This window comes from Sphingobium sp. HDIP04, from assembly GCF_000445085.1.
In the GTDB taxonomy this organism is placed as follows: domain Bacteria; phylum Pseudomonadota; class Alphaproteobacteria; order Sphingomonadales; family Sphingomonadaceae; genus Sphingobium; species Sphingobium indicum.
Map to the genome: position 1 here is coordinate 1 of NZ_ATDO01000086.1, position 57,671 is coordinate 57,671.

General features: G+C 60.9%; 51 protein-coding genes and 1 pseudogene (1 of these 52 running past the window's edge). 21 read left to right on the forward strand and 31 right to left on the reverse strand.

All coding sequences use genetic code 11. The features are described from left to right. The first annotated feature begins 165 nt into the window (after positions 1-165). Entirely contained in the window at positions 166-1,458 is a 1,293-nt protein-coding gene (locus tag L286_RS35705; protein ID WP_020817812.1) for a sensor histidine kinase, read from the forward strand. Positions 1,459-1,766: 308 nt separating this feature from the next. Beyond that, complete coding sequence (locus tag L286_RS35710) at positions 1,767-2,756, forward strand: LacI family DNA-binding transcriptional regulator (RefSeq protein ID WP_020817811.1); 990 nt, start codon at positions 1,767-1,769, stop codon at positions 2,754-2,756. 87 nt (positions 2,757-2,843) lie between these two features. On the opposite strand, the gene L286_RS35715 is transcribed toward L286_RS35710, so the two are convergent. Together L286_RS35715 and L286_RS35720 are read right to left on the reverse strand one after the other, a co-directional pair. Then, positions 2,844-4,790, reverse strand: coding sequence for a glycosyltransferase (locus L286_RS35715; RefSeq protein WP_020817810.1), 1,947 nt, complete (start codon positions 4,788-4,790; stop codon positions 2,844-2,846). 7 nt (positions 4,791-4,797) lie between these two features. After that, entirely contained in the window at positions 4,798-6,021 is a 1,224-nt protein-coding gene (locus L286_RS35720) for a secretion protein (RefSeq protein ID WP_235181742.1), read from the reverse strand. A gap of 186 nt (positions 6,022-6,207) precedes the next feature. On the opposite strand from L286_RS35720, the gene L286_RS35725 reads away from it, so the two are divergent. Both L286_RS35725 and L286_RS35730 read left to right on the forward strand, forming a co-directional pair. Continuing rightward, entirely contained in the window at positions 6,208-8,547 is a 2,340-nt protein-coding gene (locus L286_RS35725; protein ID WP_020817807.1) for a heavy metal translocating P-type ATPase, read from the forward strand. 142 nt (positions 8,548-8,689) lie between these two features. After that, positions 8,690-9,070, forward strand: coding sequence for a c-type cytochrome (locus L286_RS35730; RefSeq protein WP_020817806.1), 381 nt, complete (start codon positions 8,690-8,692; stop codon positions 9,068-9,070). A 14-nt stretch (positions 9,071-9,084) separates the two neighbouring features. On the opposite strand, the gene L286_RS35735 is transcribed toward L286_RS35730, so the two are convergent. Beyond that, on the reverse strand, positions 9,085-11,616 hold the full coding sequence (locus L286_RS35735; protein WP_020817805.1) for a cation-translocating P-type ATPase: 2,532 nt from the start codon (positions 11,614-11,616) through the stop codon (positions 9,085-9,087). A 490-nt stretch (positions 11,617-12,106) separates the two neighbouring features. Between L286_RS35735 and L286_RS35740 the strand changes: the two genes are divergently transcribed. Continuing rightward, entirely contained in the window at positions 12,107-13,294 is a 1,188-nt protein-coding gene (locus L286_RS35740) for a GGDEF domain-containing protein (protein WP_020817804.1), read from the forward strand. A gap of 193 nt (positions 13,295-13,487) precedes the next feature. Here L286_RS35740 and L286_RS49815 read toward each other — a convergent pair whose 3' ends face one another. The 6 genes from L286_RS49815 to L286_RS48520 all read right to left on the reverse strand — a co-directional run bounded on the left by L286_RS49815 (position 13,488) and on the right by L286_RS48520 (position 18,197). Continuing rightward, a complete protein-coding gene (locus L286_RS49815) occupies positions 13,488-13,721 on the reverse strand; it encodes a phage integrase central domain-containing protein (RefSeq protein ID WP_380775778.1) in 234 nt (77 codons plus the stop codon). A gap of 2 nt (positions 13,722-13,723) precedes the next feature. Beyond that, positions 13,724-14,209, reverse strand: coding sequence for a Csu type fimbrial protein (locus tag L286_RS0124610; RefSeq protein ID WP_013039229.1), 486 nt, complete (start codon positions 14,207-14,209; stop codon positions 13,724-13,726). Continuing rightward, complete coding sequence (locus L286_RS35745; RefSeq protein ID WP_029986397.1) at positions 14,206-16,515, reverse strand: fimbria/pilus outer membrane usher protein; 2,310 nt, start codon at positions 16,513-16,515, stop codon at positions 14,206-14,208. Before L286_RS35745 ends, L286_RS0124610 begins: the two co-directional genes overlap by 4 nt. Then, on the reverse strand, positions 16,496-17,215 hold the full coding sequence (locus L286_RS35750) for a fimbrial biogenesis chaperone (protein WP_020817802.1): 720 nt from the start codon (positions 17,213-17,215) through the stop codon (positions 16,496-16,498). Before L286_RS35750 ends, L286_RS35745 begins: the two co-directional genes overlap by 20 nt. A gap of 29 nt (positions 17,216-17,244) precedes the next feature. Beyond that, complete coding sequence (locus L286_RS0124615) at positions 17,245-17,844, reverse strand: Csu type fimbrial protein (protein WP_238559312.1); 600 nt, start codon at positions 17,842-17,844, stop codon at positions 17,245-17,247. 74 nt (positions 17,845-17,918) lie between these two features. Beyond that, positions 17,919-18,197, reverse strand: a complete 279-nt coding sequence (locus tag L286_RS48520; protein ID WP_125445802.1) for a hypothetical protein — start codon at positions 18,195-18,197, stop codon at positions 17,919-17,921. 423 nt (positions 18,198-18,620) lie between these two features. Here L286_RS48520 and L286_RS35755 point away from each other — a divergent pair, with 423 nt between their 5' ends. Genes L286_RS35755 through L286_RS35770 form a run of 4 tightly spaced genes read left to right on the forward strand, consistent with a single transcriptional unit; the run spans position 18,621 to position 30,114 of the window. After that, entirely contained in the window at positions 18,621-25,400 is a 6,780-nt protein-coding gene (locus L286_RS35755; RefSeq protein ID WP_029986396.1) for an Ig-like domain-containing protein, read from the forward strand. A gap of 55 nt (positions 25,401-25,455) precedes the next feature. After that, a complete protein-coding gene (locus L286_RS35760) occupies positions 25,456-26,790 on the forward strand; it encodes a TolC family protein (protein ID WP_020817799.1) in 1,335 nt (444 codons plus the stop codon). Next, positions 26,783-28,930, forward strand: coding sequence for a type I secretion system permease/ATPase (locus L286_RS35765; RefSeq protein ID WP_020817798.1), 2,148 nt, complete (start codon positions 26,783-26,785; stop codon positions 28,928-28,930). Before L286_RS35760 ends, L286_RS35765 begins: the two co-directional genes overlap by 8 nt. Then, on the forward strand, positions 28,927-30,114 hold the full coding sequence (locus L286_RS35770) for an HlyD family type I secretion periplasmic adaptor subunit (RefSeq protein WP_020817797.1): 1,188 nt from the start codon (positions 28,927-28,929) through the stop codon (positions 30,112-30,114). The genes L286_RS35765 and L286_RS35770 overlap by 4 nt, the downstream gene beginning before the upstream one ends. Before the next feature lie 166 nt (positions 30,115-30,280). On the opposite strand, the gene L286_RS35775 is transcribed toward L286_RS35770, so the two are convergent. Continuing rightward, the gene (locus tag L286_RS35775) at positions 30,281-30,643 is read right to left on the reverse strand and encodes a tyrosine-type recombinase/integrase (RefSeq protein WP_020817796.1); all 363 of its coding nucleotides are present in this window, start codon (positions 30,641-30,643) and stop codon (positions 30,281-30,283) included. Between the two features lie 383 nt (positions 30,644-31,026). Further along, positions 31,027-32,343, reverse strand: a complete 1,317-nt coding sequence (locus tag L286_RS35780) for a hypothetical protein (RefSeq protein ID WP_020817795.1) — start codon at positions 32,341-32,343, stop codon at positions 31,027-31,029. Positions 32,344-32,468: 125 nt separating this feature from the next. Between L286_RS35780 and mauJ the strand changes: the two genes are divergently transcribed. Continuing rightward, positions 32,469-33,812, forward strand: coding sequence for a methylamine utilization protein MauJ (gene mauJ / locus L286_RS35785; protein ID WP_020817794.1), 1,344 nt, complete (start codon positions 32,469-32,471; stop codon positions 33,810-33,812). Between the two features lie 241 nt (positions 33,813-34,053). Here the strand turns inward: mauJ and L286_RS49590 are convergent, their stop codons facing one another. The 3 genes from L286_RS49590 to L286_RS35790 form a co-directional block, all read right to left on the reverse strand. Next, complete coding sequence (locus L286_RS49590; protein ID WP_268745325.1) at positions 34,054-34,179, reverse strand: hypothetical protein; 126 nt, start codon at positions 34,177-34,179, stop codon at positions 34,054-34,056. A gap of 179 nt (positions 34,180-34,358) precedes the next feature. Next, the gene (locus L286_RS47915; protein ID WP_020817792.1) at positions 34,359-34,898 is read right to left on the reverse strand and encodes a hypothetical protein; all 540 of its coding nucleotides are present in this window, start codon (positions 34,896-34,898) and stop codon (positions 34,359-34,361) included. Positions 34,899-34,930: 32 nt separating this feature from the next. Continuing rightward, the gene (locus L286_RS35790) at positions 34,931-35,650 is read right to left on the reverse strand and encodes a hypothetical protein (RefSeq protein ID WP_025160470.1); all 720 of its coding nucleotides are present in this window, start codon (positions 35,648-35,650) and stop codon (positions 34,931-34,933) included. A 263-nt stretch (positions 35,651-35,913) separates the two neighbouring features. Here L286_RS35790 and L286_RS49820 point away from each other — a divergent pair. From L286_RS49820 to L286_RS35800, 3 genes and pseudogenes are all read left to right on the forward strand, one after another. Beyond that, positions 35,914-35,979, forward strand: a pseudogene (locus L286_RS49820) (SEC-C metal-binding domain-containing protein); the annotation flags it as partial. Between the two features lie 27 nt (positions 35,980-36,006). Beyond that, positions 36,007-37,584, forward strand: a complete 1,578-nt coding sequence (locus tag L286_RS35795) for a hypothetical protein (RefSeq protein WP_235181740.1) — start codon at positions 36,007-36,009, stop codon at positions 37,582-37,584. A 94-nt stretch (positions 37,585-37,678) separates the two neighbouring features. Then, positions 37,679-38,533 (forward strand): hypothetical protein, encoded by an 855-nt coding sequence (locus tag L286_RS35800; RefSeq protein ID WP_021223465.1) that lies wholly within the window; start codon positions 37,679-37,681, stop codon positions 38,531-38,533. A 141-nt stretch (positions 38,534-38,674) separates the two neighbouring features. On the opposite strand, the gene L286_RS35805 is transcribed toward L286_RS35800, so the two are convergent. Further along, complete coding sequence (locus tag L286_RS35805) at positions 38,675-39,343, reverse strand: recombinase family protein (RefSeq protein ID WP_021223466.1); 669 nt, start codon at positions 39,341-39,343, stop codon at positions 38,675-38,677. A gap of 467 nt (positions 39,344-39,810) precedes the next feature. Here L286_RS35805 and L286_RS49825 point away from each other — a divergent pair, with 467 nt between their 5' ends. Next, positions 39,811-39,948 carry an HNH endonuclease gene (locus tag L286_RS49825; RefSeq protein ID WP_380775781.1) on the forward strand — a complete coding sequence of 46 codons (138 nt, stop codon included), beginning with the start codon at positions 39,811-39,813 and terminating at the stop codon, positions 39,946-39,948. Here the strand turns inward: L286_RS49825 and L286_RS35815 are convergent. From L286_RS35815 to L286_RS0124625, 4 genes are all read right to left on the reverse strand, one after another. Next, positions 39,945-40,418 carry a hypothetical protein gene (locus L286_RS35815; protein WP_020817785.1) on the reverse strand — a complete coding sequence of 158 codons (474 nt, stop codon included), beginning with the start codon at positions 40,416-40,418 and terminating at the stop codon, positions 39,945-39,947. The genes L286_RS49825 and L286_RS35815 overlap by 4 nt on opposite strands. Before the next feature lie 48 nt (positions 40,419-40,466). Next, on the reverse strand, positions 40,467-41,102 hold the full coding sequence (locus L286_RS48525) for a hypothetical protein (RefSeq protein WP_025160469.1): 636 nt from the start codon (positions 41,100-41,102) through the stop codon (positions 40,467-40,469). A gap of 75 nt (positions 41,103-41,177) precedes the next feature. Next, positions 41,178-41,654: a hypothetical protein gene (locus L286_RS35820; protein ID WP_020819998.1), complete on the reverse strand. Its 477-nt coding sequence runs from the start codon at positions 41,652-41,654 to the stop codon at positions 41,178-41,180. Positions 41,655-42,038: 384 nt separating this feature from the next. Beyond that, positions 42,039-43,661, reverse strand: coding sequence for a DUF6538 domain-containing protein (locus tag L286_RS0124625; protein ID WP_051146782.1), 1,623 nt, complete (start codon positions 43,659-43,661; stop codon positions 42,039-42,041). A 294-nt stretch (positions 43,662-43,955) separates the two neighbouring features. Between L286_RS0124625 and L286_RS47930 the strand changes: the two genes are divergently transcribed. The 3 genes from L286_RS47930 to L286_RS35830 are packed head-to-tail and all read left to right on the forward strand — an operon-like array spanning position 43,956 to position 45,365. Then, entirely contained in the window at positions 43,956-44,198 is a 243-nt protein-coding gene (locus tag L286_RS47930; RefSeq protein ID WP_020819999.1) for a helix-turn-helix transcriptional regulator, read from the forward strand. Further along, positions 44,199-44,405, forward strand: a complete 207-nt coding sequence (locus L286_RS49830; protein WP_020820000.1) for a DUF6961 family protein — start codon at positions 44,199-44,201, stop codon at positions 44,403-44,405. Positions 44,406-44,456: 51 nt separating this feature from the next. Beyond that, a complete protein-coding gene (locus tag L286_RS35830) occupies positions 44,457-45,365 on the forward strand; it encodes a hypothetical protein (RefSeq protein WP_020820001.1) in 909 nt (302 codons plus the stop codon). 220 nt (positions 45,366-45,585) lie between these two features. On the opposite strand, the gene L286_RS49335 is transcribed toward L286_RS35830, so the two are convergent. Beyond that, positions 45,586-46,116 carry an HIRAN domain-containing protein gene (locus L286_RS49335; protein WP_021223467.1) on the reverse strand — a complete coding sequence of 177 codons (531 nt, stop codon included), beginning with the start codon at positions 46,114-46,116 and terminating at the stop codon, positions 45,586-45,588. Between L286_RS49335 and L286_RS35840 the strand changes: the two genes are divergently transcribed. The 4 genes from L286_RS35840 (at position 46,115) to L286_RS48530 (ending at position 47,573) form a co-directional block, all read left to right on the forward strand. After that, on the forward strand, positions 46,115-46,297 hold the full coding sequence (locus L286_RS35840) for a type II toxin-antitoxin system HicA family toxin (RefSeq protein ID WP_021223468.1): 183 nt from the start codon (positions 46,115-46,117) through the stop codon (positions 46,295-46,297). The two genes, L286_RS49335 and L286_RS35840, sit on opposite strands and share 2 nt — an antisense overlap. A gap of 22 nt (positions 46,298-46,319) precedes the next feature. Continuing rightward, positions 46,320-46,712, forward strand: a complete 393-nt coding sequence (locus tag L286_RS35845; protein WP_020820004.1) for a type II toxin-antitoxin system HicB family antitoxin — start codon at positions 46,320-46,322, stop codon at positions 46,710-46,712. A gap of 157 nt (positions 46,713-46,869) precedes the next feature. After that, positions 46,870-47,262 carry a hypothetical protein gene (locus tag L286_RS35850; protein WP_021223469.1) on the forward strand — a complete coding sequence of 131 codons (393 nt, stop codon included), beginning with the start codon at positions 46,870-46,872 and terminating at the stop codon, positions 47,260-47,262. Positions 47,263-47,390: 128 nt separating this feature from the next. Next, positions 47,391-47,573 carry a hypothetical protein gene (locus L286_RS48530; protein ID WP_152520604.1) on the forward strand — a complete coding sequence of 61 codons (183 nt, stop codon included), beginning with the start codon at positions 47,391-47,393 and terminating at the stop codon, positions 47,571-47,573. On the opposite strand, the gene L286_RS47505 is transcribed toward L286_RS48530, so the two are convergent. The 11 genes from L286_RS47505 to L286_RS35895 all read right to left on the reverse strand — a co-directional run. Then, positions 47,547-48,068, reverse strand: coding sequence for a hypothetical protein (locus tag L286_RS47505; RefSeq protein WP_020820007.1), 522 nt, complete (start codon positions 48,066-48,068; stop codon positions 47,547-47,549). The genes L286_RS48530 and L286_RS47505 overlap by 27 nt on opposite strands. 174 nt (positions 48,069-48,242) lie before the next feature. Further along, positions 48,243-48,869 (reverse strand): hypothetical protein, encoded by a 627-nt coding sequence (locus L286_RS35855; protein WP_020820008.1) that lies wholly within the window; start codon positions 48,867-48,869, stop codon positions 48,243-48,245. Further along, entirely contained in the window at positions 48,866-49,552 is a 687-nt protein-coding gene (locus L286_RS35860; RefSeq protein WP_020820009.1) for an N-acetylmuramidase domain-containing protein, read from the reverse strand. Before L286_RS35860 ends, L286_RS35855 begins: the two co-directional genes overlap by 4 nt. Before the next feature lie 69 nt (positions 49,553-49,621). Beyond that, on the reverse strand, positions 49,622-50,002 hold the full coding sequence (locus tag L286_RS35865; protein WP_021223470.1) for a hypothetical protein: 381 nt from the start codon (positions 50,000-50,002) through the stop codon (positions 49,622-49,624). 26 nt (positions 50,003-50,028) lie between these two features. Further along, positions 50,029-50,583, reverse strand: a complete 555-nt coding sequence (locus tag L286_RS35870; RefSeq protein ID WP_020820011.1) for a hypothetical protein — start codon at positions 50,581-50,583, stop codon at positions 50,029-50,031. A gap of 3 nt (positions 50,584-50,586) precedes the next feature. Then, on the reverse strand, positions 50,587-51,282 hold the full coding sequence (locus L286_RS47510; protein ID WP_020820012.1) for a DUF4376 domain-containing protein: 696 nt from the start codon (positions 51,280-51,282) through the stop codon (positions 50,587-50,589). A gap of 14 nt (positions 51,283-51,296) precedes the next feature. Then, positions 51,297-52,040: a hypothetical protein gene (locus tag L286_RS35875; RefSeq protein WP_020820013.1), complete on the reverse strand. Its 744-nt coding sequence runs from the start codon at positions 52,038-52,040 to the stop codon at positions 51,297-51,299. 282 nt (positions 52,041-52,322) lie between these two features. Then, complete coding sequence (locus L286_RS47515) at positions 52,323-56,333, reverse strand: hypothetical protein (RefSeq protein WP_020820014.1); 4,011 nt, start codon at positions 56,331-56,333, stop codon at positions 52,323-52,325. Next, complete coding sequence (locus tag L286_RS35885; RefSeq protein ID WP_020820015.1) at positions 56,333-56,752, reverse strand: DUF6950 family protein; 420 nt, start codon at positions 56,750-56,752, stop codon at positions 56,333-56,335. Before L286_RS35885 ends, L286_RS47515 begins: the two co-directional genes overlap by 1 nt. A 4-nt stretch (positions 56,753-56,756) precedes the next feature. Further along, positions 56,757-57,341, reverse strand: coding sequence for a hypothetical protein (locus L286_RS35890; RefSeq protein WP_202960964.1), 585 nt, complete (start codon positions 57,339-57,341; stop codon positions 56,757-56,759). Between the two features lie 63 nt (positions 57,342-57,404). Further along, positions 57,405-57,671 carry the final stretch of a hypothetical protein gene (locus tag L286_RS35895; protein ID WP_020820017.1) on the reverse strand. 336 nt of this gene lie beyond the right edge of the window, so only the last 267 of its 603 coding nucleotides appear in the window; the start codon falls outside the window, past its right edge; the stop codon is at positions 57,405-57,407.

The window sequence follows — 57,671 nt, forward strand, 5'->3', positions numbered from 1 at the left end:
CGGTCCCCCTCCCCATCTCTCGATGGGGAGGAATAGGATAGGTCCGCTCTCCAACCAAAAGGCCCTTTAGCAATCGCTAAGCCCCCTCCCTCCCGTCGCTGGCTCGGCTTTGCCCGTTCGACCATCGGGCGCTTCGTCGGCCTCGCCTTCCTCTGCCAGTTCCTGGTGACGGGCGGCGTGTTGCTGTTCGTGCAGCAGGCCAGCCAGCGCACCGTCGTCGCCGCCGACCGGCAGGCGGTGGAGGATGCCCGCGACGACCTGCTCGCGCTTCACCGCAGCGGCGGGTCGGCCGCCCTGCGCGCGGAGATCGCCCGACGATTCCGCGCCATAGAGGGGGAACGCGCCGTGCTGCTGCTGACCGACGCGGCCGGGCGGCCGATCAGCGGCAATCTGGGCGCCTGGCCCGCCGGGCTGCGCGCCGACGGGCGCTGGCAGATCATGTCGCTCTACCGCACGGGCCGCGACGCGCCGGAGCCGATGGGCGTCATTCCCGTGAAGCTGGGGGACGGCGGGCAATTGCTGACCGGCATGGTGGTTTCCAACAGCCTGCAACTCACCCGCATCTATGAGGAGGCGCTGACCGTCGCCTTCGTCATGAGCCTGGTGCTGGCGCTGGGCATCGCGATCATGCTGGGCCGCATATTGGCGCGGCAGGTGTCCGACATCGCGGCGACCGCCAATGACGTTGCCGTGGGCGCGCTCGACCGACGGGTGCCGACCGACGGCAGCGGCGACGCCTTCGACCGGCTCGGCCAGTCGATCAACGCCATGCTGGAACGGATCGATGCGCTGGTGACGCAGCTTCGCATGATGACCGACGGCCTTGCCCACGACCTCAAATCCCCGGTGACGCGCCTCATTTCCGTGGTCGAGCAGGCCAGCGCCCAGACGCGGGACGACACCGCGCTGGATGCGCTGGAAAAGGTGCATCATGAAGCGCAGACGCTGCGTTCCATGCTGACCACCGCGCTGCTCATCAGCCGGACCGAGGCAGGCTTCGGCGGCGACCGGCGGCGCGATACCCAGGTCGCGGAACTGCTGCGCGACGTGGAAGAGATCTACGGTCCCCTGGTGGAGGATAGCGGCCTTGCGCTGGCCGTTTCCGCGCCTGACGCGCTGGTCTTTCCGCTCCATCGCGAACTGGTGAGCCAGTCGCTCGCCAATCTGGTCGAAAACGCGCTCTATTATGCGGAGGGCGGCGACCGCATCGAATTGAGCGCGGCGATCGAGAATGGCGACCTGCTGATCGCCGTGGCCGACAATGGCCCAGGCATCCCGGCGGAGAGCCGTGCTGCCGCCCTGAGGCGCTTCGGTCGGCTCGACCCGGCGCGGGGCAGGCCGGGATCGGGGCTGGGCCTGTCGCTGGTGGAGGCGGTGGCGCGGCTGCATCATGGCGGAGTGGCGCTGGCGGACAACGGCCCCGGCCTGAAAGTGCTGCTGACTCTGCGCCGATCCTGAAGAAAGCGCATCCCGGGCAACGACCTGAAGCGTGCAGTTCATCCGACCGCCGCCCGGGATGACAGCCGTTGTCCTGCCTGGAGAGTATGACAACGTTGTCTTTTTGCTCTAGCCCAGCGCCGATGGCCGATCAAGAAGATTTTTCACGGCGATGGGCATCGATCTGCCGATTGGAGCGCCATGGTTGCGATTCCGGCACGACCATGATGGCTTTGCCTGTCGATTGTCCGGGTAAACGTTGTTTCCTCGCTCCGCCTTCCATGGCAAGACCGGCTTATGACCGCTCCTCCTTCCGACCGGCATCGCTGATGCCCAGCATCCACGACGTCGCGGCCCTGGCCCGCGTATCGATCAAGACCGTGTCCCGCGTGGTCAACAAGGCGCCCAATGTCAGCGAGGAGCTGCGCGAACGGGTGACGGCGGCGATCCGCCAGCTTGGATACCGGCCCAACCAGTCGGCGCGGCGGCTGGCTGGGGGCCGGTCCTTCATGATCGCCTTCCTCTACAACAACCCCGCGCCTTCCTATAATGGCGGCATCCAGTCGGGCGCGGCGAACCGATGCCGGGATCTGGGCTATCACCTGGTGGTGGAGCCGATGCCGCTGGCGGGGGAGGAACGCTTCGCCATTCTCGACCGCCTGGTCGCGGCGCTGCGGCCCGACGGGGTCTTCCTGGTGCCGCCGCTGTCCGACGACGCGCAATTGCTCCAGCGCCTGTCCGAACTGAAGCTGCCCTGCGCCCGCATCGCCGGATCGGTGATGGCGGAGAGCTTCAACATCCCGACACCGGAACGGGCGGCGGGGCGGATGGTCGCGGATCATCTGATCGGTCTTGGCCATCGCCGCATCGGCGTGATCACCCCGCCCGCCAGCCACAAGGCGGCGATGCAGCGCGTCGAGGGCTTTCGCGACGGCATGATCGCGGCGAGCCTGCCCCTGGAGGAGGGGCTGTTCGTCGAAGGGGCCTTCGATTTCGAGTCGGGCATAAAGGCCGGCGAGCATTTGCTGACCCAGGGCCAGCGCCCCACCGCGATCTTCGCGACCAATGACGACATGGCGCTCGGCGCGCTGACGGTGGCGCACCGGCTGAAGCTGCGCGTGCCGGAGGATCTGTCGGTGGTCGGCTTCGACGACACGCCCGCCGGCCTTACGGCCTGGCCGCCCCTCACCACCGTCAGCCAGCCGCTGGAGGCGATGGGCAGCGCCGTGATCGACGCGCTGGCGGGGGGCGCGGCCGACACGCCGCACTTCAGCTTCAGGCTGGTGCAGCGGGACAGTTCCGGACCGGCGCCGGCATGACGCATGGCGCGACGGGAGATGGGGCAATAATATCGGTGGCCATGCTGGCGCCGATTGTCGCCGCATCCGATCAGTCGCCGCATCCGATCAGTTCAGCGCCAGCCCCCTGATCAGCGCCAGGACGCTGCCCAGCGTGGACACGTCGGGCGTGCGCATGCGGTCGCCGGCAAACTGGAAATGTGTAAGCGCAACCTGCTGCTGGGGCGAAAGGAGGATCTTTGCCCCGACGACGCGATCCGTGATCCGCGCGATGATCGCCGGAACCTCCCCCAATTCCCTGATGGAAATCGTGCCCCTGTCGCCTATGCGCCAACCGCCTTCATTGGCAAAGGCCACGCCGCTGGAGGAAATGTCGAGCAGCCGGACCGGGGTGGCGCTGTCCCCTGCGTTGAAAAGCGCCGTTCCGCTGATGGGGGCGCGTTCTTCCGCCCTTCGGGGTTTTTCGATGCAGACGATGATCGCGATGATGCAGACAAGGACGTTGTATATGCTCCAGAACGCCACGACGTCTTTCTGTTCGGAGAAGAAGGTGGGCGCCAGCGGCGAGCCATAGCTGAACAGCATCCCGCCCGCCGTCAGCAGCAGGACGACCGCAAAGCGCGAAAGCAATTTCCAGTGGATCACCGTCCGGGAACGGTCGCCGCCCTTGTTGGTCACCTTGAACGGACGTTCCCCGGGGAACAGCAGGGTGTGGCAGGATGCCGCCACAATCTCTGGCGCGACCAGCAACTGGGACGTGTCCGTCAACAGCGGCAGGATGCGGCCGTTGGAATACCAGCTGATGGCAAAGGCTTCCACCAGGATCCTGGGCAGCAGGAAAGTCGCAAGCTCGCCGATCGGCGCGTCCATGACGGTAAGGCCCGTCAACCAATAGAGGATCGGCACCAGCAAACAGGCGAGGCGAAAGGGAAAGCTGCCCATCCAGTAGAGCAGGGTTTCCATCAGGCTCATCCTGTCGATCCAGTTCAGCCCCTTGCGCGAAAACAGGCCGTCGGCGCTGCGCATGATCTGCATCGCGCCGATGCACCAGCGGATGCGCTGGGTGCAATATTCGCCGATTCCCTCCGGCGCGAGGCCAAGGCTGAGCTTTTCGTTCAGATAGGCGGTGACGAAGCCATGCTCCTTCATGCGGATCGACAGCAGCATGTCTTCGGTAATGCTGTCGGTAGGGAAGCCGCCAATCCGGGCAAGCGCGCCGGTGCGGACGACCGACGATGTCCCACAGGAAAAAGCCGTGCCCCATCCGTCCTTGGCGGGCAGCAAAGTGTCGAAGAAGAATCGCTGCTCGTCGGGCAGGTCCAGATGCCCCTTGATCCTGTGCTGCAATGGATCGGGGTTGAAGAAGTGCTGCGGCGTCTGCACCACCCCCACGGCGGGATCCTGGAACAGCGCCAGGCAATGGGACATGAAATTGGGCAGCGCGACGAAATCCGCATCCAATATGGCGACGAAATCCGGCATCTCGCCGCGCGTCGCCAGGGTCGTCATGCCCGCATTCATATTGCCGGCCTTGGCATGAACATTGTCCGGGCGCGTCAGCCATTCCACCTGGCGGCGGCGGCACAGCGCCTCCACCTCCGGCCGGCGGCCATCGTCCAGCAGGTAGACCTTCGCTGGATAGTTCTGGTTGAGCGCGCCGGTGATCGTGCGGTCGAGAATGCCTATATCTTCATTATAGGTGCAGATGAAGATCGCCGCGCTGGGCCTGTTGGCGTGCAGCCAGCGTATGTTGCTGCTGACGTCCTTCAGGCGGTCGCGCCTTCGCGTCAGCACGACCAGGACCAGCACCCCGCCCAGCGTGGAGCAGACCTCCAGCATGAAGAAGCCGGCGGAGAGCAGCGCGGAAACCGGCCTGTCCAGATCGAGCGTGGCGAGCAGGCGCCATATCATGTAGATCAGGATCGATCCGATCGCGGCGCCGCTGACGATCAGCCGATGCAGGCGGTTGGCTGGGTCGAGTTGCGGAAACACCAGCAGGCAAAGGCCCAGGGTGGCGAGGCCCCAGAAATAGGAGGGGATCTCGACGATGTTCATGGCCGCGTTACAGCACCACCCGGCCCGCCGTGCCGACCGGGCACTGCTTCCGGCCTTGCGCATCCAGCATGATCCGCGCGCCGATCAGATATTCGCCCGCGGCAGGATTGGGAATGTGGCTGGTGACGCGGAGCTGGGAAGGATCGCCCACCCCCATGTTGACGATGGCGCCCGGCCAGCGATCGCCGTTCGAAAATGCGACGAACGTCACGGGCGCGCCGATGTTGAGCTTGCTGTAGGCGCTGCGGCCAACGGTGAAATAGGCGAAGAAGGACGAACAGTCCGCGAGCATGTAGATCGGATCGCCTTCACGCAGCGATTCCCCGGGGGCAGCGACCTTCGCCCACACCCGTCCGTTGACGCTCGCCTGCAACGGAAGCTGCAACCGCCGCATGGCGCCGGCCTTGCCGCCGTCGCTCAGCTTTTGCGCGTTGGCGAGCGCTGCGGCGAGATTCTCCCTCTCGCCCCGCAGTTCGCTCATGGCAAGGTTGAGATCGCTCAGGCGCTGGGTCGAATATTGGACGTTGCTGTAGCCGTTGTTGAGGAACAGGCCTCGACCCGCGGCGCGCGCCTCGATCAGGTTTGTGCGTCGGCGCGCCATCGCCGCATTCTGCTCTGCCAGGGCGGCGCGCTGATCCTGTTCTGCCCTTTGAAGTCCGGCCGCGCTGATAAAGCCCCGCTCGGCAAGAGACCGGGCGCGTTCCAACTGCTTCTGCGCAAAGGCCAGCCGCGCTTGCGCGGCGGACAGTTGGGCGGAGCTTTCGTCCGCGACGGCATCCATCTGCACCAGCTTTTCAGATCGATAGATGCCCGATTCACTGCGGATGCGGGCGGCGTCCGCCGCAAGAGCGGCCATTCGGCCGTCGATGCTGACCAGTTTCGTGCGGATCTGATCCACATCTTCCGATCCGGCGCGGACAGCCGCCGACAGGCCGACCGGAGCGGCAAAGCTGCCCAGCAGCTGGTTCCGCGTCACGCGGTCCCCGACATTCGCGCCAAGCCGGTCGACTTCGCCGGAGATTGGAGCCCTGACGACACCTATATCCGCCACCAATGTGGTATTGTAACCGGCTGTGAAGATAAAGCTGCGCACCAGCACGGCGAAGGCCATCACCAACAGAACGCCGCCGACCAGCATCCTGCGCGGCAGACGGAACCATTGTCGCTTCGGGCTTTGTGGTAGCTGCAGTTCCTGTGCATCATCGGTTGAAAATTTTGCTTCTACGCTCATTTCGCCCTCGACCTTTTCGGCGAATCATACGCAGATATGGTTAAGGAAAATTGGAGGCCGACATCGGCGGTAACAGCGACGCTATGGAGGGCGACGCCCTGTCCATTCAGGGGCTGAACTGGCGGAGGGAGGGTTCATAACCGCAAATAAAACGGTGGAAATCCATGCCTCCACAGGAGCTGCTCGATGACGCATGAACATCACCATCATCATGATCAGGCGGATGTTTCCGGCGGGCCTCAGGCCAGGGATCCGGTCTGCGGGATGTCGGTCGATCCCGTGAAGACGCCGCATCATGCGGATCATGCCGGGATGACCTATCATTTCTGCAGCGCAAGCTGCCAGTCCAAGTTCGTATCCGACCCCGAACGCTATCTCGGTCCCCCAGCGCCGCAGGCCGCTGTTTCGCCGGGGACGATCTGGACCTGTCCGATGCATCCGGAGGTCCGTCAGGATCATCCGGGCGCCTGCCCGATCTGCGGCATGGCGCTGGAGCCCGCCACGATCACCGCCGAAAGCGGGCCAAGTCCCGAACTGCGCGACATGTCCCGCCGTTTCTGGATCGGACTTGCGCTGGCCCTGCCGGTGTTCCTGCTGGAGATGGGCGGGCATGTCTTCCCTGCTCTCCACCATCTGGTGCCGATGAAGGTCTCGACCTGGATTCAACTGGTGCTGGCGACGCCGGTGGTGCTGTGGGCGGGCTGGCCCTTCTTCGAGCGCGGCTGGGCGTCGCTCAGGAGCCGCAACCTCAACATGTTCACGCTGATCGCGATGGGCACCGGGGTCGCCTGGGTCTACAGCATGGTCGCGGCGCTTGCGCCGGGCATCTTCCCGCCCGCCTTCCGGGGAGCGGACGGCAGCGTCGCCATCTATTTCGAGGCGGCGGCGGTGATCACGGTGCTGGTCCTGCTGGGGCAGGTGCTGGAGCTTCGCGCGCGAGAGCGCACTTCGGGCGCGATCAAGGCGCTGCTCAACCTCGCCCCCAAGACGGCGCGCCGGATCGGGCCGGACGGCACCGACGAAGAGATCGGCCTGGATCTCGTCGCCGTCGGAGACCGATTGCGCGTCCGCCCTGGCGAGAAGGTGCCGGTCGATGCCGTCGTCGCCGACGGCCGGTCCTCGCTCGACGAGTCGATGGTGACGGGAGAATCCATGCCGGTCACCAAGGCGGCGGGCGACAAGGTGATCGGCGGCACGCTCAACCAGACCGGCGCTCTCGTCATCGTCGCCGAGAAGGTCGGGCGCGATACGATGCTGGCGCGTATCGTCCAGATGGTGGCCGAGGCCCAGCGGTCGCGCGCGCCAATCCAGCGCATGGCCGACCAGGTTTCGGGCTGGTTCGTGCCGGTCGTGATCGGCATCGCCCTGCTCGCCTTCGTCGGCTGGGGCATCTGGGGGCCGGAGCCGCGCTTCGCCTATGGTCTGGTCGCGGCCGTCGCGGTGCTGATCATCGCCTGCCCCTGCGCCCTGGGTCTGGCGACGCCGATGTCGATCATGGTCGGCGTCGGGCGCGGCGCGGGGCTCGGCGTGCTGATCAAGAATGCCGAGGCGCTGGAGCATATGGAGAAGGTCGACACGCTGGTCGTCGACAAGACCGGCACCCTCACCGAAGGGCGTCCCGCCGTGACCGGGATCGTGCCCGCAACCGGCTTCGATGATGGGCAAGTCCTGCGGCTGGCGGCGGCGGTGGAGCGCGCATCGGAGCATCCGCTGGCCCTCGCCATCGTCGAGGCCGCCAGGGCGCGGGGGCTCGAGCTGCCTGAGGTCGCCGACTTCGACTCGCCCACCGGACGAGGCGCGCTTGGTACTGTCGAGGGCAAGCGGATCGTGCTGGGGAATGCGGTGTTTCTCAAGGACCAGGGCATCGACCCCTCCGAACTGAGCGAGCAGGCGGATGACCTTCGCCGCACGGGCGCTACGGCTATCTTCATCGGCGTCGACGGCAAAGTCGCGGGCGCCTTCGCAATCGCCGATCCGGTAAAGGAAACGACGCCGCAGGCGCTTGCGGCACTGCGGCAGGAAGGCATCCGGGTCGTGATGCTGACGGGCGACAACCGGACGACGGCCGAGGCGGTCGCGGCGAAACTGGGGATCGAAGAGGTCGAGGCCGAAGTCCTGCCCGACCAGAAGAGCGCGGTCGTCGCGAAATTCAAGAAGGAAGGCCGCGTCGTGGCGATGGCCGGGGACGGCGTCAACGACGCGCCGGCCCTGGCCGCCGCCGATGTGGGCATCGCCATGGGTTCAGGCACCGATGTGGCGATTGAGAGCGCGGGCGTCACCCTGCTCAAGGGCGACCTCAACGGCATCGTCCGGGCGCGGCGCCTGTCGCAGACGACCATGTCCAACATCCGCCAGAATCTGGTGTTCGCCTTCATCTACAATGCGGCGGGGATACCGGTCGCGGCCGGCCTGCTCTACCCGATCTTCGGCATCCTGCTGTCCCCGATGATCGCCGCCGCCGCGATGGCGCTGTCCTCCGTCAGCGTGGTCGCCAATGCGCTCCGGCTCAACCGGCAGCCGCTGTGAACGCCCACCGCCCCAGTTTCGAGGGCGGAAGCATCTCCGCCTCCCACAGGGTCGGCAAGCCCGTGGCGCTCAAGGCTTGACGGTATTGGACAGCGGCAGGCTTCGGATTTATTCAGACCTCCTGTCATCGGGGTAAAGAGCCATGTGGAAGGTCGCCATCGCAATCAGCCTCGCGCTGACGGGTGCCGCAACCATGGCCGCGGCCGGGAATGCTGGAGATGTATCCCGAGGGCGTGAACTGGCCGAGCGGCGTTGCGCGAGTTGCCATGCCATCGGCGAGGCCGGCAACAGCCCCGACCCGCTCGCGCCGCCCTTCCGGAATCTTTATCGACAATATCCTGTCGATGCTTTGCGGCCGGCATTGCTCAAGGGGCTGGAGGTCGGTCACCGGAATATGCCCCGTTTTGTCCTGTCAGCCCAGGAAGTGACGGACATCATCGCATTCCTCCATGACCTCGACCCATGCGGCAAGCCGTCGTCGGATGACGAAGCCATGGCGAGATGTTTCGCGCCCGCAGAATGAGGGAGAGCGAAGGATCAGGGGCTGATATTTTTCTGCCAGCCTTTCATGCCTTCGCACAGCAAGAGCAGCAGGACAGGCAGCAAGATCAGGAACAGCAAATCTGCTGGATCTGGCTGGGAGAAGTGGAGCAGGCGGCGCAGCGGCTCCAGGGTTAGGATCAATCCGCACGCTGCCAGCACGGCAGCCGCCATGTAGCGCAGCGACGCATTGTCACGCCAGAGCGCACGGGTCAGCGACGTGCTGAAGGATCGGTTCACCAGCACCAGCGTCATGATGGAAGCAACCAGCCCGAAGAACAGGACGGTCCTCACTCGATCGGGTGCAAAGCCCCAATATGTCATGGCGATGTGAAGCCCCAGCAGCAGCGCGAAGGCGATGCCGCCGTAAAGAACGCTTGGGACGATGAGGTCCATGGAAAAGAGGCGTTTGGCGGGATTGCGCGGAGGTCGTCGCATGATGTGTTGTTCTGCGCGCTCGGCTTCGAAGACGAGCGCGCAGACAGGATCGATGATCATTTCGAGCAGGGCGATCTGGATCGGACCCAGCACCAGCGGCAGGCCCATCAGCAGCGGGGAAAGGGCAAGCCCCGCAATCGGGACATGCACGGCGAAGATGAAGCCGATGGCCTTGCGGATATTGTCGTAGATGCGGCGGCCAAGGCGGATGGCGACGACGATGGCGCCGAAATCATCCTCCACCAGGACGATGGCTGCTGCCTCGCGCGCCACATCCGTGCCGCGCTTGCCCATGGCGATGCCGATATGCGCCGCCTTGAGCGCAGGCGCATCGTTCACCCCGTCGCCGGTCATCGCGACGACCTCTCCCGCGGCCTTGAGCGCGGAGACGATGCGCAGCTTCTGTTCGGGCATGATGCGGGCGAAAATGGTCACCTCCTTCGCCTGCTCGGCCAGTTCGGTATCCGATAGCGCGCTGACCTGATCGCCGGTCATGACTCCGTCCGAAGCGATTCCCGCCTGCGCTGCGATCGCCTGGGCCGTGGCGGGATAGTCGCCGGTGATCATCACCACCCGGACACCAGCGGCGGCGCATTGCGCTATCGCTTCGGGAACCCCCGCCCGCAGCGGATCGGACAGGCCGACCAGCCCGAGCAGCGAAAAGTCATGCGCTTCATGCCCCTTGTCCCGATCCTCCGGCGCGATCGTCGCGCTGGCCACCCCCAGCACGCGAATGCCCCGGGCCGCCATGGCGCGGACGGCCTGATCAACCACCTGATGCGCTGCGGCATCCAGCCGGCAAAGTCGGGCTATGGCTTCCGGCGCGCCCTTGGCGGCTACGGCCAGCGTTCCTTCCGCGCCTGTCCGCCACAGATTGGACATAGCCAGCAGATCGGGCCGAAGCCCATTGGTGTGAACCAGTTGCCATCCTTCCCGCATCGGAACGCGGGCGTCCCTCGCGGCACTGTGGAAGGCAACCTCCATCGGATCGACCGGCACCGGGGCGCTGGCCAGCGCCGCGGTTTCGATCAGGGCATGGAATTCGGGCAAGACCAATCCGTCGCCCAGCGGCACCGTTTCCCCTGACGGGAGCCACAGTTCCGTGACTGTCATGCGGTTCTGCGTCAGCGTCCCGGTCTTGTCAGTGCATAGCGCCGTCGCGGCGCCCAGAGCCTCGACGGCGGACGCGCGGCGCGTGAGCACGCCAACCTGCGCGATGCGCCACGCGCCCATGGCGAGGAAGATGGTGAGGACCACGGGGAATTCTTCGGGCAGCAAGGACATGGCTGTCGCGATCCCGGCAAGCAGCGCAGCCATCCAGTCGCCGCGCAAGCCGCCATAGAGCAGGACCACCAGCAGCGCGACAGCCACGCCGCCGATGGCGCAAAGGCCGACAATCCGCGCGGTTTCCTTCTGGAGATGCGAGACTTCCGCTTCCAACGTCTCCAAAAACCGTCCGACCTGACCGATGCGGCTGCGCAGGCCAGTGGCGCTCACCCGCGCAATGCCGCGCCCATGCGTGATGACGGCGCCCGAAAAAAGATAAGGCGTATCGTCGCCGCCTGGTTCGGCCCGATCCGGTTCGCCGGTTCGGGCGGCACGCTTGCGAACCGGAACCGCCTCCCCGGTCAGCAGCGATTCGTCCGCCTCCATCTCCTGCGCCTCGATCACCAGCGCATCGGCCGCGACGCGATCACCCGCTTCCAGCACCAGCATATCGCCATGCACGACCTCAGGGCCGGGGACGCGCACGGTTTCGTTATCGCGGATGACCAGCGCGCGCGGTGCCGACAGGTCGCGAAGCGCCTCCAGCGTGCGTTCCGTCCGCGCTTCCTGGACGATGGTGATAAGGATGGACAGACCCGCAAAGCCGAGCAGGACCGACGCTTCCGTCCTGTCACCAAGCAGCAGATAGATGATCCCGGCTGCCAGCAGCATGGCGAACATGGGTTCGCGCAGCACTTCCGCCGCGATCCGCAGCGGCGTCCTCCGGTTCGGGCGGGGCAGCTCGTTGGGACCATCCTCGGCCAGCCGCTCCCGCGCCTGCGAAGCGGAGAGACCGGCATGATCAAGCTGCTTCCCTATCCTCACCACGCCTTGTCTCCCCGGCAAAACGACCGGCAGGCAGCGTCACGCGCCGGCCTGTCAACCGGCGGAAGATCGATATGCCCCCGGTTGCCGTCCATCCGGATATCTACGGACTGTTCCGGCTGTGATATCATCCATGGGTCAAGAAGAGGCGACAAGACCATCGTCATCGGCTGGAGACAAGGCGGTTTCCGGGCAGCCACGCCTCTGCTCACAGGTTGCGGAATCAAGCTCTGGCCGTGAAAGGCTCAGCAAGAGCGCCGCAGCGATCGGGAGAGTAAGGAGATGGCGCGGTTGAGGGGCAAGAATGGATCGTCCGCAATCAGGCAGCTTGAAGCGGCGGACCCATGGCGCCAGGCCAGGTGGACGCCGTTTGCATACTATCCATGCATGTCGTGACCAGAGGCGCTGAATATCGCCCCTGATCCACGAAGATGTCTCAACGCGGCGAATGATTAACCTTTTTTGAAGGCGTTCCGGTCACATTTGGGCTATGGGTCAACCTGCCGTAGACATATCGGGTCGAGCAAGGCTTAGCTGCCGACTCCGGGCGGCGCAGTGGCTCTTTAAGCCGACGAATGACGTCGACGATGCCGGCCGCGAGTTTTTGTTAGCGCAACTTCTCACCACGCCGCTGGCCGCGCTGATGGGATCCTTTTGCGCGCTGACCATCGAACTGGTTGCATGGCATCGCAGCGGACAGCCGATCTACTGGTTGTTCATCGCAGGCGAGGTGGCGGTTGCTGCCTGTAGAGTGATCGAATGGCAAGGTCGGGGCCAGCGTAGCTCGACTCACCTGCCGACAATTGACAGGTCCGTTCTTTTGTCCGTCCTATGGTGCACCTTGCAGGGCCTGCTTGCATTCACGATCATTTCCTCGGGGGATCTGGTTCTTAGCGTCCTTTCAGCGACGCTCGTTATGGCAATGATCGGACCGATCTGCGCCCGCAACTATGCCGCTCCGCGCTTTGCGTTCTTGCTCGTTCTACTTTGTGACATCCCGTTTGTGACCGGCGCAGTCACATCCGGCCAGCCATGGCTTCTCGTTATCCTCCCAATCACACCACCATTTTTGCTGGGTGCAATGCAGATCATCATGACCTTTCATCGATCGATGTTGGAGACCCTGGCAGCGCAGGCCCACGCCCGCCATCTGGCCGAGCACGACTGGCTTACCGGCGTCCTCAACCGACAAGGGATGGATCAAGCCCTCAGTCGGATAGTTCCTGATGCGGAGCGGCAGATGGCGCTTATCAGCATCGACCTCGATGGCTTCAAGGAGGTGAATGACCGGTTCGGGCATGGTGCTGGCGATCTCCTGCTCACCCAGGTGGCACGTCGACTGCGCGACGCACTCGGGGACGATGATTTGCTCGCGCGCATGGGAGGCGACGAATTCATGGTTGTGGTGCGGGGAATGGTGCCAGACCAAGTCGCCCCACTTGCCGACCGACTGATTGCTGCCATTTCTCGCCACGCATACGAAACCGGCCAGAGCGTGCCAGCCCGGGTAGGCGCCAGTATCGGCTTCGCGTGTCTGCCCGAAGACGCCGCAAATACCGTGGAACTGCGGCTTAGGGCAGACGAAGCTCTTTACGCCGCCAAGGATGCAGGAAAAGGCGTCGGAAGACGCTACGGTAGACTTGCCGCCGCGGCACCGCCCCTGGCTCAGACAGCTTAGAGGCGCTATTCTCCCGGCCGGAGCGGAAGAGTGCTGGGCGGCCCGGTACGGCCAAGCTATCCATGGCCAAGTTGCGCAAGCTAGCTATCCCCGGCATCCTAGAGCCCAGCCAGACGACGGCGATGATCCAGCAAGTGTAGGTTCATGGCATTTCGATCCCTTCAGTAAAATCCATCGAGCCTGAGCGCCGAGATCAAGCTGAGCCGGCTAGCGAACCATCTGCACCTGCGGATCCAAAATCGTCAGCTGAACGGCCGCAAAAGGGTCGGCCGCAGAAGCCGCTGCTATGCTGCACGTTGGTGATCGCCCGCATCGGCGCCTCGCTTTCGCGGTAGCCCGAGGCATAGGCCCAATCGAGTACGGTACCGATCCGCTGACGGACCCGCCGCGCCGTCTCCGGCTTGGCAAGCCAGATGTCGGAGAGCAGATCTAATAGGTCACAGTCACAATCATCGTGTCGCTATAGCTGCCTGCGGAGACATTCTGCCTTGCGGGTAGCCTAGCGTACACCGTCATCGTATCGGTAAAGTTCAATAGCGCGGCGAAATTGCGAGTGACGCGCGTCGATCCGCCCGTGCCGTCGCCCCAAATCTGGGTCCGGGCGGCATCCGTGTAGAGATTATAGGCGAGACTGTCTGTACCCCGCCTTAGCCTTCGCTGCGAAAAGGCGCCTGAACCGCCGGCGCTCAGATCGACCGTGAACGACCCCGCGAGCGCAAGCAGCAAAGTGCAGTTGACCTGCACGGTCCCCGTCACGTCACTAGGAGTGGAGGAAAGAGGATTGTAGTTGCCGAAACTGACCCCGGAGGCGGTAACCGTGCAGGAACAGCCCGCAAGGCCATTGCACGCCGCCTCCGCCGGGGTGGGAACCGACAGGGCGACAAACGGCGCGAACAGCCACCTTACCCTTCTCATCGCGCATCACCGTGATGGCAGACGACAGGGCCGATCCGTGGCAGGGTCTCACCCGCCTTTGCGGCCGGCAAGGTGACCTGACATTCCCCCTGACCGATATCGATTTTCAGCGTGGTCCCCGGCTTGAAGTCAGGCAGGAATATTTCGCCTTGCTGGCCAACGAACAGCTGGCTTCCGTCGCTCGCCATGACGTGCGCTCCCGGTTCGACCGGCTGACCGTTCGCCATGGTAACAATGACGGTGGCGGGGTTCCGCCGTTCGATGGAGAAGCGCGCAGCCACCGCGCCCCGATACCGAGGCACCACGATCATGCGGTCATCGGGCATTTGCGTGTCTAACGGCAGATCGGACGGCGCCAGCGAAAGTCGATTGGCCTCATAAGGGCGAAGGTCAGGAATGATCGCGATTCCATTGGAGTTTGTCCGGGTGATCAGCCGGTTTTCCTGATAGATGCGGACATTGGCATGCCCCGGCACCTCCACCACACCAAGCCCGCCTTCGATCCGTCGCGTGGGGCGAATGCCGCCGCCGGCAATCAGCAAGCCGCCGCTGGCGAGCATGCGGACGCCCTCCTCACTCCCCTGACGGGCCACTTCCAGGCTGACTTCGCCGACATCCCCGCGCCATCGCGCTTCCGCCTGCTGCCGGTCGCTGTCACCTGTGCCTGCCGATAGGCGATAGCCCCAGCCTCCCTCCATCGGGGGCGTCTGCCGCAGCTCCGCCAGCTGGTTGCGGCGGTCCGCCTGAACATAGCCACTGCTGCGCTGACCCAGCGGAAGAGTCAGTCCAAGGCCGAACAAAGTCTGATGTCCCGCGTCTCGCAGGTCGCTGCGGATCGCATAAAGGTTCAGAAAGGCGCGGCTGCCCAGCGACAGGCTATAGTTGGCGGAGGCGATCTTGGCCCCGTTGCCATCGCCGTAGCGAAGGTCTGTCCAGGTCAGCGCGACGCTGCCGCCGCCCAGTGACACGCCGGCCGATGCCTGCATCTGTTTGGCGATGCGGTCCTGATCGCGATCAATGCCGAGCTGGTCGAAGCGGCGCGACGCGCGCTGATAGCTGACCGCCACATTCCAGGCGGGCGACACACGGCTGTAGAAAAGGCGATACATCCCACCTCGCCCATCCCCTCCTTGCGATCCCGCGACTACCAGGCCGAATTCGCCCACAGGCGCCCAGACCATTGTGACGCCAGCCCCCGCCATGCGCACGTCTTTGCTAAGCTCTGCTCGCCCATCGGCCGTCAACCAATCCGCTATACCCCGTCGGTATGTGCCCGCGACGAAAGGATTGCGGTAGGCGAAGCTGCGGATGCCATAATCCTGTCGCTCGGCTCCCGCTTCCAGCGACCAGGCCGCAAGGCCTCGTGCGAGCAGCCGGGGGCTGACATAATAGCTGGTCCTTACCCGTCGTTCGACCCCCAGCGCGTCTTGCAGCACGATCGTGACTTCGCCTGCCCCCGTGACCAGCGGCGCCTGGTTAATCGAAAAGGGTCCCTGATCGACCTGGCCCTGGTAGCGGGATGCGTTGTTGACCAGTAGTTCGACATTGGAAGGAACGGCAGTACGTCCGGCAAAAGAAGGCGTTGGAAAGGTAATAAGGTTGGGCTGTAAACTGAAATCCGTGCCGAAACGCACACCCCCGAAGCGAACCTGCCGCGACCAATCCGGCGCCGCTGTCACCGTGTCGCCCACGACGAACCTGGCAAGGCCCGAAAGATCGTCACGCAGATAATAGCTCTCCAGCCGAACCACATCGCCTGTGCCCAAACCCTGTCCGAAGCCCATGGTGGTTGCCAGTAGCCCCCAGTCGTCGGACATCCCGGTCTCGACAAATCCACTTCCGTTCAGTCCACGCTGATAATTCAGAGAAACATCATAGTTAAGGAAAGCGGCAAGGGCACCCTCCGTCGGCGGGAGCCGATCATTGGATGCGGACAGCTTTTGACCTTCGAAAAAATCCGTCGGCACGTTCAATTCCAACCGTTGCCGCGCACTGTCGAACCCGGCGGAAATGGCGGGCGGCAGGGCGATGAATCTTTCTCCCTCGACCGTCACTGCTTCATCTGTGCCGATAGCGATTCGCAATCGGGAAAGATCGGCCGGTCGCATCAGCCAGCGCGCGTGTCGTCGCGCGACCAGATATTCGCCGGGACGCAGATCGCCGTTGACCGCCACTTCCACCAGCAACATTTCTGGTTCAGGTCCTGTCAAGGCTGGCGGGCGAGCGGGATCGGACTCTTGGCCAAAGACAGGGCCGGACAGAAGGCAGAGCGCGACCATGATCGGCTCAAGGGGTCGCTTCTTCATGGCGCGGCCCTTCTGCTACCAGGTCCGCGCTCATTTCGGCCTGATCGGTCATCGCGATGACGGTGAGCGCCTCTCCCGCGGCGACCGGCGCGCCGAGCGGCACAGTCACGCGCCGTTCTGATCCGGGCAGCAGATAGGTGGACATGTCCTGCCGGCCCACCTCTCGCCGATTGCGCTTCGTCAGGCTCAGCCGATTGATCTGGACATGCGCATTGCCGTCGTTCCGGATCGCAAGCGTGAGGTTGCGGTTGCCCGAAGGCCAAGCGCGCCAGGACAGGCGGCCGCTGGGACGCGAGGGGGGAACGAAGATCGGAATACTGACGCGCAGCAGGGTTTCGACCTGCCCGGGCAGGGCCGCGCGCATTCCAGGTATCTCTTCCAGAATGACGCGATAGCTTTTTTCCTGCGGGCCAATCCCTGTACGCAATCCGAAACGCGCGATCTGCGTGCCGCCAGCAGGAATTTCGAACTGCCCCGGATTGGCAAGCACCTCCCGAGTTTCCTCCAGCCGGTCTTCCTCGCCGTCCTGGCGCCAGCTATAGATGTGCAGTTGTACGCGAGTGGGCGTGTCACTGCTATTTGCGATCGTCATCGTCTGCACCGGCTCGTCTTGGGTCAGCAGCAGACGTACCGGGAAAATCTTCAGGCTTGCCGCACAAAGCGGAACTGCCGGAAACGAAGCGAGCAGGGCGGCAATCATTCCGCGCAAATTTTGGCCGATCACAGGCGTCAGTAATTCACGGTGACAGTGACAGTGTCGGCATAGCCTCCGGCGGGCACATTTTGGCCCGCGGGAATGCGCCCGTAAACGGTGAGCGCTGTCGGCAATATTGGCGCGGTGGTCGCGGGCGGCATATCCGTTCCCGGCGTGTTGCCCCATATATTGGTGCGGGCCGCTTCCCGGTAAAGCGCGTAGTTCAAGATGTTGGCGCCATTGACCATGCGGCGGGCCGTGACCGTTGCTCCGCTCGCTGCCCCGGCGTTCAAGCCTACTGTAAACGACGTCCCCACGGTGCACAGGACTGACAGGTTTGTCGTCGCATCCAGAGGCGTCGCAGAGGTCGGATCATAGTTGCCGAAATTAAGAGGGTTGGCACTGACCGCGCAGGCCGTCAGCACCGAAGCCGTTACCGGAAAAGTCGTCGTCGTGGTTGCGGCTTGGCCTGGAGATATGGCGCATAACGCAGCCATTGTGATCGCAGTCATCAAACGCTTGGCGCAATGGTCCATTCCAACCTCCCACTGTATCGAACGTCGATTTTTCGTGAAAATCAAACGCTTAACCTGTGGGAAGCGAACATCCGATTTTTGCAGATAGTCTGGCAACAAGCACAATTCGCCGCAAGCACGGAGGAATGGTTTTGAAAATTGATTCTCCTTTTCAATAGGTTGCCGACCAGTCGTTAAAACGTCACTTCTTGCATGAAAATCTGCAGGGGCGTTTCTGCTTCAACACCGGGAGGGGGTTTAGGACCAGGCAGAACAGGAGCCACCCCGACCCGCGTGACTCTGCTATTGAAATGCTCAACTGTGGCGCAGCGCACTCTCTCTAGCTCAATCGTACATGGCGTAACGACCCGTACGCTCACCTCCATGTTCAGTTTTTTATCAGCTGCCAATGCCGCGGTGGGCAAGGCCAAGAGACTGCCGACCAGCGGCGAAACCAGGAAGCGAATATTCATGAGCTCCAAAACGGATCAGCAGAATAGTTCTTAAACATGGTCGCGGACAATTGCTGTTAAGATCCTTCGTCGATCGCGTAATTTTTTCTTTGTCTCCACACACAGCCAGCTAAGGTATGGAACTTTCTGGAAGATCTCAAGTTTCAGTCGATAACGCCCTGCTCTTCAGACCATCGGCTCTCGACGGGGCGAGCCGCTAGGGAATTCCAGCCCTGTTCGGCCGATTTTTCCATTTTGCACCATGGTGAACAGGCGCGCGAGGCAGCCTCTTCTACAGCCAATCTTCAGTTAATCCATTGTAAATAAAGGATTTATTGTTGCTCCTGGCCCATATCAAGTGGTATTCATGAGTCGTTAGGCGATTGTGGCACGCGCCACCCTCGGGTGACGAAAACAGCCACGGCCCTCAGTGGGAGATGGTGGATGGACAAGCATGTCGAGATCCAGCAACGTGGATCGAAGCTTCCAGAGAAGACGGCTGTAACTGACCGGAACGCGGTCGTCTCCGTCCAACCCCAATCCGTCATAAAGGTCGTCGCTCCGCCCAATAGCGTTTCCTCCATGCTGCGCGAAGGCGATGACCTCATCATCCACTTCGCCGACGGATCTACCATCCGACTGGATGGCTATTTCGCCTGTCCCACTGAAGACATCAGCCAGCTGTTCGTCGCAGACCCGGCCAGTGCGGGCGAATGGCTGGTAAGCTTCACCGATGCCGCCTGCGGTCTTGCCACCGATGCCACGAGCCAGGCGCTGAGCTACGCCTACACGCCCATGGCCAGCGGTATTGGCGCAGCGGCGGCAGCGGGCGGCGGGATCAGCGACGGGCTGCTCGCTGGTCTCGGCGCGCTTGTTTTGGGGGGTGGCATCGCCGCAGCAGCGGGCGGCGGGGGTAGCAACAGAGGGCCTGCCGGGCCTGTCGATCAGACGCCTCCCGCCGCCCCGGCAATATCCCCCAGCAATGGGCGCTCCCTCTCCGGTACGGCGGAAGCGGGGGCAACCGTTCGCATCGATCTGGATGCAAATGGTTCCATCGACGCCAGCGTGACCGCCGACGCCAACGGCAATTGGACCTATACGCCGCCCAACCCCATCCCTAATGGCACCCGCATATCCGTCACGGCCGTGGACAGTGCCGGTAATATCTCCACACCCAGTCAGATCACGGTGGACGCAGCGGCTCCGGCCGCGCCGACGATCGACCCCACGGACGGAACCATGCTGAACGGTTCGGCCGAAGCCGGTTCGACCGTGAATATCGATCTCAATGGCGATGGCGCGCCCGATGCATCCGTTGTCGCGGGAACCGACGGACGCTGGGCCTACACCCCGACCACGCCGCTGGTGGACGGCACCACCGTCACGGTCACCGCCACGGATGCCGTCGGCAATGTCTCGCCGCCCACGTCCCTGACCCTGGATCTGAGCGCCCCGGCCGCGCCGGTCCTTGTCACGCTGACGGACGATGTCGGAGCGATCATCGGCGGTATCGCCAGCGGCGACGCGACCGACGACAGGCAGCCGACCCTTGGCGGCACCGCCGAGGCTGGAGCGAAGCTTTCCATCTATGACGGCAACGTGCTGCTGGGCGAGACGACGGCTGACGCCAATGGCGCCTGGAGCTTCACGCCGGCCGCCCCACTGGCCGAGGGTGCCCACATCATCAGCGTGACCGCGACTGATGCAGCGGGTAATATCAGCGCCGCTTCGTCCCCCTTTGCCTTTGCGGTCGATACGATCGCCCCTGCAGCCCCTGTCCTGGGACCAACCGACGGAACGACGATTTCCGGCACTGCCGAAATCGGTGCGACGATAGAGCTGGACACCGATGGGGACGGCATTGCCGATGCGACGACGACAGCCGACGCCAATGGTGAGTGGCGCATCATTCTGCCAACGTCGCTGGCGAACGGCACCCAGGTCAGCGCAACGGCGACGGATGCGGCAGGAAACCGGTCCGGTCCCGGCTCGGCCATCGTGGATACCGGCCTCGACACGACTCCTCCGGCCGTGCCGATCCTGGGCAGCGTCACGGACGATGTCGATCCGGCACAGGGTCCGCTCAGCAACGGCGGCGCGACCAACGACGTTCGGCCACTGTTGGCGGGCGGCGGCGTCGAAGCAGGCGCGACCATTTCCATTTATGACGGCGGCACGGTGATCGGCACGACAACGGCCGATGGCGCCGGTAACTGGACCTTCACTCCGACCGACGCCCTGGGTGAAGGCGCGCACAGCCTGACCGTGACGGCAACCGACGCCTTCGGCAATGAAAGCGACGCCTCTCCAGCCTTTGTGCTGACGGTCGATACCGTCGCGCCAGACACGCCTACGATCCGCCCGAGCAATGGCGCTGGATTGAGCGGCATGGCGGAGCCGGGGGCAACGATCAATCTGGATCTGAACGGCGACGGCACGGTCGATGTCACGGTCACAGCCGATGGAACGGGTGAGTGGCAATATGTCCCCGACGCCCGGCTGCCCGACGGTGCTACGGTCATCGTCACGGCAAGCGACCCCGCGGGCAACCTTTCCCCGCCAGCGTCGCGCGTGGTGGACGCTGACGTGCCGGTGGCGCCCGTCATCACCGGCATCGTCGACGATGTCGCGCCGATCATCGGCGGGCTGGCCAATGGCGCAAGCTCGAATGACGTCCAGCCGACCTTCAGCGGCACGGCGGAAGCAGGATCGACGGTCTATCTTTACGACAATGGCGCGCAGATCGGCACGGCGGCGGCCGATGGCAGCGGCAGCTGGACCTTCACGCCCGCTGCTCTGACCGATGGCGCGCACAGCTTTTCCGTCACGGCAACGGATGAAGCAGGCAATATCTCGGGTCCGTCATCCCCCTTCGTGATCACGGTGGACACCGCTGCCCCTGCCGCGCCCGCCATGAACCCTACGGACGGCAACACCATATCCGGCACGGCCGAGGCGGGGGCCATGATCGCCATCGACATCAATGGCGATGGAGCGGCCGACGCGACCACGACCGCCAACAGTGCGGGCGAATGGTCGGTCGGCCTTGGCACGCCACTGGGGAACGGCACCCTCGTCAGCGCGACGGCAAGCGACAGCGCGGGCAACAGTTCTGGACCTTCAACAGTAACCGTCACGACCGCGATCGACAGCACGCCGCCGCCCATTCCCACCTTCGACAGCGCAACGGACGATGTCGCCCCTGTCCTGTCCGCGCTGTCCAGCGGCGCGACCAGCAACGACACCCAGCCTTTGCTAGCGGGGAGCGGCGTGGAAGCGGGCGCAACCGTTTCCATCTACGATAATGGCGTGCTGCTGGGCAACGGCACCGTCGATGGGTCGGGCAACTGGACATTCACGCCGGGCGCGCCGCTGAGCGAGGGCGCGCACAGCCTGACAGTGACCGCGACGGACGGGTCGGGCAATGAAAGCGCGGCATCGGCCCCCTTCCTGCTGACGATCGATACCGCTGCCCCCGGCGCACCCACGATCAGCCCCAGCAACGGGGATGTGCTGACCGGCACGGCCGAAGCCGGCGCGACGATCAACATCGATCTGGATGGCAACGGGTCGGCGGACACCAGCGTCACCGCCGATCCATCAGGCAACTGGACCTTCGATCCGATCGGCGTGGTTCCAGACGGAACGACCGTGATCGTCACGGCCAGCGATGCGGCGGGCAATGTCTCCGGCCCGGCATCGACCGTTATCGACGCCATCGCACCGGCGGCACCCGCGATCACGGCCCTGACCGATGATCAGGGTGGATCAACGGGCGGAATCTCTCCCGGCGGTGCGACGGACGATGATCGGCCCGCCATCGCCGGAACGGCAGACATCGGCGCCACGGTCCTGCTGTTCGACAATGGCACGCAGATTGGCACAGCCGCCGTGGATGGTTCGGGGAACTGGGCTTTTACGCCCGCCATCGCCTTGCCGGACGGGCCGCATAGCTTCAGCGCCCGCGCGGTTGATGCTGCAGGCAATGTCAGCAGCCTGTCTGCTTCCTTCGCGATCACGATTGATACGGTTTCGCCCAATGCCGGCGCGATCACGGGCATCAGCGACAATCTGCCGGGAGCAATCGGCCCGATCCCGAACGGCAGCCTGACCAATGACACGCAGCCGACCCTATCAGGCACGGCGGACCCAGGCGAGAGCGTCACCATCATGGACAATGGAGTCGCGATCGGCACCGCCCCCGTCGATGGCCTGGGCGCATGGAGCTTCACGCCGCTCGCGCCGCTGAGCGATGGTGCGCACAGCTTCACTATCGTGACGGTGGATGCCGCCGGAAACGGCAGCAGCGCCTCAACCGCTTATGCGGTGACGATCGACAGCGCGGCCCCGGCTGCGCCCGTCATCGATGCCGCGACAGACAATAGTGGATCGATCACCGGCACGGTCGCGGCCGGAGGCTCGACCGACGAAGTCCAGCCGATCTTGTCGGGAACGGTCGAGCCGGGATCCACCGTCGCCATCTTCAGCAACGGCACGCCAGCGGGCAACGCGTCGGTCGATCCGGCGGGCAACTGGACCTTCACGCCGGCACTGCCGCTGGGGGACGGCACCTATAATTTCACCGCTGTCGCCACCGATCCGGCAGGCAACAGCAGTGGCCTGTCCTCAGCCTTTACCATCACCATCGACACGGCTGCGCCCACCCTGCCGATCATCACCCAGGCCAGCGACGATGTGGGCGGCGCGCCGACTCCCATTGCTCCCGGCGGCCTGACGGACGACGCCTTGCCGGTCCTGTCGGGCACGACCGAGGCGCTTGCCACGGTCACCATCTTCGACAATGGCACCGCGATCGGCACCACGACGGCGGACGGTTCGGGCAACTGGACTTTTACCCCCGGCTCCCCTCTGGCACTGGGCGCCCATAGCATCACGGCCTCGGCAATCGATGCGGTTGGCAATGAAAGCCTTCAGGGAGCGCCGTTCAGCTTCACGCTGATCGCAGTGGCAGGCGGCATTCCCGTCATCGGCGGCGTGAGCGACGATGTCGGCGCCGTAAACGGACCCGTCCTGAACGGCGGCCTGACGGACGATGCCACGCCTACGCTCAGCGGAACGGGACCGGCCAGCACCACGCTCGCCATATTCGACAATGGCACGCAGATCGGCACCGCTTCCACCGACGGATCGGGCGCGTGGACCTTCACGCCCACCACCGCCCTGACCGACGGCACCCATGATCTCACCGCGGCCGAAGCGCTGGGCGGTGGCACGTTCGGGCCTGCGTCGGGCGCGTTCACCATCAATGTCGACACCGCCGCTCCGGCTGCTCCTGCCATCACGGTGGCGATCGACGATGTGGCAGCGTTCACCGGCAGCATCACGGACGGGGGCCTCACCAACGATAGCGCGCCCGAGATTCGAGGCACAGGCGAAATAGGCGCGACGGTGACGCTGTTCGACAATGGCAGTCCTGTGGGCACGGCCGTGGTTGACGCCAGCGGCAACTGGAGCATATCTCCCGTCGGCCCGCTTGCCGAAGGGCTGCATAGCTTCACCGCGTCGGCGGCCGACGAGGCGGGCAATGCCGGCCCCCTTTCCACTGCCTTCACCCTGATGGTCGACCTCACTCCGCCGCCCGCGCCGACGATCACCGCTGTCACGGACGATGTCGCCCAACAGACCGGCACGGTCACAAATGGCGGCATCAACAATGACGTGTTGCCGCAAATCAGCGGGACGGCGATAGCCGGATCGACCGTCCAGATCTTCGACAATGGCGCGTTGCTGGGTACGACCGTTGCTGACGGCGGCGGTAACTGGAGCTTCACCCCCGGCGGGGCGCTGGCGAACGGATCGCATGGCTTCACCGTTGCCCAGCTTGACAGCGCCGGCAATGCCAGCAGCCTATCGCCAGTTTATTCCGTCACTATCGATACGGTCGCGCCGACCGCCGGTATCGCCATCACCACCCTTACCCAGGATACAGGCGTGGTCGGCGATTGGTCGACGCAGGACAGCTCCCCCACGATAGCGGGCACCCTGACCGCGCCCCTCAGCGCTGGTGAACGGGTGGAAATCCAGATCGATGGAGGCACCTGGGTTTCTGCGACGGCCAGCGGGACGAGCTGGTTCTACGGCCCCGGTACGCTTGCCGTCGGCCAGCATGGCGTCAATGTCCGCGTCATCGATTCCGCCGGGAATATAGGCGATGTGGAAGCGCAACAGTTCACGATCACCAACGTCAATCAGGCGCCGATCGTGCAGGCCAGCGGCACTTCCCTGCTGGGGCTGGTGGGGGCAGAAGCGCTGGGCCTGATCGATCTCAGCACCCAGTCCCTCACCGCCTACGATCCCAACAACAATCTGCGCAGCGTCGAGGTGCGTTTCGCACCCTTGCTGTCGGCCAATCTGGGCGCTTTCACATTGACGGCTTCCAACGCTCTGGCGGCTGAACTGGGCCTGCAGGTTTCCATTGCCAACAATCCCGGGCTGCTGGGCATCTTGGCGCCCTCCTCCGTCCTGACCGTCACGGCGCTCGATGGTGGGCCGATCAGCAATCAGGCCATCAATGAACTGCTGAACACGGTTCATTTCAATCAGGATCTGACGCTGCTCGGCCTTAACGTGCTGGATACGACGACGATCACCGCGACCGACATGAATGGGCTAACGGCCAGTTCGGCCACAGGCACGCTTGCCAATCTGAGCCTGCTGAACGCCAGTGGTTCAAGCGCCGTGCTGGAAGGCAATGCCAGCGCCAACACGATCAATGGCACGGCCGCGAACGAAAGGCTCTATGGCCATGGCGGCGCAGATACGCTGAACGGCAACGGCGGTAATGACCTTCTGCGCGGCGGAGCCGGTGCCGACACCCTTAATGGCGGGACGGGTAATGATGTGCTCGTCCATGACGCGGCCGATGCATCGATCGATGGCGGAACCGGCGTCGACACGCTGCTGATCGACAGCGGGACGGGGATGGTGCTGAACCTCGACGCCGTAAACAACATTCGCAATATCGAGCGGATCGACTTGGGTGTGGGCGATGCAGGGCGACAGATTACGCTGACGGAAGCCGGCATCATCCGCGCCACGGAGGCAAGCCATCAACTGATCGTCACAGGCGATCTCAACGACAGCGTCACCATGACTGGCGCAACCTTGCAGGGGCAGACGCTGATCAACGGGCAGGCCTTCGATCATTACGCCTTGGGCACCACCAACATCTATGTGGAGGACCCTGTAATGGTCGTTGTCTGAATATAGGATCTTCAGGGGAAAGGCCGACAAAGATCGGTCAATGACAAGGAGAAGCATGAAAAACGGTGCATGGCGTGCCAGCGCGCCCTTACTGTCGATGATGGCGGGACTGCCGGCTGCGGCGCAGGTCGCGCAGCCCTCTGTCGAGGACGTAGGCCAGGCCAGCATCGACATTGCTGGCGCCGTTGCGATGACGCTGGCCAGGCATCCGGAGATCGCGCGATCCAATGCGGCACTTGCGCGCGGTCAGGCCGATCTGGGCGCGGCCAAAAGCGCCTGGACGCCGCAATTGACCTATCAGGCCAATCTGGGGCCGAACATGTTTTCCCGATCAAGCGGTTCGGGGCTTAACGACAATATGGCCGGGCCCAGCCTCTATTTGCAGCAGCGCATATGGGATTTCGGTCGCGCGAAGGGGGAGATCGGCTATGCCCGCTCGACCGAGGAGCAGCGTCGGTATGAACTGGAATCGGTAGCGGATCAGCTTGCCGAACAGGCCGCTCTCGCCTTCCTCCAGGTGAAGCGGTTCGAGCTGCTTGGGCGGGAGGCCGCAAGACAGGTCGAGGCGCTGGAGCATCTGCGTGAATTGATCGGCCTTCGCGTTGATGCCGGGATTTCCGACAAATCCGACCTGATGCTTGCCAATGTTCGCGTGGACAGTGCGCGCGGGGATGCAATCCTGGCGGAATCGTCCCTCATCACCGCCCGCGCCGCGCTTGCCAATTTGACCGGGGCGATGCCGACTGTTTATCAGGACCCGAACCCGCAGATCGCCCGCTTCGGCGCAGCCGAGGAAGAGCCCGACTTTGCCTCTCTTCCGGCCATCGTCGCTGCGGACAAGGCCGAACAGGCCGCCGCCGCGCGAGTCGGCCAGGCCAAGGCGGAGCGCTACCCCCAACTGGGACTGCAACTGGGCTATACGCGCAACAACTACACATATAATGAAAGAAACAACGCCTTTTCGGCCCTCGTCACCGTCACAGGCGACCTCTACAAGCGCGGAACCCGTTATCAGGTCCGCGCGGCGGAGGAAGAACGCCGTGCCGCCCGATCAGCGCGCGACTCCGTGCTGCTGGATGCGCGAGGCCGGGCGCTGACGGCCCGGCAGGAAATACGCGGCGGTGCGTTGCGCATCGAAGCCTTCAGCCATCAGGAAAAGCAGGCGGAGGAAGCAAGCCGCATCTTCTTCGAGGAGTATAAGCTCGGCAAGCGCACCCTGACCGAACTGCTCAACACCCAGCTGGAAATCTATCGCGCGGCCAGCGCTCGCATCGTCGCCGAATATGACGTGCTGGCGGCGCGGATTCGTTTTGAAAATGTCCGTGGAACGTTGCGGCCCTCGCTCGGCCTTCCCGCGCGCCTGACCGAAGGAGAGGAAGAGCATGGCTGATTTCTCCGACGTCTCCGACAATCCCTGGGTCAGCGCCATTGCCAGACTGGCCACCCTGAAAGGCGTGCAGGTAACGAGCAGCGAGTTGATGACGCGGCTATACTGGTCGCCCGATGCCGACATGGAGCAGCTTCTGGTGCACGCCGCGCGCCTGTCCGGCATCCGCTTCGAAATCATCCAGATGGCGATCGACACGATCCCGGCCATGCTGCTGCCCGCCATTGTCGAACTACGCGACGGCCGGTCGGTGCTGCTCCTCTCGCGGGACGGGGACAGCGCCCGGATCACGATGCCCGCGCTTCGCCGCGATGCGCCGACGGACATATCGCTTGCCGAATTGCAGTTGCAGGCTACCGGCCGGATCGGCTTTGTCGAACCGCTTTCCACCAAATCGCGCGATGCCCGTCTTGACGAATTTCTGCGCAAGCCCAGCCGGTCGTGGCTCTGGGATGTGATCATGGGCGACAGGCGCGGCTATGGTGAGGTGATGATTGGATCACTGGTCGGCAACCTGCTGACTTTTGCCACATCGCTATTCGCGATGCAGGTATGGGACCGCGTCATTCCGGCGCAATCTCTGCCGACGCTCTGGGTGCTGGCGTTGGGTGCCGGCATGGCGCTGCTGCTTGAATTGATGCTTCGGACCGCCCGTGTCCAGCTCGTCGACCGGATCGGCCGCAGGGCGGACCTGGAGATCAGCGCGCGCGTCTTCGCCCGTGCCCTCGACATCCGCAACGACGCCCGCCCGCGCTCGACGGGCGCTCTCATCACCCAGCTGCGCGACATCGAACAGGTGCGGGAGATGCTGACTTCAACCACCGTTGGGGCGTTGATCGATTTGCCCTTCATCATCCTGTTCCTGGCGCTGTTCACCCTCCTCGCAGGTCCTTTGACCTTCGTTCTGATCGGCGCGGCGGCGCTGATCGTCATTCCGGGCATACTGCTGCAGCGGCCGCTGGCGCGCCTGGCTGGCGAAGGAATGCGCGAAGCGGCGCTTCGCAACGCCATATTGGTCGAATCCATAGAGCGCATCGATGAAATCAAGGCCGCCCAGGCCGAACCCCGTTTCCAGTCCATGTGGGAAAGGCTGACGCTCGCCAATACCAGGGTCGGCGCGGAGCAACGCTTCGTCGCCGCATTCTTCACCAACTGGACGCAGACGCTCCAGCAACTGGCCTATACCGTCGTGATCCTGGCCGGTGCCTTCCGCGTGATGAGCGGCGACATGACCATGGGCGCGGTCATCGCCTGCTCCATCCTCACCAGTCGCGCTCTCGTGCTGTTCGTGCCTTTTGGCCAGATCTTCACCCGCTGGCAGAATGCCAAGGTGGCACTGGCGGGACTGGATGACCTGCTTGCCAAGCCCGTCGATCACGACCCCGAACAGGGCCTGCTGCGCCGAAGCGGCCTGCGCGGTCATTATGAGGCAAGGGATCTGCGATTTGCCTATGATCCCGAATCCGCTCCCGCGCTGACGATCGACCGGCTGACGATCAGTGCCGGGGAACGGGTCGCCCTGCTGGGGCGTATCGGCGCGGGCAAATCGACGCTCCTGCGGCTGCTGGCGGGCCTTGCCCGTCCTACCGGCGGCGACCTGCTGCTGGACGGCACCGCCATGACATTGATCAATCCCGTCGATGTCAGGCGCGACACCGGTTATCTTGGCCAGGGCGCGCAACTGTTCCTGGGCACCATTCGGGAAAATCTGTTGATCGGAGCGCCGGGCGCGACTGACGACCAGATATTGGAGGCCCTGCGCGTGAGCGGGGGGCTGCCCCTGCTGCAAAGCCATCCCAAGGGACTGGACCTGTTACTGCAGGAGGGCGGCGCAGGCCTTTCCGGGGGACAGCGGCAGACCTTGCTGCTGGCGCGCGTTCTGCTGCGCAACAGCAACATCCTGCTGCTCGACGAGCCCACGGCCCCGCTCGACGAGATCAGCGAGCGTAACCTCGTCGCCCAACTGGGCGCCTGGCTGGTCGGCCGCACCCTGATTGTCACCACCAATCGTCCCGGCCTGCTGGAACTGGTCGACCGCATCATCGTCATCGATGGCGGCCGGGTCACGGTGGACGGCCCGAAGACGCAGGTTCTGGCACAGTTGCAAAGACCGCCTGTATCGCGGGCGGAGCAAAATCGATGACCGCCAACATCCATGCCAGCATCGATCCGCAAAAGGAAAGCCGCTGGCTCCGCCTGATCGGTGGCCTGCGCATCATTCCGCTGGTGTCAGCAGGGGTCATCGCCTTTTTCATCTGGAGCTATTTCGGCGTTCTGGATGAGGTTGCCGTGGGCCCGGGCAAGGTCACGCCGCCATCCCGTTCGCAGGTGATACAAAGTCTGGAAGGCGGCATCGTCAACGGCATATTCGTCCATGAAGGCGACATAGTGAAGCCGCGTCAGCAACTTGCGACGCTGGATCGCGCGCGCTTCAGCTCGATGCTCGGCGAAGCGGAGGCGAAGGCGCGCGCGCTGGAAGCCGCGGCCGCCCGGCTGGAGGCGGAAATCAATGGCGGCATGCCGCGCTTCAGTGCGGATGTGCAGGCCCTCCCCGCGCTTGTCGCGCGCGAAATGCAGCTCCTCCGGTCCCGCCGCGAAAATCTGGAGGTTGCCACTGCCAGTCTGCGTCAGTCACTTGCCCTGACGCGGCGGCAACTGGCGATGACGGAGCCGCTCGTGGATCTGGGCGCCGCGAACCGGGTCGAAATCATCCAGCTTCAGCGGCAGGAGAATGAACTGCAGGCCAAGCTCGATTCCCTGCGCAACCAATATGTGATCGACGCCAACGCGGAATATGCCAAGACCCGGTCCGAACTCGATGTCATCGACCAGGTCATCGGCGGACGCCGCGATCAGCTTAACCGCACCCGGTTGATCTCGCCGGTGCGCGGCATCGTCAAGAATCTGGAGGTCACGACAATTGGCGGCGTCATCCAGCCTGGCGGATCCCTGATGGAGATCGTTCCGCTGGAGGATGAACTGCTTGTCGAGGCGCGCATCAGCCCCCGCGACATTGCCTTCATCCGCCCCGGCCAGCCGGCCACGGTCAAGATCACCGCCTATGACCCATCCATCTATGGCACGCTGGACGGGACGGTAGATCGCATCTCCCCGGACACCTTGCAGGACGAGGTCAACCGCGAGCAGGTCTATTATCGCGTCTATGTCCGTACGCGCCACTCCAGCTTGCGCACGAAAGACGGGCGCGAACATGCAATCATGCCGGGCATGGTCGCCAATGTCGAAATCCGCACGGGACGCAAGACGGTGCTTCAATATCTGCTGAAACCCATCAACAAAGCGAAGGAAGCCATGCGAGAGCGTTAGGTCCCTCCGAGCTACTGTCCGCTCGGCACTGTATCGAAGACAAATCTCTGAGCTCATCCGATTACAACCGCACGAGAACAAATGAATGTGTGTCCCGATTTATTTCGGCCGCCATGCAGGAGGTGCATTCGAGGAGATGTCCGCTTCAGCTGACGTGAACTCAAAGCTAACGGCAAGAAGTGGCGCTTGGTCGCTTGTCTGCTTCGACCAACACGATCGACCGCTTCCGGCTTGTCCGGAGGATAGCGAGTGCCGGGGCTGACAAGGGAATGACATGCTCGCGCGCTGCCTTCATGCGCGCAGCTGGGATCGTCCAGAGCCTCTCCTCCAGGTCGAATTCTTCCCACACCGCTCCGCGCACCTCACCCGATCGCACGGCAGTCAGGATGGCAAAGCACAGCGCTAACCTACTGAAGGATTCCCGCTCGGCTAGCTTGACCATGAAGGCCGGCACCTTCGCATAGGGCATGGCCGCGAAATGCCCCTCCTTCCTGGGTTGGCGGGGGAGCCCCTTGGTGATCGCCCGCATCGGCGCCTCGCTCGCGCGGTAGCCCGAAGCATAGGCCCAATCGAATATGGTGCCGATCCGCTGACGGACCCGCCGCCGTGTCCGGCTTGGCAAGTCACCGGCTTGGCAAGTCAGATGTCGGAGAGCAGATTGCGATCATCGGGCCACGGATGGGGAAGAAAAGCTAGGTGGCGGAGAGGGAGGGAAACCACACCAATTGACGTTTATTAATATATTACAATGGATTATTTCATTTAAGATTGTTGTTTTTGTAGCATGCTTTGTAGCAAAAATCACAATGCAGGCTTGTCCGACATCGAAGATAGCGCTTCACCCACCAGACCAACGCTTGAAGTTTCATTACTCTGCGATGGGCTTGAGATAACGGCTGTATTCGGAGACCGTTAGGAACCCGCGCATCCGATCACCAGCCCTCTTGAATATCCGCCCTTTATCCCGCCCTGCCATTCCTCTTTCGACAGCGTGACGATTTTCCCTGCTATGTTCGCGCTGAACTCCTCCAGTGCGACAATCTTCCCGGCGGCGACCTGCGCCGCACTTTCCCCAAGCGCCCGCGCCAGCAGGACGTGGCAGATCTCGCGGAACCGCGTTTCTGCTTCTGCCGGTTCTGCCGGGCTATTGATGTTTAGCTTGAGTTTCAGCTCCGTCACGGCGTTCTCATTGCCGTTGAGATAATAGGCCATATTGTTGGCGATGATACCGCCACCGACTTCCAGATAGCCCGATCCCGCGAACCATTCGTCCTCGAATGAGCGGTGATAATCACGGGTGGGCAGGCCCTCGGCGCGGAGGAAAGTCTTTGCCGCATAGGGCGACCAGCCATCCTCATTCGGAACAGGCGGCGGATCGGCCTCTCGTTTCGCCATCGTTTTGATCTCGACAAAGGATTGCAGAAGCTCGGTCCTGTCGTCTGGATTGAAGCGGGCGACTGATTGCGCCCATCGCTCAAGCAGGCGGAGCTTCGGGCCGAAAGTGAAAAAGGCTCTCCACTTTGCCAATCGGCGGAGCCGATCATCCTTGATCGACCAGCCGAGGCCCATAAACACACGTTCATACACGGCGTAGAGTACGAGAAGATACAGGAACGGAAGGAAGCAGACCGTCAGGACGATTGGAATGCCAAATTCCCGCAGCGTGTCGAGCGTAGCGAACGCGGCAAGGTTGGCTACCGTCTGGTAGAGGCTATACCCGATATACCCCAGCCCGGTTAGCGAGAGCAGACTGCCGAGAACGCGGCCAGCCGCAGCATGCTCTGGCCTATGGCCCGAAAGGACGTGCATCATGCCCATGAGTGTTAGGCTCGGCACGGCGATCAACTCGACGGGTAAACTGAAGGAATAGAACTCAACCATAAAAGTGAGAGTGGCGGTAATGCCAACCGCGTCGCGGACGGCTTTTCCAAAAAATGTCCGGTCTCCGCTGACACGGTTGATATCTAGCATCGTGGCGAATGCGAAAGAGAACGCCCAAAGTATCGTCGTCTTGAGATTGCCAACGGTCCAGATCTGGAACCGCTCAAGCAGGACGACCACGCCCGTGATATAGATTGCGGCAAAGGCGAGCGGTACGACAATCAAAGGTTGAAAAAATGCCTTTACGAGGCCCACGAACGAGCTGCGGACATCCCGTTTCCGCATAGCAAACAGGATGAAAACTGCCAGCCAAACCAGGCCAGCTATCTCTCGGTTGCTGAATTCCATGGGTGAGAACAAAACACGAATTTTTAGCTAGGTCCAGTGCCGTAACGATCCGCTTATGGGGTATAAGGGCAGCACGTATGGAAACGCCCAGATGCGTAAAAGCAAGAATAGGATATAGTGTCCCAATGGCCGACATCGAGATAGCTGAACTGAAGGACATTTTCGTCGGCGAACTCGCCGAACATGGTCATTGGATAGTTGCCAATCTTGACACAGGGATAAGCTGGCCGGTTGAACAGCAAAAATATACCTATCAAGATACGGACTTCTTCCTCCTGCCTATTACCAAAGAAAGCTATCCGGCGGTTGCGCTCAAAAAGGGCGATGAGACAGATCAAGAGGCACGGTCCAGAATACTACGATTTCTGAGTGCGATGTCATGGTCAGAAGGCTCCGGCGTTATCGTTCCCTTCTTCACGGGTGGCAACTTGCCGAGACCAATGGGCCGCGAAAAATCGTTCGGGCTGACCATCACCCGTGATTTGAATTTGACCTATCTGCCCGAACCGGCGGAGGATCGGGGCCGTGTCGCACTGGCATTGATGCGGGAAGGCCGGGGATTAAATCATCCAGCCTATGCCTTTTTGTCGTTCTACCGCGTTCTTGAAGCGGCGCTCCCGGATGGACGCGCGCGCGGAGAATGGGTCGCCACGAACCTTGAACGGATTTTTGACCGTCAGGGCCAGGAAGCCTTGGAGAAGTTAAAGGCAACCGGCGTCGTCGATCTGGGAGGCCATCTCTATAGATCCGGCAGGCAGGCCATCGCGCACGCGGCGGCGGTTCCGATTATTAACCCGGATGACGCGAGCGATTACGAGCGTTTGCAGGGCGAACTGCCGATTATGCGCGGGCTGGCTGAACTAGCCATTGAAGAAGTCCTGGGGATCAAAACCCGGCACACAATATGGAAAGAGCACCTCTATGAACTGGCTGGCTTTAAAGAGCGGCTCGGTCCCGCTTTGGTGCAGGGCGCCCTCGATGAGATCGAGCCGCCAGAGGGAGCGACCGTCGATCTTCCCCATATCGATGTGGAGCTAAGGCGCAGCGATCCGTTCACGGCGCTCAAGGGTATGGTTCCCGTTCACGTCTCTCAGCAGGGAAAGATGATGCAGCTTGTCTATCGTTCGCCGGATGAACTGGTGGAAATGGTGTTCGTTCTTGATTTTGGCGAAGAGCGGCTACGCTTTGAATGGGACCGGAACATATATGGCAGAGACGATGGATCGGCCCAGGCTGCGATTTACGCCGCCGAGTTGACAAGGTTCATCCGCGATTATGTCGGCAATGGCGAACTGCACATCTACGATGCAAAAAGCCGGAACCTGCTCTCCCGTGTCGATGCGTTCATTCCGACGAACTACTGGGCCAATCACGAGGCCCTGAACGAGCAAATTATGCGCTGGACCGAAGAGGCTGCACATCGAGTGATCGCCCATCAGCATGAGGACGTACAGGAAGGTGCACCGTAACGGCACGCATGGTTCGGCTCAGGCGGAAGGGCAATGCCACGCGTCCCATCCGCGTAGGGTGGCCGAGGTATCCAGAGGGCGGAAAGCCCTTGGCAAAACATGACGATGTGCTGTTCGAACGCAAGATTGGGGGCGATTACGAAAGGCATGCAAGAGGGCAATGAACAGCCCATGCCCCGACGCAGGCGCGCCTGCATTGCCTGACGAAATGGAGTGACCCGTTGCCGAGCCACTCCACCCATCAAAACAGCGTCGCGAAGAAACTGATGACCAACAAAACCACAACCACTGGGATCGAAATCCCTGCGGAAAGGCTGAAAGTCGCCCCGCTTGGCTTGCTGGTTTCGAAGGCGAAGTTGAGCTTCAAAAGCTACCCCTCCATCTAGCGCGTGTCACTGATGAGCCGAACAATGCGCATTAGACCAGCAGCGGGACATTTAGGGATTTAAGCAGCCCCCTTAGCGTCCCGCGTGCTTTCGGCTGCGTCTTCCGCATTGGCAGAGGGGTTCGGCTTGCACAACCCTGAACGCGGGCGCTCCCGATCTATTATGACGGATTTAATGATGCTTCTGGCGGCCATTCAGGCCGTTTGAGTTCTTCGCCTGCTAACATCTTTTGGATAAACTCAAGATGCTGACCCACAAAGTCACGGATGAAATCGCGATCATCCTCCGAAGCCTGCTTGCCTTCGAGATCATTGGCGAAATTTTCGAGGGCCATGCGTATCAAATCGAGGGTGGCGACTAAAGCGAACAGGTGCCGGGCGGTTGAGCGCTCTCCCTGATCGTCCAACTCAAAGACCGGAAACCGATTAATTTCATCAACCACAGCGCTAATGCTGCGCGCCGCCGCCTTTAGAGATATTGGAAACGGCAGAAAGAACGCCGATGTGCGATGATAGCTTTCGACCACCTCAAAGCCGTGAGACAGCAATCTCTTCGCTGCGTTATTCAACTGGTGTTTCCGATGCCAGATAGGCACAAAGGCGGTAAAATAAGTGGCAACCAAAGCTAGCATCGCACCGAAGAACTGTGCCCACCCTGCCAGCTTGTCATGACCTTCCAGCCAAACGATCAACGTTTGCATGTAAACCCCCGTATTTTTGGCAAGAATATCGGTTAATCTATCCCATTTTTGCTTATACCGAACGGAGTATCGGATCGGATTATAAGCAACAACGTGTCTTCCAAAGACTTAATCGCTCCGTTTATGCTGTTCGCGACGGCATCAACACCGTCAGCGTCCCCTCCAAACCAAATGACAGCTTCTATTTCATCTTGCTTCTTGAACTGTTTTTCTCTCGCTTCTTCGGTGTGGGGAGTGGTCTGATGAATGAAGCGTGCGTATCGTTGCGCGGCTGTGATGATGCGGCTTCTTTGCTTCCAAATTTCGTTGAGGGCATTTTCAACCTCGTCCCCGAATACGGCCTTTGCGGTCGGCATGGTGTCGAGCAATGCGTCCCATAACGCCTTTTGAGCATTCGACCGGGAAATTGTGGCTTGCGCCGTCGCCAAAATGCCCTTGTGGCCTTCCGGTGTTTGGTCGTCGATGACGCCGTTTTTCCGCAATTCATCGTAAACTTCGTTCTGTTCAGCGCCCCACATTGCAGGCGAACGGATACCTTCGATGGCACGGCGAAGTTTGTAGGCGAGGGTCAAGACCTGTTCGGCCAGTTCGATACGGCGTTCTTCATTCTTCTGCCGCCGCCACTGTTTGAACGTGTCCGATCCCTTATGGGCGGCATAGATTACGGCCAATGCGCCAATAATTGTTCCGATCCCTGAGAGCATCGAACCCGTTGCATCCCAATTGACCGAGCTGCAAATCGCTAACACCATATCGCCCCCCAACGTTATGATGGTGGTTCTCTCGCACAGCGGGAGAGTTTCAGCAAACCTGGTCCTATGCTCCGGAGGTCACCCACCAGGAGGCAGCATTCCTCGCGCCCCTCCAAAACGTGCAACCAGTTGCAATTCATGTTGTGAAAAATCTAGGGCGATTGGCTTCATCATTAGCCAGTCATCTGCTTTTATAGCCGGATGCCAGTTGCATCTACAGCAAGCCCGCTTTGCTTATGCGAACTTTCAGCTACTCTACGAACATGAAAATTGGGCGAAACAAGCCCTGCTCATGCGGCAGCGGGCAAAAATACAAGCATTGTCATGGTTGGCTAGGATCGGAGCCTACCACACCTATGCCTCCTCCTGACGCCTTCCATCAGTTTCGGGAACGACTTCAGGCGCAAGAGCAGGTGCGACAAACCCAGCAAGGTCGCGGTAAACCTATCATCTCCGCCAACGTCAACGGTCATCAGCTTGTAGCTGTAGGAAACCGCCTCCATTCTTCCCGGACATGGAAAACGTTTGTAGATTTTCTATCCGACTATCTCAAAATGAAATTGACGCCCGAATGGGGCAATGCGGAGATCAAAAAGCCCCTGAATGAGCGCCATACTATCATGCAATGGTATGATGCGCTTTGCCATGTGCAGGCGACAACAATCAAGCAACCGGGTGAACCAACCAGCATCGAGGTTAATGGGGTGCTGGCTTGCTATTTTGGTCTAGCCTATGCCCTGTATCTCCTCGAACATAATATCGAATTACAGGATCGCATGATCGCCCGGCTGCGCGATCAAGGGAATTTCCAAGGCGCATATTATGAATTGGTGGTAGCCCGCGCCCTCATTGGGGCCGGGTTTGACCTTGTGCTTGAAGATGAAACTGACAAATCAACAAAGCATTGCGAATTTGCAGCGATCTCCAAGGATACCGGCCAAAAGTTCTGGATCGAAGCAAAGATGCGGTCGGTTTCCGGCCTGTTCGGCAAGACCGACAAGGATGGTGTTTCAACAAAGGCAGGGATCGCCACCTCCCAGCTAATCTCGCATCTGAATGGCGCTTTGAAGAAACCTGCCGCTAACCAGCGGATGATCTTCATCGACTTGAACGCGGAAATGAACCCGGACGCCAGCGACGATAACCGACCTGCCTTTGTGAAGGCCGTGAACAGTAGGCTAGCCACCTATGAGCAGAAAGACTTGGAACCCGGCCAATCTGCTTATGTGTTCGTCACGAACATGACCTTTCACCGCGACCTTCTCGGCCCAGCACAGATGATCGCCATTCCCACCAGCGTGGGCATCCCGGACTTTAATCGGCCCGGCTTTCACAAACTGTCAGATTTTTACCGGAGCGAAAAAAAGCATGCTGACGCTCTGCGGGTGGCGGAAAGTATCGCCCACACTCTTCGCTTTCCAACGACATTCGATGGCTCGATGCCAGCAACGACGCTGCTAGGTGAGCGGCCACCGCTGACGATTGGTGAGAGATATTCCTTCGAAGGGGCCGGGCCTGATGGGAACCATATTACCGGGACCGTGACCGACGTGACGGTGATGGAAACGTGGAAAGCTGCCATGATTGCGGTCAGCACAGACGATGGCAGACACATGCTTCTCCGAGAAAATCTTTCCGATGCCCAATTGACGGATTTCAAAAATCACCCAGACGCATACAATGGCAAGGTCAAGAGAGTTTCGAAGGGGGCAAAGACCCCTTACGACCTGTTTAAATTTTTTGTCGAAGCCTTCGCCAATCTGACACGAAAAACTCTTCTGGAGAGGCTCAAATTGGCTGACAGGGCAGCATCGCACCTGTCCGATGAAGACCTATTATTGGATTACTGCGAGAGGTTAGTAGCTGGCAGCGGCATGTTCGAGAGCCAAGACGGCGTTCTACAACCCAAAGCGAGCGCAGAAAACTCTGCATAGCCTTTGAGACCTTCGTGCCGGAGGACGCACAGCCTTCCTCATGCACCGATGCACGCGAGGTGACACCGGAACTCCACGCTGCCAATGTAAGACAATGATAAACTTGCCGCCGATAATCGAACGCATTGCCGCCTTGCTTGCTGAGGATACTGACGCAAGCGTGACATACGCCGCCCTCGAAGCCAGACTTGCACTCGAAAAGGTATGCTATGATCGCCTCCGCCAATGCCACGATTATATCTCGCACGCCCAGTTGAAGAAGTGGCAGCCACGACAGATTGTGAACACGCTGTTGAAGGAGGTGGATCAACACGCCACGCAAACACGCACGCTTCACATATCAAGAAACCCGGCACGACCTGGCGAGAAGCCGGAGGAACAAGAATATGTGGAGATCGGCACAGAGGTGGGTTTCGACCCAAGGATCATTGAAAAACTGTGGAATGCGCTGGCAAAGATTGCGCTGCACGTCCGTCTACCCGAACACAAGGAAGACCATATACCCCCCTATGGCGACAAGGAACAGATACGCGCCAAAGTGGAAGAGGTCAGTCGCGAGCTAGAACGGCTTTCCAAGACAACGATGACCTTCTCCGGCATCGGCGAGGAGGTGTCATTCGTCTGTGAGTGCGGGGAGAAAAACAAACGACGCGCATCTTTGCTTCATCAGGGCCAGCAAGTCTCTTGTATCAATCCCAATTGCCAGCACACATACATCGTTAAAATAGTTGGACAAGACGTTGGTTTCGAAGCCGACGTGTTCTCTGTCATATGCCACGAATGCGATACGGTTGTTCATATTCCTCGCCGGGGACTAATGACCCTAAAATATGACCAGTTCGGTTCGTGCTTCTGCCCCAACTGTAACCAAAAGAACTTCTTCCAATGGCGGCTGCTACAGGTTCGTCCGCGCATGGAAGGTGAGGAAGACGCGAAAATCGATAGTTGAGCAGGTTTTGGGCAGAAAAAGCGGAGCAAGATTTACAACACCGCCACTAGGCTAATGTTGATAGACTTGTCTATCTGTAATGCGCGTTTCCTGCGCGCGCGCGCGAGGGAATGGAACAATTGGTGCAACGAGTTGCAATCGTTACCCCGTAGCGGCGAAATAACGACGTTCGATGTTGCGGACTGTCGCCGGATGCCACTGACCACCTCTTCGGGTGCGAACTCCTCTCGCCGTAAGCGCATCAGCAATGCCCTGCAAGGAGTTGACGCCCGACGCTCGTATCTGCGCGATTATCGGGGCGATGTTTGCACAATAGCCATCGGCAGACTTCCTGATGCACGCTACTGCGGCGTCTCTTGCCTCCTCAATTCGCGGATTGCCCAGCGTGATACCGCGCGCCTTTGCGGCAACAAGGGCTGCGCGCGTTCGCCCTGCAATCAAGTCACGCTCATGCTCAGCAAAAGCCGAAATTACATGGACCATGAGCTTATTGGCGTGTGGATTATCGACCGCTACAAAATCCACGCCCGTCTCAATGAGACGGCTTATGAACGATACAGTGCGGGCTAGCCGGTCCAACTTTGCCACTAACAACGTGGCCTTCCTTCTCCGGCACAACGCTATCGCCTGCTCCAGCACCGGACGGTCAGATCGCTTGCCACTCTCGATCTCCGTCAATTCTTCAATGACAGTCCCGCCACACGCATGAACAAAACGATCTATCGAGGCGCGCTGAGCGTCAAGGCCGAGACCTGAAACGCCCTGCCGTTCAGTGCTCACCCTCAAATAAGAGACGAAGACTGCCGACATGTTGCCTACTTATAAAATCAAAATGGACATTAAGAATTTATACGAAATCGCAGATCATTCGTCAAATAAATTGATAGTTATTTCTTCAGTTTTCTATGATATAGGAAATTTATAACAATATTCCGGATAAACTTATGAGCGCTTCAAAACGTCATCTTTCACAACCGAGAACACGCGGGCGGATCGTCATGGCATACCGAGGAAGCAGCCATACACTCACTCAAATCGCATCTCGGAACCAAGTAACGATTGGAACAGCACTTCAGATCGTAAAAGAAGACATCCCAGCGGATGAACGGCGCACCCTCAAGTCTATCCGATATGCAGCTTCAAAGATGGGTCAAAATAATCCCGCTTCTGGAAAGCACCCTCCCAACCATAAGGGACAATGCTCCGATGGTCGTGGCTATTTGACAGAAGTAGTTAGAGGGAAGCGGTATTTCGTTCATCGGATTATAATGGCAAAGATGATTGGAATTGAGATTGAGAACCTACCAGATGATCTTCATGTTCATCACATCGATGGTGACAAGCTCAATAATCACCCAGACAATCTCGCCCTTGTAACCAGTCGAGGCCATCGCCGCATACACAAAACCAATTAAGCAGAAGCCGTGCGCCCTGTCGCTGTCCTGTGGAGCATGTAGGACGGGTAGATATTGCCGTCGGAAGCGATATATTTGTGGAAGCCTGATCCTTCCTCTTCATTGCCAACGTAGGTGGATAGCATCTTTTCTGCTGCGCCAAAGGCGATCAGTTCAGAGCAGAAGCGTGCGACGTTAGGGCGCGGATCGTTGACGAAATAGGTGAGATGATCTTTGCCTACCTGCGGCACCTGCTCGTGCTTGTCGAGGTCTTTGGTGCCTTTGGTGAATAGGCGGGGCTTGAGGTTAAAGCCGTCCTTAGAGAAGAGGATGTCGCGCTTAAAGGCATCCCTGCCCAGCGACAATCCCTTCTGGAGATGGCGGCGGCGGACGGCGGCAGGGACTAGCCTTATCAGTTCACGATATTTGGCGTTCACATATTCGTTAAGCTGTTGCTCCATCTCGTTGAGAGCGTCACGGTCCACAAGCATCCCATAGCGTTCGACCGAGTAGGCATATCTTAGAAGCAAAAGCACATTCTAAATATTCCGGTTCGCGGCCACAAAGCTAGGGAAGCTATCGCGGTAATCATATCCGTCATCAAATAAATCTCTTACCTCTGGTTGGATAAGAACACCTTTCGGATGTCGCCAACTCATAATCTTTCGTTCCGGCTGTTCGCGCCATTGGAGATTGAACGCTCCCAGCTTGGAATAAAAGCTCATCCGCGAGTAAGGTAGGTGATCGTGGATGAACCATGCCATGGCCCGCCAATCGCCGCCCTTCTCCAGGAAATCTACGAACCAAGGAATGACGATGGTTGCCGTCGCGCCCATCCGGCCCGCTGCGTCTCGCGCGTCCCAAATATGGCTTGCATAGTTAAAGGAGTTGCTGGCGCAGCCCAATCGGAAGCGGTGCCCCAGTGCATTGAGTTGCCGAGAACGATACCCTGAGCGGACGCACACCTTGCCAAATGTTGCATGTATAGGCTCAAGCAAATGCTGACAAAGGCGCGAACCTGCTTCAACGGCAAAATCAATATCATCTGGAACATTCACAATGCCAAAAGCAGTGGCAATCTCACTATGAAGAAAATCACGAAGGAAAAAATTATCTGATAAACGGATGCGACCAATATTATCCAGATAACGAACAAGTCTAATTTTTTCGTCCACGATGGATAACCCCTACTTGACCCATCATAGCAAATTCATGCCCTTACGTCTTAAATTAAACTTGGCTGGTGCGCATCAGCCGGGAACGTCCAACCTGATCAGTTTGCAACTGGCGGCATTCAATACCCCGATTGCCTGCTCCACGTTCATCCCTCCGAAGCCATTTTGCGCGCGGTAAGTCATAATGACCTGGTGCTCTCCATGCTCCGCTGGCATGATAGCAGTTTGAACATGCTCGAACGATCCTGGATTACGGAGGCGCGCTTTTATGGCGGCCTGCATATCCCAGTGCGACCCATCTATGTCATTGAGGCAGTGGAAGCCTTTTCGCTGTTCTGCCCTCACCTTGGCGTCGGCGGCGGCTTTTACGGCCTGGTCAACCTCCCTTTGAAGTTGCGCCATTTTCCGAGTTTCAGCCAGATAGCGCTCGTTGGCCTCCTTAGCTTTGGCATTGGCTCGCAGCAAATCCTCCTTCTTTCGCGCGGCGGCAGCCAAATATTCGGGGCTTTGACGATACGCGATCCCGCTAGCCACCAATGCGGTGATCAACACGCATATGACAGCACCGATTTTTAGCCGCCCTGCTACCGGCGACCCACCGTTGCTCTCTCTAGTTGCAGAGCTATCAGAGTTTTCTGATCCCCTATCCATAGAACCTCCGCTTTGTCCGCCACCACACGTTGTTGAGGCGACGGCCAAAGCCGGATGTTGGAAACCCGCTGAGACAACGAGCGCATACGCCTTTGCCGGTCAAACCGGTTGGACATACGCGTATGCCACCCGGCCTCCGAATACGGCGACCGAGGTGTCTCAGAGGGGTTTCCACGCCCCACCCTTTGGCGATCCAAAGGGCAATTCCAAACTAAACAATCCTGCCGGTGGCGCAAGTCATGCCACGGCGCTCGGCGGGTTATTGTGGGACGTTGCTCGCGATGGTCAGCAACCTTTATCGGGCTTGCCTATGTCAAACCGGGGCAGCTTGGAAATTTCTCGCAGCGAAACCTCCGGGAGGGTATCGCCATAGGTTTCTCCGACAGTGCGCGGCGAATGCCCTTGGATGACATCCCGAATTTCGGGGTCCATGTTGGCAAGCCTCGCCTGCGTCTTGAAACGATGCCTCCAGCCATGGTTCGGTTGCACCGCAGGATCATTGACGCCGATTTCATGGCGCACCCAGTTAGCCAGATGTTCGCCGACCTTTTTGTATTGGGGATTTCCGTCTGAGCCGCCCCGATGACGTGCCGGGTCGAAAAACAGCGGCCCCTTTCGTCCTTCAACTACCTCTGGAAACCCCTGCTCAATCAAGTGCGGGTGCAATGCCACAACGCGCGCTTGGTGGCTCTTCGTGCTGCCTGCCTCCGGCGTTATTCGAATGACCCATACGCGATTAACCTTGAACACGTCCTCTGCGCGCAACTGAGTAATTTCGTTCACTCGCGCGCCGGTATAGGCGCAAACCCATGGCACCCAACGCCTGGCAAGGGCGCGCTGGCTACTTAATTTCGTCGGAGGTGGGGTTTGGGTCGCCAAGAGGATCATTTTGGCCTCCCGATCATTCAACCCTTTTTCCCGCGTAATCATACGCCTGGGAGTGAGCACCGTCACTCGTTGTGCTGGATTATCCCGCACCTTTCCGTTGTCGCATCCCCAACGGTAAACCGTCTTTATGACCGACAGATAGGTGTCCTTGACCGTCTTGGCGGTAAGCGGTCGCCCTCCAGCGTGCGCTCCGCTGAGGAGATGTTCTTTCCAGGCAACAACATTAGCCGTCGAAACGATCGAGGCGTCCTGGTGCCCTAGGAAGGCAATGAAAGCGTCGAGTTGCCGTTTCCACGCCTTGACCGTGGCAGGAGCGGGGTTTCGCTCCCCAACATACCCATCAAACAAGGAACGCAAGGTGGCCGATCTCTTCGGCTCGGCACGCCCCCGCTCATTATCGACGCGGTATTCCTCCGGGGCGAACGTAGCGTCCTCAATGACCCGTGGCGCACCTTGAAGGTCTTGCTCCTCTCGGCGGGTCGCTTCAAGCTGGCCGCGAGCAACCACTCTGCGCAGATTACGATGGGCGGCGGACCGTTCATCAAACTGCCAGCCCCTTTCCTCCTTGATCGCCTGAACGATCCAGTTGGTAGTCATCGACGGCGAATGACCGCCAATCTTCAAACCTGCGCTAACGTCCTCCCGATAGCCTTCCAACTCGGCCACTCTGGCAGCCGCAGCAGCATCACTATCCGGCACGATCCCATATCGAGCGAAGCGCTCCATGCGATCAGACAGCCATTTTCGGACAACCGCCTCAATCTCAGTCAACGTAGGGTCCGGCATAACGGCGGGCAGGGCGTCGGTAGCACTTTCCTGTTTGGTGGAACGCAACTTGCGCTCAAAACTCTCCAGATGCGGCTGCATTGCTAAACGAGCTTCACCGAGGTTGGCGGCCCTCAACGTCACATGGACGGCGGACGTGCCAAAAGCGGCCCGCGCACTACCTGGAACGACGCGCCGGAACACCCATGCCGACCCTCTCCGGTAGAGATAACGATGGTCTTTAACGCGCTGCATCAGTCCCCCTGCTGCATGGCATTTTGTAGCAAATCTTGTCGCGAAAGTCTCAGAAAATCCCCGGATTTGCAACGGGTTTCACGAAATCAACAGCTTGGGGAACTAGTGGCGGAGAGGGAGCCTCTTGAGTTATCCAGATAACAGTATGGAAATACGTGATAATTTATCGCCCCATCTGGGTTATACCATGGATTATACCATGGCATAAAAATTTGCCTTCCGATTGCATCAAAATGGGAATCGAAGCGCAGCCGCTATACCATAGTCCCCGATACCATAACGAGCGAGGAAGTGATGGTGAAATCGATCGTAGACCCCGCCGAGCCTAAGCCCCTTGTCAAAGACCGACGCAGCGATAGCCTTGTCCGCATCGCGACAGTCCGCCAACGAACTGGCTTGTCGCAGTCAACGATCTATCGGCGCGAAGCGGACGGCACATTCCCGAAAAGGATTCGGCTGGGCCATAATTGCGTTGCTTGGTATCTCAGCGACATAGAGGATTTTATCGAAGCCCCTGCCGACTATCGAGCAGAATGAATGCCGTTATCCGATTGGGAGCTATGGGCCTGCGCTCAACAGGTCATCAAGCAGCACGGGGCAAGGGCTCCCGTGCATGTCGCCGGGCGAATCGGGGAACTGGCCACGGCGGGCGATCTTGATGGGGTCCAGACATGGAAGGCCATAGCGGAGCGCGTCGACCAACTGATAGATTATCGGACAGGGAGGCCGCTGAGCAAACAGTAACCGCCTATCGACTCTTGCGAAATTCTGCGCCAGCATTGCGGCGGGGGCAGAATGACAGACCAGCCAGAAGAAGACTACATTCTCAAATTCAACCTGGTGCCGGGGCTCTACCCCCGCGCTGAGGCTGTTGCCGAGGCGATAATCGCATACGTCGACACGGTCCGCACTGCGGCTGGGCTAATCGATCCAATGGCACAAGTGGCGGTCGAAATAGTTGGCGTTGAAGAAGGAAGCCAGATTTTCAAGCTGGCCCTGCGTCGCATGGAAAGCGCTGGCGAGCGTATGAAGCGCGGCGCCGACGAGTATCCGCTGGTCGGCAAAGCGGCGATGGCGTTGGGATCAATGATCGCCAGCGCAGTGGTTGGGCAGGTCATCGTAAATGCGATCTCGCCTGACCCACGCATCCCTGATGATCAGATGGAGGTCTTCCAGAACATCGAAGAAGATCTACGCGATTCAGTGGAGTTGCAGCGGCAGTCTGCGGACCTATTCGGCGGCCTTCAGGCGGAACCTGCGTTCATGAGTGTGCAGATACTGTCCAACACGCGCGTCCCCATCATTACTGTTCCGAGAGATGAATTTGCACTGCGGGGAGGCGTGTTCACGCCTAATCCGGAGCCTGAGCCGGACCGGATAGAAAATAGGGTAGCGGTCTGGGACGTAACGTTGATTAAACCAGCCCTGATTCCCGAAAAGCGGCGATGGACGTTCGCGCGTGATGGCATTGAGTTCAGTGCGCTCATGGTCGACCAGGCGGTTCTTGATGCCATCCATAACAAGACGTTGCCGATACAGATCGCTGAGGGCGTCGTGGTGAAGATCGAAATTCAATATCGCGAGCGGTATAGCGGGTCGACTTGGATCACAGACCCTGCATCGCGGCGGGTCACGCGGCTTTTACAGCCGCTCCCTCCAGCATCTCCGAGCCTACCCCTTTTTCCCGCCTCCGGCCGCCCATAGGAAGGCGACAAGACCGAAGAAAATGACTGTGGACACTAAAAGCGTCCAGCCGACCGACACGCGAGCGAAGCCGATAAACGAAACGATCACCGCGATCACCACGGCAAGGCCAGATAGCCATGCGCGCGTCGCGCCACTCGGATCGTCATTCGGTTGCATGTCGGTTCGCACAATTTAGAATCGCACGGATGCTGGTGCCATGCAACGTTCGCGTTTGCACCTATATGCTGCTGAAATCGTCCTTCGGCTCGCGCGGTGGCCAGTCATCGTCGCCATAGCCGTCAGGATCAGGGGCGGGAGCCCGGCGCTCAACCGGTTTCTCGGCCGGCAGGACCGGCGCACTCCCGTCGAACGTGACCCGGATCACCGCGCCGAATGTGTCGGCCCGCTGGAATATCGCTCGGATGACGGCAAGCTGCCCGCTGATCCATTGGGCCTGCTCAGCAGGGATATAGCCGATCTGGATACCCCGCGCGGAATAGACGCCGATCGCGCGGCTGTCGACCGGGTTCTTGGGCTCGCGCCGAAGCTCGACAGGTTCGCCCGGCACGCACATGGCTATTTCAAAGCGCCGAGCAGGTCCGCGCTTGTTCGGGTAGTCAGCGCCTTTGACAGCTATGGATTGGGCTGGTCGGGCCATGGTGGAGAGATATGCCGCCGCCTGAAAATCGCAACCCGTCTGCAAATAATGCGCAAAATATTGCGCAAAATGCTTGTGCCCTGACTGTTCCGTGTGTATATATTTGCGCATGGAACGGGACAGCAAAAAGATCGTGAAGCGGCTTCTCGAAGATGGCTTCGAGCAAATCTCGGTAAAGGGCTCGCACCACAAGTTCAGGAAGGGCGATCGGACGGTGATAGTCCCCCATCCGAAGAAAGACCTTCCGCTTGGCACGGCCCGGAACATAGCAAAGATGGCGGGGTGGCTGTGAGCCGCCCCGGAAAGGCAAAGTCATGAAATATTTTTACGCCGTCGTTCACAAGGATGCCGATAGCGCCTTCGGCGTCAGCTTTCCCGATCTTCCCGGCTGCTTTTCGGCGGCCGACCGTCAGGAAGATGTGCTGCCCAATGCGGTGGAGGCGTTGGAGTTGTGGTTCGAGGATGCGGAGGAAGTCGATCCCAGCTCTGTCGATCAGGTGCGCGAGGCGGTGAAGGAAGATCTGGCGCAGGGCGCGTTCCTGCTGGCGGTTCCGCGTATCACGTCAGCCAACAAGCTGGCCCGCGTCAATCTGTCGCTCGATCGCGGCATGCTCGATGCGATCGACCAGGCCGCCGCGCTGCGGAAGCTGACCCGGAGTGCATTCATGGCGGAGGCCGCCAGGAACGAAATCGAAGGCCGCCATTGATCGGCCGGTGCTATGTCGCGCCCACGCAACTGGGCGATGGCGTCCCGCGCGAGAGGCAGCCGAAGATGCGGCTACAAGGGCTGGCTTCGCGAGATGGCTCGCGCAGGCAACTATATCTCGTTAAGATATGGATTGTGGAAGGACGGATGCCCTAAAGGTGCTGCGTGAAGGCTGCGACCGCGAGAGGGCGTCAGAGAAGGGGGAATGGACGGTGAGGGAAGCGCGCGCGCTGCTCGATGAACTGATCACGTCACGGGGCGAGACATATAGCAGTATTTCGCTGATCTTGGGCCGCAACCTCGCCTATATCCAGCAATATATCAAGCGCGGCACCCCGCGCGTCCTGAGCGCGCTCGATGAGGAACGCCTGGCGCAACATTTCCAGATGCCCCCTGATTTCCTTCGTAATTTGGAAACCGCGCGGACCGTCGATCCAAAGGCGGAAACGATCGCCCAGCTCCGCAATGCCATTCAAATGTGCCGGGGACTTGGCTTCGATCTGGCCGCCCATCAGATCCAGTTAGGGCTGGATATGATCGAGCAGGCCTAGCGGACAAAATTCGGATGCCGCCGGATGAGTATCCGAGAACCGCCATTGCGGATGTAGGTTGGGTTTACGTTCATTCATGAGTAAGGCTATTCCGCCCATCATCAGAGCGCTAGATAGGAGCCGCTGCCGTGACGCGCAATGAACAGGGTCCAATTACCGAAACAGATTGCAGCAGGCTTTTGGATCAAATCATCGCCTGCCTCGATGACCTGGCGAAGGGAGCGCGCGTTGCCGATTCGCAGCGCTACAACCTCGTCTGCGCCCATTTGCAGCACGGGCTTGATTTACTCACGCGGCGCGACGCGAATTAACCCCAGTTGCTCTTCGTTCGCCGTTACCCGGTCCAGCACTGCCTCCACCTTCTCCCGCCCCAAAGAGGTCAGTCGCAGGAATGCGCGGCGCTTGTCCCGTATATCGTCCTGCCGATAGATAAATCCCCGCCCTTCAAGAACATGCACCCATCTCAATGCTGTGGTGGGGGCGATTCGAGCGGCACGGCATGCGTCGCTGATGGCGACCGGCCTGTCGGTGGCCTCGCTGATGTAGAGGTCTATCAATATGGGCCAAACCGGCGAACTGACAAAATCCTCGCCGAGTTCCGCGTCGACCGTGGCCATGGCCTTCACCCAGGTCTTTGCCAGGGTCAGCCTCAGGCCGCTTGTGTCGGACGCAACATCGATTCTCCTTGAAGGTTCGGCGGAAACTCTCAACTTGCGCCCGTCGACCAGTTTCAGGCCAAGCGCTTCCGCCAGGCTCAGCGTCGCGCTTTTTATTGCCAGTAAGCGATCCCGTTCCATGTCCGACATGCAGGCTCCCGCCGTCTATTTCGCCGCACTATGAATAGCTTGCCTAATCTGCGCATCAAGCGTTCAAAAACTTTTTATTAACTTCGACATATTGCGTCGATAATGTGAAGGGGTGATACGGTCGTGCTGCGGGGACATGGAATGAAATGGCTTTTGGAAATCGCGGGGGAGGCCCTATTCAGGGTTGAAGTGACGCTCATCTTCGGGCTGGGCGCCTATGCCATGCTCTCCGGCTTCGCCAGTGCCGCCAGAATCGCTTGGCGCTGGATAGGCTGACGGCGGGAAATTCGCCTTCACGGCTGCCTGCTGCGCCACCCATTCCCGAAGGTTGATCAGGTTCCACGCCTGCCGCTCCGCTATCCGGAGCTTGGCAAGAAGTCCGTCACAACTGGTCCCTCCATAAGCTCTGCAGGTGGCGTCGCTGGTGATGGACACTGGAGCCGGGTCGGGACTGCGGAGATCGGTCCGGGCGGCAAGCGCTGCCCGCACGCGCTCATAGCGAGCATCAACAGCGGCAAGGCGAGCCTGATAGTCATGGACGGTCCTTTCGGTGATTGCGGCCTGGTCGGCCTTCACGCGGGCGACATTGGCCTGTGCCTGCCGCTGGGCTTCGGCGGAGGCGGCGCGATAGTTGGCGACGGTCTGCTTATGAGCACGTTCTTCAGCCGTAGCCCGATCTCGCCATTGGTCGCGATCGGCGGTGCGGGAGTTCAGCACCAGGAACAGGACGGAGTTGGCCGCAAGCAGCACGATGATGGGGATGGCCCACCAGTAGCGGCGCAGGAGGGAGAGTTCGGTCATGCCGCTTTCCTCCGCTCATACGCGGCCGCAAGGCGGGTGTGGTACTTGTTGGCCGCGAACGCCGTGCCATTGTAACCGCGCGCGAAAGCGGTCCAGTCGCTACGCTGAAGCGCGCCCTTCAATCCACGCCCCTCGACGAACCGGACGAAAGCCTCGAGCTGATCGCCTTCGGTCTGCGCCTGCCGCCAGGCGAACGCCCAGGGATCATGCGCGCCGCAGACGGCATGGTTCTCGCCAAGGATCTGGAACGCGCCGTAGCTGGCCGATGCGAATCCGGCGTCGACGTCCAGCGCCACCGCATCTACCAACTGCTGCCAGCGCGCGGCCTGCCCCTTGGGGTACAGGTTGCGGTTCCATGTTCGTGACGACAGGTGCGGGTGGCTTTTGTCGAACCGGTGCCCGGTCGCCCGGCTGAAGCGGTGCGGCTCAAACAGGATCGTCGGCCGGCCATCCACGAAGGCATCGCCCGAGCTTTCCACCTCATAGACAGCCCAGATCTTCGCGTCATCAACGCCAAGGATCGAAGCGCCCAGCCCAATATCAGCGGGCGTGATCGGATAATCGGGGCCGCCGGTCAGGCAGGCGATGATCGCGCCCTTACTCTTTGGCCCGATGATGCCGTCGATCGCCCCGGTGTAATAGCTAAGCGCAGCCAGTCGCCGCTGTAACGCAGCCTGGTCCATATTATTCTCCCATGAAAAAGGGCGCCCGAAAGCGCCCTGTCGATCGTCAATCCCCAGAAATGGGAATGGTCAGCGCTGAGCCGGTGGGCCCTTATCCCCGCCGCCGATCAGCGTTTCACCAAAGGCCTGCATTGCTGCCTTGATGCGCCCGGCCACAAAGCCCTTGGCCATGCCGATGATGCCAGCCCCCACTGCTGCAATGCCAATGCCGGTGATCCCGGCAGCCAGCATGTCCAGCTTGTGCGCCTGCACCCAAAGGATGGTGACCAGCAGGCAGAGCGCAGTGATGGCGATATCCAGCGCCCATTGCGCTTTGCCCTTCGCCTGAAGGCCGATGACCACCCTGGTGATGATGACGGCACAGATGCAGACCACCATTGGTCCGGCCGCGAATGGATAGCCCGCGATCCACCAGACGACGGGCTGCTGCGAGAAAAGTGTGCCGGTCACGGCTGCCGAAGCCCCCCATATCAGTCTCACCGGAGACATACTGCTGCCAGAGCGGCGATGAAGCTCAGCCCTATGATTGCCGTTGCCCGCGCAAGGGCTGGCCAGCGTGACCACATGTCGACCGGCAGCGGGGCCTTGCGCAGTTGATGCTCAATCCCCGGCTCACCAAGGATGGCGAGACCCATCCACAAGAAGCCGCATCCAACGCCGATCGGATCAAGCCAGCGCTTCGCCATCAGCACGCGGGCGGTGGTCGAAGGATCATCCGGGTTCCAGCCCCAAAGCTCCATCGCGGCGGCACCGCAGCGGATGGTAAGCCCAAACGCGGCCAGAAGGGTGATCGTGCGGAAGAGTGTCACCGGATCCAGCGGGTGATCGTGGAAGCGTTGCCCCCAGATGCGCCCCGCCTGCTTGCCCACCATCATCGCGCCAAGGAACGTCGCTGCCGTCATGATGAACAGGTTGAAGAGGAACAGCGACGGGTCCTCGTTGAAGCTGGGCGGGGCGGTTGTACCCGGTCCAGAGCGGACTGCGTCGGCGGCCGCGCTGGTCGCCGCCGACATGATGATGGCGCTGATCATAGCTTATGCCTCAGCATCTTCCGCTGTCACTGGTTCGCTCACCGCAGGCCATCCCTCATCGACCGGGATCACGGCAAGATCGGCAAGCGTCGATGCCGCCATCACCATTGCATCCAGATCGTTCTTCCGTCGCTGGCAGGCGTCGACGCGGGCGACGATAGCCATCCCCACCGCGATCATCTGCGCAGCGTTGAGCGTAGTAATGCTGTTGTCTGCAAGCCGCCAATCCACGGAGAAATCTTCGCCCTGCACGAACGCCGCCATCGCCGCCCCAGCTATCAGTCGCTGGCTGTCAGGCCCGCTATCGAAAAGGCCGATCCCGTCGACATACTGGCCCGCATTCTGCGCGCGATCCCGCGCCGCCTTGATCAGCATCGACGTGACCGCCGCAGCCACCTGAAGCTCCGTCTGGGAAGGAGTCAGCACGGTCCCGCCCGCAAAGGGCGCACCTTCTGCAACAAGAGCGTTCGCCGCCGCCAGCATCGGGTCGGCCGGGTCGAAGATCGCGCCGGTCGGGATCGGATAGCGGTCCTGCCAGTGGATCGCCTTGCTGGTCGGATCGCGGTAGCTGTTGATCAGCATGACCGGCCCGCCCGCCTTGTCCACCTCGATCGCCATGATGGAGTGGAATGTCAGCGCCGCCCCGTTCGGAGCAGTGACCTCGGACAGGATTGAATAGGGGGTGGATGGGAAATCCATTCGGAGTAGCCTTTTCAGAAGTTTGTAACGTCGAGGACGAGAAAGCCGGGGTTTCTGGATATGTCGTCCGGGCTCGTGTTCACGATCTGAAAGGGATTGGTCGGCGCTTCAGACCACCCGATTACGCCCGTGCCAGCTCCCCCGGGGGAAAAGCTTGGATAGTAGCCCAGCCGGACAGTATACCAATCCGGCGGCGAGTTATCGTTGAGCTGTTCGTAGAACTGCGCGAACCCAATGTTGTTTTCAGCAAGGGCGTAGCGCTTGCTGTTCGTGTTGATGTCAGATCCCGAAACGGCTCCTGTGGCGACGCGAACGACCCGCATGTATTTCTCACCGGCTGAGTAGGCGATGTTTCCCGATGTGTCATGGATGGAGAGAAATTGCGCAGCGGAGGGCTGCGTGAAGCCAAAGATGAAATACTCGGCATCGTTCGGCAATCCATCCTCTCCATAGAAATGGATGACCTTGTTGGCGCCGGACACGATCTGATACTGAAACTTGAAGTAGCGCGATGTGCCGGAGCTCAGGTTCTTGGGCGTTGTTGCGATCACCAACGGCTCGTTGGGCACGGTCAGCGTATAGTCGTAGAGGGGAAACAGGATCGGCGGTGGGTCAATGGGCCGCGGATCGAATGTTGCACCCAGATAGGTCTTGGTCAGCGCATTGACCCGGCCGCGATGCCGGAGGGCCAAGTTCCTGTAGTTCTCATCGATCTGGACGAAGCCGCTGGCGTTGGTGATTTGAAGCCCAGTCGGCATGTCAATAAAAGCCGTATTCGATGACGATATTCATGCCGATGCTTCCAAGCCCCAGATAATCCCAGCTGATGGTCGAGCCGCTGCATGATATGACTGGAGGGAAGCCACCGCTGCTCCCAACCGGTGTGGCCGTCCACCAGATCGTGCTAGGACTGCCCGAGCCTAGGTTAACCGATCCATTGGCGTTGCCGGTCGTGACACTGCCAACCCGACGCGTGAGCCGATCCGTGATTGAGTGGATGAGCTGCCCGCTGGCGCTATAGGCCTCAAAGCCTGCCGGCATTACCAGACACCCATGCGCGTGCGGAGAACATTCGACGTGTCATAGGTGAGGATCTGGTTATCCCGTATCTCTGCCCGCGCTCCACTCGTCGCCGTCCGCAGAACGCCAATGGTGGCCGTGATCGCGGAAAGCTGGGTGACGCTGACCTTCGCAGCTGTGACCGCGCCTGCGCCCAGCTTGTCCGTTATGACCGAACCTGCTCCGAGGTGATTGGCAAGAACATTACCCTCCACGATCAGCTCGCCCGCCGCCATGCGCGAAACGCTCATGTCGGTGACGACAACGTCGCCATTTTCGGAACCTGCGACGCCGCCGTAATAAATCTGGAACATCATCCCGCAAGCGTCAGCCGGTATGGTGTAAGTGCCGCTGACTGCCTGGGTCACGCCTATGGGTGTGTTGTTCGTGATGCCGCCGATCTGCGTTCCTGTTCGCGACCCGTCATTCCGAAGAATATCGCCGTACAGGCCGATATTGCCTGCATTCGTGCCCGCCTTCCGGGTCACCTTGCACTTCACTCTGTATGTTTCGCCGGGGGAGACAGGGATATAGGCTGCCTTGTTCGCTCCTCCTTGTCCGAACCCGGACATGCGCGCTCCCGCTTCGTTGGTGCTGGAGGCTTTCTTGATCCGCAGGCCCGCACCCTCGGTTCCCGAATATGGCTCAACCGTCGCGCCCGCGTAGTAGGTCGTCCAACCATCCAGCGTCTCGAAGTTGCTGTTCGGGATCATGTTCGTGGCCGTGCCGATGGCCAGCTTTTCGATCGTTGCGGCCTTCGCGGCCAGCTCACGTGTGTTGATCGCACCCGCAGCCACCTTGCCTGCAATGACGCTATCGGCCGCGAGGTGCTGCGCCAGAACCGCGCCATTAACGATGACCGAAGCGTCGGTCGCACGCTCCATCCGTATCGCCGATATCGAATGATTGCCGGACGTAAACGCAACCGTGTTGTAGATCAGGAACCGATAAAAGACGCAGTTCGAAGGGAACGTGAACAGCGTGGAGTTGACCTCCCCTTCATTCGGAGTTCCACGATTGAAATCCACCTGAGCCTGACCGAAATAGGTGCTTGTGCCGTCGTAGAACTGGACCGCGCACCGCAAGACCGAGTTGGACGCGGTATCGCTGCTGTTTCGGCCGTGCGCCCGCAACCAAAATGTTTCGCCCTGACCATTGCACTTGAAGAGCGGCGTCCCAATGTGGCGGCGATCGGTCTGTGCCCCGATATTGATGCTTCGAGGCACGTTCATTGCGATCGATGCCCATCCCGACTGGTCGTAGAACGTCCAGTAGCCAAGGTCTTCGGGGCGGCCGTTCCAATAACCTTCCACGTCCTCGAAGAACGGGTCGGCGCACATATTGTCGGGGACGACCAGGAGTTTGTTCGTTGTGACAGACCCACTCGCGAGGTGCGGCGTGCTTATCGCACCATCGTCAATCTGCGTCCCGACGATCTTTCCGGCAACATCACCTGCCGGCACCGTCGCGACATAGGCCGAGTTATTCCACCGATAGAGCTTGCCGGAATAGAAGATCGTGTTGGTTGATTTCGTGGTCGGCAGGCTGCCGCCCGTCACGATGGTGACAGGCTCGATGTCGCTGGCGAACTTCGCGGTCGTGAGGGTCGCGTTGTCTATATCCGCTCCGCTGATCGCAGGCGTCCACTCGCCATTCTTGACGCGATAGAGCTTCCCGTCGCTCTCGCGGAAAAGCAGCCGCCCTTCGAACAGATTTGTCGTCGGCAGCGTCGAGGCCACGATCTCGTAGCCCGCCCTGATCTTCGTCAGCTGGAACTCAGCCGTTACCGTTTTTCCGCCATAGACCGCCGTGAGGGTCAGCTTGGCCGCATCCCCCGACATGGCGGTGACGCGGTAATAGCCCTTGGGCTGGCCCGCGACAGGGCTGGCTGTCGTCGTGTTGATCGTGCCGGTGCAGCCTGTGGCCGTGGCCGATAATGCGGCCGATGCAGTGACATCGACACCGCCCGACATAACCTTGACCAGGCCGTTGGCATTGGAAAAGTCGGTGACGATACCGTTCTCATAGGCCCAAAGCGTGACTGTCGGGCGTGACAGGGTGACGCTGAGGGCAGTGGCCACCTCACCCAGCTGTTCTTCAAGCTCAGTGATCTTGCCTGTGCCGGTTGAGACGTTGGAGAAGATCGTGAAGTTGCCGAGCGTGGGTCCGACCCTATAGCCGATGCGAACATCATAGGCCGTCGCGCTTTCGAGCGGTGCGATTGTATGGCTGACCGGCCCAACGGCGGAGAGGATGGCCGAGCTGACCCATGGCTCTGTCCCCGATTTGCGGTAGTCGATAACAACCGCATCGGCAGAAGGCATCTCGCTCGTGCCGGTCACCAGCAGGGCGGGGAAGCCTTCGCCTGAGGTTGCGCCCGATACGTTCCAGTTCAATGCCAGGGGAGCGGCAGGCTTCAGGTCAGGCGCGGTCAGGCTGAACGGTGCTGGCGGTGTGGTGGACTGCCCCAGCGCGTAGGCATGCTTGGAATAGGTTTCCGTCTCGCCTGCGAACGAAACCTTGCCGGTCGCCGGATCTGGCGCGCGCCGGGTGATGAGCACCGGCTGATTGACCAGCCCTTCTTCAGGCACGTTGAGATAGACGACATCGCCCGTCTTGAGGCCAATCCATTCCGGCCCGGTCGTCCAGGTGAACGGCCCAGCCTCGCGGCTGTTGACGATAGCATAGGCGGCGAGATGCCCCGGCTGCGTTGCCTGCTCTCCGGAGAAGACCTGTACCAGGGGATAGTCGACTTCCTTAGTACGCAAGCCACCGTCGGCGGTCACATATTCCGGCACCGTGATCGCGGTGCCGCTGATCACCGACCAGTCGCTATCCTCGTCGACATAGCGAGGAATAACGCTGTTGAAGCGGTCACGGCGGCTCTTCGTCGCAGCGATCTGGAGGCTGTCGAGAAGATGCCGACTCTCTATCGTGGCGATCGCGGTGCGGGGCGTCGAGACGAGACAGCCGATCATGGCGCCCGTCTTGGTGGGCACCGCGCCTCCAGCCTGCAGGATACGCTTGAAGGTGTCCCACTTGCTGTCCGTGGTCCACTCGACGCCGCCGACCTTCCAGCCGTTGGCATCGCACACATTGGCCATTTCCACGAAGTCGGCTACGCGAATGTTCGCGACAGGCGCGCCGATGCCGCAAACGCGTTTGCCATTCTGCCAGCGGCCGAGCGCCCAGGTAAGCGCGTGCAGGCCGGGATTCTCCGACCATTCATAGGTGCTTTCGTCCAGGGCTCGGTGAGAGCCGGAGCCGCCGGGATAGGTGCTGTCCTTGCGCGGATCGTAGACCTTGACCCATTTCCCGGTCCATGCGGGCTCCGGAGCGCCAGCGCCATACATCTCACCATCGGTATCGAAACGCAGCGCCCACTGCGCATGCGCAATACCGCTCAGCTTGTGGCTCGCGCCCCAATCCGGGAAAGGCTTGCCACCAAATTGCAGCGCCAGTGCCGTGCTGGGCGAGTTGCCCAGCGAAAGGTCCTGCGCCATGTAGCGGTAAAACCGACCATTAGCGTCGCCGTTCGGCGCGAACGTCACAACCTCGTTGTCGGCCGTGAACTTCTCGATCGAATGGATCGGGCCGGCTATGGACAGCATCGCGACGAACGCGAGAATGTCGTCCTTCGACTGCTGCTTGAAGCCGTCATAGGTGCGCGCGTAGACGCGCAGGCCCGACATGCGCGTGCGCCCCATGGCATAGGGCAGGCCGGATTGCGGGTTGGTCGCAAAGGTGGTTGCGGAGCCCTGGGCGGAAAAGCCGGGAGCAGTGGCCGCCGCCGCCATGGAAAGGACGCCGGCTGCCAGGGAGCCATATGTGCCGATCGCGGTGAGCGTTGCCGCAGAGATGCCGGCGATACCTCCTGCGCTGGCGGCCGTCGTGGCGGTGGCCGCGACAGCCGGCGCGGCGAGGCCAGCGGTCGTCGCGACAAGCGCCACCGCCGCCACGACCATCCCCACGGTGCGGAGGGCTTTCGACATCAGAGAACGCTCCAGGCGCGCAGGATCGTGTTGGGCTGGAAGGTGACCAGGCCGGGATGATCCTGATGGAAACAGAACAGATTGCCGTTGCCGGCATAGATGCCCACAGCCCCCACAGGGCTGTCGCCTTCGATTTCCGCGATATCGCCGAGCAGCATGCGCGAATAAGGGATAGGCGTCAGGCCGATGCCGTCAGCCATATCGGCAAGCGTGGTATAGCCCAGACGTTTCAAGGCACGCGCTGCGCCCAGCGGCGACGAATAAGCGCCGGCCTTGCTGATCACGATCTTGTGGCCCAGCTTCTTGAGGTGGAATGCGGTCACTTTGGCGCAATCAACCTTGCCCCATTGGAAGGGCCTGTCGCGATAGCGGGCCATGGTCGCCTCGATCGCGGCGTGGCGTCGTTCGAGCGGGGTCATCGGTTCACCGCCGATCGGACATCGGGATGCCCCAGATGTTCTTCTGGTTGCCGCCTCTCGGGGGTTTGGCGCCCCAATAGAGGTTCACGTCGGTGCCGGTCATGTGCTCAAGTCCGAGTTCCCCGGGGTAGATGGACTGATGCCACGCATTCTGCGCACGCTGGCCTTCCTCGATCTCGAAGAGCCGCTCGAACACGCTGACGATGGTATATTCGACCTTGCGAGCGCCCTGCTGGTCGACGCTGATGGTGGGCACGTCGATCTCGCCCAGGAACAGGATTTCAGGCGTGCCAATTGCGATGCCGGAGATGGGGTCGACAGCCCCGACCATAAGCGTGGCGCGGCCCCCCTGCATGTTCGGATGCGACAGGGTGGCCGTGGCGGTCACGTCAGGCGGGAATAGCGCGACGGTTATCTCCGGTGCACTGTCGCCGATCTCTTCCGCCAGTTCCGACATTTCCGCGATCGTGCCGAATGTCGGGTCCTGACCGACATAGGTTTCCCCGCCGATCACGACAGTGGCCGAGCCGTCGACCAGCCGCAGCGTGTAGCTGGGCAGTTCGATCTTGAGCGCGCCGAAAAGGAGCACGCTGGGCTGCGCCAGCGCACTTTTGAGTGCTGGGTCCAAGGGATGCCCCCGATGTCAGAAAGGTTAAGCGCCCTCGGAGAGGGTGAAGGAAAACGAGGCCAGTCGATCGACGGAAATCTGCCACGACAGTTCGTCGCCGGGTGAAACCAGACCCTCGATCCTGGGCGCCGCGATTTCTACAACGTCATTGTTCGATAGCGATGAGCGGAGCAGCGGCCATACAGCCAGCGAAGCCGTTCCATCTCCTGCGACAGTCACATCCGCTGCGGCCATCTCCATGTAGCGCCGACCGGCATGGATAATGGCCAGCATCTGACCTTCCTTGACTAC

Bases quoted from the DNA above. Each gene is read 5' to 3' on its own strand.
- L286_RS35710 (WP_020817811.1), top strand. From the start codon at position 1,767: ATGCCCAGCATCCACGACGTCGCGGCCCTGGCCCGCGTATCGATCAAG.
- L286_RS35715 (WP_020817810.1), bottom strand. From the start codon at position 4,790: ATGAACATCGTCGAGATCCCCTCCTATTTCTGGGGCCTCGCCACCCTG.
- L286_RS35720 (WP_235181742.1), bottom strand. From the start codon at position 6,021: ATGAGCGTAGAAGCAAAATTTTCAACCGATGATGCACAGGAACTGCAG.
- L286_RS35725 (WP_020817807.1), top strand. From the start codon at position 6,208: ATGACGCATGAACATCACCATCATCATGATCAGGCGGATGTTTCCGGC.
- L286_RS35730 (WP_020817806.1), top strand. From the start codon at position 8,690: ATGTGGAAGGTCGCCATCGCAATCAGCCTCGCGCTGACGGGTGCCGCA.
- L286_RS35740 (WP_020817804.1), top strand. From the start codon at position 12,107: ATGGGTCAACCTGCCGTAGACATATCGGGTCGAGCAAGGCTTAGCTGC.
- L286_RS0124610 (WP_013039229.1), bottom strand. From the start codon at position 14,209: ATGAGAAGGGTAAGGTGGCTGTTCGCGCCGTTTGTCGCCCTGTCGGTT.
- L286_RS35745 (WP_029986397.1), bottom strand. From the start codon at position 16,515: ATGAAGAAGCGACCCCTTGAGCCGATCATGGTCGCGCTCTGCCTTCTG.
- L286_RS35750 (WP_020817802.1), bottom strand. From the start codon at position 17,215: ATGATTGCCGCCCTGCTCGCTTCGTTTCCGGCAGTTCCGCTTTGTGCG.
- L286_RS48520 (WP_125445802.1), bottom strand. From the start codon at position 18,197: ATGAATATTCGCTTCCTGGTTTCGCCGCTGGTCGGCAGTCTCTTGGCC.
- L286_RS35755 (WP_029986396.1), top strand. From the start codon at position 18,621: ATGGACAAGCATGTCGAGATCCAGCAACGTGGATCGAAGCTTCCAGAG.
- L286_RS35760 (WP_020817799.1), top strand. From the start codon at position 25,456: ATGAAAAACGGTGCATGGCGTGCCAGCGCGCCCTTACTGTCGATGATG.
- L286_RS35765 (WP_020817798.1), top strand. From the start codon at position 26,783: ATGGCTGATTTCTCCGACGTCTCCGACAATCCCTGGGTCAGCGCCATT.
- L286_RS35770 (WP_020817797.1), top strand. From the start codon at position 28,927: ATGACCGCCAACATCCATGCCAGCATCGATCCGCAAAAGGAAAGCCGC.
- L286_RS35775 (WP_020817796.1), bottom strand. From the start codon at position 30,643: ATGCGGGCGATCACCAAGGGGCTCCCCCGCCAACCCAGGAAGGAGGGG.
- L286_RS35780 (WP_020817795.1), bottom strand. From the start codon at position 32,343: ATGGAATTCAGCAACCGAGAGATAGCTGGCCTGGTTTGGCTGGCAGTT.
- mauJ (WP_020817794.1), top strand. From the start codon at position 32,469: ATGGCCGACATCGAGATAGCTGAACTGAAGGACATTTTCGTCGGCGAA.
- L286_RS47915 (WP_020817792.1), bottom strand. From the start codon at position 34,898: ATGCAAACGTTGATCGTTTGGCTGGAAGGTCATGACAAGCTGGCAGGG.
- L286_RS35790 (WP_025160470.1), bottom strand. From the start codon at position 35,650: ATGGTGTTAGCGATTTGCAGCTCGGTCAATTGGGATGCAACGGGTTCG.
- L286_RS35795 (WP_235181740.1), top strand. From the start codon at position 36,007: ATGCCTCCTCCTGACGCCTTCCATCAGTTTCGGGAACGACTTCAGGCG.
- L286_RS35800 (WP_021223465.1), top strand. From the start codon at position 37,679: ATGATAAACTTGCCGCCGATAATCGAACGCATTGCCGCCTTGCTTGCT.
- L286_RS35805 (WP_021223466.1), bottom strand. From the start codon at position 39,343: ATGTCGGCAGTCTTCGTCTCTTATTTGAGGGTGAGCACTGAACGGCAG.
- L286_RS49825 (WP_380775781.1), top strand. From the start codon at position 39,811: ATGATTGGAATTGAGATTGAGAACCTACCAGATGATCTTCATGTTCAT.
- L286_RS35815 (WP_020817785.1), bottom strand. From the start codon at position 40,418: ATGCTTGTGGACCGTGACGCTCTCAACGAGATGGAGCAACAGCTTAAC.
- L286_RS0124625 (WP_051146782.1), bottom strand. From the start codon at position 43,661: ATGCAGCGCGTTAAAGACCATCGTTATCTCTACCGGAGAGGGTCGGCA.
- L286_RS47930 (WP_020819999.1), top strand. From the start codon at position 43,956: ATGGTGAAATCGATCGTAGACCCCGCCGAGCCTAAGCCCCTTGTCAAA.
- L286_RS49830 (WP_020820000.1), top strand. From the start codon at position 44,199: ATGCCGTTATCCGATTGGGAGCTATGGGCCTGCGCTCAACAGGTCATC.
- L286_RS35830 (WP_020820001.1), top strand. From the start codon at position 44,457: ATGACAGACCAGCCAGAAGAAGACTACATTCTCAAATTCAACCTGGTG.
- L286_RS35840 (WP_021223468.1), top strand. From the start codon at position 46,115: ATGGAACGGGACAGCAAAAAGATCGTGAAGCGGCTTCTCGAAGATGGC.
- L286_RS49335 (WP_021223467.1), bottom strand. From the start codon at position 46,116: ATGCGCAAATATATACACACGGAACAGTCAGGGCACAAGCATTTTGCG.
- L286_RS35845 (WP_020820004.1), top strand. From the start codon at position 46,320: ATGAAATATTTTTACGCCGTCGTTCACAAGGATGCCGATAGCGCCTTC.
- L286_RS47505 (WP_020820007.1), bottom strand. From the start codon at position 48,068: ATGTCGGACATGGAACGGGATCGCTTACTGGCAATAAAAAGCGCGACG.
- L286_RS35855 (WP_020820008.1), bottom strand. From the start codon at position 48,869: ATGACCGAACTCTCCCTCCTGCGCCGCTACTGGTGGGCCATCCCCATC.
- L286_RS35860 (WP_020820009.1), bottom strand. From the start codon at position 49,552: ATGGACCAGGCTGCGTTACAGCGGCGACTGGCTGCGCTTAGCTATTAC.
- L286_RS35870 (WP_020820011.1), bottom strand. From the start codon at position 50,583: ATGATCAGCGCCATCATCATGTCGGCGGCGACCAGCGCGGCCGCCGAC.
- L286_RS47510 (WP_020820012.1), bottom strand. From the start codon at position 51,282: ATGGATTTCCCATCCACCCCCTATTCAATCCTGTCCGAGGTCACTGCT.
- L286_RS35875 (WP_020820013.1), bottom strand. From the start codon at position 52,040: ATGCCGACTGGGCTTCAAATCACCAACGCCAGCGGCTTCGTCCAGATC.
- L286_RS47515 (WP_020820014.1), bottom strand. From the start codon at position 56,333: ATGTCGAAAGCCCTCCGCACCGTGGGGATGGTCGTGGCGGCGGTGGCG.
- L286_RS35885 (WP_020820015.1), bottom strand. From the start codon at position 56,752: ATGACCCCGCTCGAACGACGCCACGCCGCGATCGAGGCGACCATGGCC.